We start from the raw sequence: 55,546 nt of genomic DNA, 5'->3' as shown, positions 1-55,546 counted from the left end.
AGCCACTCGGGATCAAGGCACCGGTGTACCCGCTCAAGGGTTATTCGCTGACTGTGCCGATCACCAACCCGGCAATGGCGCCGACCTCGACCATTCTCGATGAGACCTACAAAGTCGCGATCACCCGTTTCGACAACCGCATTCGCGTCGGTGGCATGGCTGAAATAGCCGGTTTTGACCTGTCGCTGAACCCGCGGCGACGCGAAACCCTGGAGATGATCGTCAACGACCTTTATCCTCAGGGCGGCGATCTGGCCCAAGCCAGTTTCTGGACCGGCCTGCGCCCGACCACCCCAGACGGCACACCGATTGTGGGTGCCACGCCGTTCAAGAACCTGTTCCTGAACACAGGCCACGGTACCCTCGGTTGGACCATGGCCTGTGGTTCCGGTCGCTTGCTGGCCGACCTGATGGCGAAAAAAACGCCGCAGATCAGCGCCGCAGGCCTCGATATTTCCCGTTATGGCAACCACCAGGAGTCCGCACGACATGTCAATCCAGCGCCAGCTCACCAATGAGCGCATGAGCCAGATCGTTGTCCACAGCGGTACCGTGTACCTGGCAGGGCAAGTCGGCGACGATATGAGCGCCGGGATTGAACAACAGACCCGTGAAACCCTGGCCAATATCGAGCGTTTGCTGGACCTTGCCGGTACCGACAAGACCAAGTTGCTGTCGGTGACGATCTATCTGAAGGATATCGACGCCGACTTCGCCCTGATGAACGCGGTATGGGACAAATGGCTGCCCAAAGGCGTCGCCCCGGCCCGCGCCACCGTGCAAGCCAAGCTGTGCGAACCCGAGATTCTGGTAGAGCTGTCTGTCGTGGCTGCGCTGCCTTAACAACGATCCCTCTCCCGGTGCCGAGGTTGTTGGTCGGCACCGGTTTTTTTTACTTTGCTGCCTAGAAGCCTGCCGCCATGCGTCCAGCCCGTGCCCTGATCGACCTCCAAGCCCTGCGCCATAACTACCAATTGGCCCGAGAAGTCACCGGGGCCAAGGCCCTTGCCGTGATCAAGGCCGATGCCTACGGCCATGGTGCGGTGCCCGTGGCCCAGGCGCTGGAAGCCGAAGCTGACGGGTTTGCCGTGGCGTGCATCGAGGAAGCGCTGGAACTGCGCGCCGCCGGCATTCGTGCGCCGGTGTTGTTGCTGGAAGGTTTTTTCGAAGCTGACGAGTTGCCGCTGATCATCGAGCAGGATTTGTGGTGCGTGGTGCATTCGTTGTGGCAGTTGGAGGCCATCGAACAGGCGCGCCTGAGCAAACCGCTCACAGTGTGGCTGAAGCTGGACTCGGGCATGCACCGTGTGGGCCTGCACCCCAAGGATTACCAGGAGGCCTATCAGCGCCTGCTGGCCAGCGGCAAAGTGGCGAAAATTGTGTTGATGAGCCATTTTGCCCGCGCCGATGAGCTCGATTGCGTCAGCAGCAACGAACAAGTAACGGTCTTCGAGGCGGCGCGCCAAGGGCTGGCCGCTGAGGTCAGCCTGCGTAACTCGCCGTCTGTATTGGGCTGGCCAAGCGTGTCCAGCGACTGGGTGCGCCCCGGTATCATGCTGTACGGCGCAACGCCCTTTGGCGAAGACCAGGCCCTTGCTGCACGCTTGCAGCCGGTGATGACCCTGGAATCCAAAGTGATCTGCGTGCGCGAATTGCCGGCCGGTGAGCCGGTGGGCTACGGCGCCAGGTTCGTCACGCCCAAGCCGATGCGCGTCGGTGTGGTTGCCATGGGCTATGCGGACGGTTACCCGCGCCATGCGCCGACCGGCACACCGGTGCTGGTGGCTGGCCAGCGCAGCCGGTTGCTGGGCCGCGTGTCCATGGACATGCTGTGTGTCGACCTCACCGACCTGCCCCAAGCGGGCCTTGGTTCCACTGTGGAACTGTGGGGCAAGCACATCCTCGCCAGTGATGTTGCCGTGGCCGCCGAGACCATCCCCTATCAGATTTTCTGCAACCTGCGCCGAGTGCCAAGGCTCTATTGCGGCGCTTAGCCGCCGGCAACGAACTGAGCACGCCGGGATTTAGGCCCAAGTGTTGTAAATACTGAACGCTGTCGCCATGATAACGCTCAATTACAACAAAGCCTGAATCCTAGGAGGCTCCTGCATTGGACGTCGGCGAACGACTGCAATCCATCCGTAAACTCAAAGGTCTTTCCCAGCGTGAGCTCGCCAAGCGTGCGGGTGTCACCAACAGCACCATTTCGATGATCGAGAAAAACAGCGTCAGCCCCTCGATCAGCTCCCTGCGCAAGGTGCTGGGCGGTATCCCCATGTCCATGGTCGAGTTCTTCTCCGAGGAAGTCCTCCAGGAAATACCGACGCAGATCGTCTATAAAGCCAATGAGCTGATCGACATCTCTGACGGTGCCGTCACCATGAAACTGGTGGGCCGGGCGCGCCCGAGCCGGGCCATCGCGTTTCTCACCGAGATCTACCCGCCAGGTGCCGACACGGGCGAAGAAATGCTCACCCATGAAGGCGAGGAAACCGGGATTCTGGTGGAAGGTCGCCTGGAGTTAGTGGTCGGCCTTGAAACTTTTGTGCTCGAGGCGGGCGATAGCTACTACTTTGAAAGTACCAGGCCCCATCGTTTTCGCAATCCGTTCGACGTGCCAGCGCGACTAATCAGCGCAGCCACACCCGCGAACTTTTAAGAATAGAGGCGCCCTGCCAGCGTTGCAGAGGTTCCCGCAGCTGTACACCGTGAGGCCGAATCTCCCTTTATTTAATAGGGTTGTTTCGGCCGGGCGGGCTAACCGTTATACTTTCGCCGCCTGCGAAACCGTGGCCGCAGGCGTGAATAGCCACCATTGAGGGTGAACGCGTGAACCTAATTATGAAAATGCTGGCTGCACCAGCAACCGTACTGGCCCTATGGGCTGTCAGCGCTCAAGCTGCGACCAATGATGACATTGCCAAGCGCCTGGAGCCTGTGGGCCAGGTTTGCGTCCAGGGCCAGGAATGCAAGGGCATGGAAGTCGTCGCGACTGCGGGCGGCAGCGGCGGTGCGAAAACCCCGGACGATATCATCGCCAAGCACTGTAACGCTTGCCACGGCAGCGGCCTTTTGGGTGCGCCGAAAATTGGCGACACCGCCGCATGGAAAGAACGCGCCGACCATCAAGGTGGCCTCGATGGCATCCTGGCCAAGGCCATCACCGGTATCAACGCCATGCCGCCCAAAGGCACCTGCGCTGACTGCTCGGACGACGACCTCAAGGGTGCGATCAAGAAGATGTCCGGGCTCTAATCGGCCGATCTTCGCCAAAAATGCCGCTTACGAGCGGCTTTTTTGTGCCCGTAATTTAGGTATTGAGGCTGTTCATTGCAGCAAAGACCCGGCAAGCTCGGTCCAACCCCAAATTCATGGAATGTTCGGGAGCAGTCGGATGGTGCAGTTGTGTTCAATCGAGCAAGCAGTTGACGACGTACTGGAGCGCCTGCCGGCGCATATCCACATGGGCATGCCGCTGGGGCTGGGCAAGCCCAACCTGTTCGTCAACGCGCTGTACCGGCGCATCGCGCAGTTGCCCGAGCGGGCGCTGACGCTCTATACCGCCTTGAGCCTGGGCCGGCCTACCCAGGGTGACGGTCTTCAAAAGCGCTTTATCGAACCTTTCATCGAACGGGTGTTTGGCGACTACCCTGAGCTGGATTTCCTCGCGGACCTGCACAAGGGCAGCCTGCCGAAGAATATCCGTGTGCAGCAATTCTTCATGCAGCCGGGCAGCCTGCTCCACAGCGCCGCGGCGCAGCAGGATTATGTCAGCAGCAACTACAGCCATGCCGCCCGCGACATCAACGCCGCCGGCCTGAACCTGGTGGCGCAACTGGTTGCCAGTAGCAGCGAGCATCCCGACCGCCTGAGCCTGAGCTGCAACCCGGATATCACCCTCGACCTGATGCCCATGATCGCCAAGCGCCGCGCGGCCGGGGAGACCATCCTGGTCGTTGGCCAGGTCCATAGCGATTTGCCCTACATGCCTGGTGATGCCGAACTTGGCATGGATGAGTTCGACTACCTGCTGGATGAAAAAGACAGCACCACGTTGTTCTCCACGCCGAATATGCCGGTGGGCTTTCAGGACCATTTTATCGGCCTGCATGCCAGCACCCTGGTGCGTGATGGCGGTACGTTGCAGATCGGTATCGGTTCCATGGGCGATGCCCTGACGGCTGCCTTGCTGGCGCGCCAGGCCGACAACGAAGCCTATCGCCTGTTGCTCACCGACTTGGATGTGTACCAGTGGGCGCCGTTGATCAGCCGCGAAGGCGGTGTCGAGCCGTTTGCCCGTGGCCTTTACGGTTGCAGCGAGATGTTCGTCAACGGCCTGCTGGTATTGGCCGATGCAGGGATTGTGCGGCGCAAGGTCTACCCGGATGTGGCGACCCAGACGCAGGCCAACGCGGGCACCCTGGACGACGCCGCGCAACCCGACGGCGTGGCGATCCATGGTGGTTTCTTCCTGGGGCCGCGCAGTTTTTACCAGCGCTTGCAGGAAATGCCCCACGCCAAGCGCCAGGCATTCAACATGACCCGCATCAGCTACATCAACGAGCTGTACGGCCAGGAAGAACTCAAGCGCCTGCAGCGCCTGGATGCGCGGTTTATCAACAGCGCCATCATGGTCACCTTGCTCGGCGCGGGCGTGGCCGATCAGTTGGAAGACGGTCGCGTGCTCAGTGGCGTGGGCGGGCAATACAATTTCGTGGCCCAGGGGCATGCGCTGGAAGGCGCTCGCTCAATCCTGATTTTGCGCAGCTGGCGTGAGTCGGCGGGGGAGGTCAGTTCCAATATCGTCTGGGAGTACGGCCACTGCACCATTCCCCGGCACCTGCGCGATATTGTCATTACCGAATACGGCATTGCCGACTTGCGCGGTCAGACGGATGCCAAGGTGATCGAAGCGCTGCTGAACATCACTGATTCCAGGTTCCAGCACGACTTGATTGAACAGGCGCAAAAGGCCGGCAAATTGCCCAAGGATTTCCAGCTGGATCCGCGTTTTGCCGACAACACGCCAGAGCGGCTCCAGGCGATTCAGGCCAGGCATCGTCGCCTGTTCCCGGAATACCCCTTGGGCAGCGACTTCACGGATGAGGAACGGGATTTGTTGCGGGCGCTGAACTGGCTCAAGAGCAAATTCAAACTCACGGAGATTCTGGAGTTGGGCAAGGCGGCACTCGACGCGCCGGAGCCGGAGGCCTTTCCCAAGCATTTGCAGCGCATGCGCCTGGCTAAGCCGGAGGGCATCAAGGAAGACCTGTACCAACGCTTGCTGCTGGCCGGCCTGCAGGCCACCGCCCACTGATAGGCCAACGCAAAACTCAATGTGGGAGCTGGCTTGCCTGCGATGAGGGTCTTTCAGTCGACACCTCTGTCGCCTGATACACCGCTATCGCAGGCAAGCCAGCTCCCACATTTAGTTAGTGATTACTCGATAAAGGTCACGACACCACCGGCCAGCGACTTCACCCGCGCCAGCGACTCAACCCGATAACCCTGAGCATCCAGTTCCGCACGCCCACCCTGGAACGACTTCTCGATCACAATGCCCAGGCCGGCTACGGTCGCGCCAGCCTGCTTGATGATCGAGATCAGCGCCTGGGATGCCTTGCCGTTGGCCAAAAAGTCATCGATCACCAGCACGCGGTCGCTGCTGGTCAGGTGGCGCGGGGAGATCGCCACGGTGCTTTCGGTTTTCTTGGTGAAGGAATACACCGTGGCCGACAGCAGGTTTTCCGTGAGGGTCAAGGATTGCTGCTTGCGGGCGAAGATCACCGGCACGCCCAGGTTCAGCCCGGTCATGATGGCCGGGGCAATGCCCGAGGCTTCGATGGTGACGATCTTGGTGATGCCCGAATCCTTGAACAGTGCGGCGAACTCGTCGCCGATCAGTTTCATCAGCGCCGGGTCGATCTGGTGGTTCAAAAAGGCGTCAACCTTGAGGACCTGATCGGAAAGCACGATGCCTTCTTCGCGAATTTTCTTGTGCAGTGCTTCCACGGAAAGCTTCCTCTAATGGCGCGTTGTGCGCCGAAAGTAGATTAAAAAGTAGTCGATTCTAGCGCTTTAGCATCGCGCGTATATCCGCCAAGGCGGTGTTGCCGCGAACGGCCTTCACCTCGGTGGGGGTGTCGTCATTGCCTTCCCAGGCCAGGTCGTCCGGCGGCAGTTCATCCAGAAACCGGCTGGGGGCACAATCGATGATTTCACCGTATTGCTTGCGCTTGGCGGCAAAGGTGAAGGCCAGGGTCTGACGTGCGCGGGTAATGCCCACGTAGGCCAGGCGGCGTTCTTCCTCGATGGTGTCGGCTTCGATGCTGGAGCGGTGCGGGAGGATTTCCTCTTCCATGCCCATGATGAACACGTAGGGAAATTCCAGGCCCTTGGACGCATGCAAGGTCATCATCTGCACGCCTTCGGCGCCGTCTTCCTCTTCTTGCTGACGCTCGAGCATGTCGCGCAACACCAGCTTGCCGATGGCGTCCTCGACGGTCATTTCGCCGTCTTCGTCTTTTTCCAGGGTGTTCTTCAGCGCTTCGATCAGGAACCAGACGTTGCCCATGCGGTAATCCGCGGCCTTGTCGCTGGAGCTGTTGGTGCGCAGCCAGTTTTCATAGTCGATGTCCATGACCATGCTGCGCAGGGCGCTGATCGGGTCTTCGCCGGCGCACTGCTCGCGCACCTTATCCATGAAGCGCTTGAAGCGTGACAGGCGATCGGTGAAGCGCGTGTCCAGGTGTTCGCCCAGGCCGATTTCGTCGGTGGCGGCGTACATCGAGATCTTGCGTTCGGTGGCGTAGTTGCCGAGCTTTTCCAGGGTCGTCGAGCCGATTTCCCGGCGTGGCACGTTGATCACGCGCAGGAAGGCGTTGTCGTCGTCCGGGTTCACGATCAGCCGGAAGTAGGCCATCAGGTCTTTGACTTCCTGGCGTCCGAAAAAGCTGTTGCCACCCGACAGGCGATACGGCACCTGGTGGTGCTGCAGTTTCAGCTCGATCAGCTTGGCCTGGTAGTTGCCGCGATACAGGATCGCAAAGTCGCTGTAGGGCCGGTCGGTGCGCAAGTGCAGGCTGAGGATTTCCACGGCAACGCGCTCGGCTTCGGCGTCTTCGTTGCGGCAGCGGATCACACGGATCTCGTCGCCATGGCCCATCTCGCTCCACAGTTGTTTTTCAAACTCGTGGGGGTTGTTGGAGATCAGCACGTTGGCGCAGCGCAGGATGCGGCTGGTGGAGCGGTAGTTCTGCTCCAGCATCACCACTTTCAAGGAGGGGTAGTCTTCCTTGAGCAGCATCAGGTTTTCCGGGCGGGCGCCGCGCCAGGCGTAGATCGACTGGTCGTCGTCGCCCACCACGGTGAACTGGTTGCGCGTGCCGATCAGCAACTTCACCAGCAGGTATTGGCTGGCGTTGGTGTCCTGGTATTCGTCCACCAGCAGGTAGCGCACCTTGTTCTGCCACTTCTCCAGGATGTCCTTGTGTTCCTGGAACAGCTTGACCGGCAGCAGGATCAGGTCGTCGAAGTCCACCGCGTTGAACGCCTTGAGCGTGCGCTGGTAGTGGGTGTAGACGATGGCGGCGGTCTGTTCCTTGGGGTTGCGCGCGGCTTCCAGGGCTTCGGCGGGCAGGATCAGGTCGTTTTTCCAGGCGCCGATCATGTTCTTGATCTCGTCGACGCCGTCGTCGCCCGCGTATTCCTTCTGCATGATGTCGGTCATCAAGGCCTTGACGTCGGTCTCGTCGAAGATCGAGAAGCCCGGCTTGTAGCCCAGCCGCACATGCTCCTTGCGGATTATATTCAGGCCCAGGTTGTGGAAGGTACACACGGTGAGGCCACGGCCTTCGCCACCCTTGAGCAGGGTGCCGACGCGCTCTTTCATTTCTCGCGCCGCCTTGTTGGTAAAGGTCATGGCGACGATGTACTGGGCGCGGATGCCGCAGTTCTGGATCAAGTGCGCGATCTTGCGGGTGATCACGCTGGTCTTGCCGGAGCCTGCACCGGCGAGCACCAATAGAGGGCCGCCGACGTAGTTCACGGCTTCTTGCTGCCGGGGATTGAGTCGGGACATACGGAATTTTAGGGGTCGTTGTTCAAAAGGGCGGGCATTTTAACAGGCTGGAAAGATTCTGCTGCCATAGAACGACGGTGTGACGTACCACTCGATCTAAATTTGCCGGTTTTGCTACTTTGCCGCAGGATGTGGAGGAATATCCGAGACGATTATTTACAGTCTGCGCATTTGATAACAACTATCATTTGTCATCCTTTGTCATTGTCAGGCCGCACGTCATAATGGCACCGCTAATGAAATTTTGCAGAGTCTAGGGAGTTAGCGTGTCTACGCCTGTCGAACCCTTGCGTTTGCTGCTGCTGGCCGATGAGCCCGAGTGGGCAGCGTTGTTGCGCGAGTGCCTGGCGCCGATGGGCGAAGGGGCTGTGCTGATCAGTGCGCCCAACTGGGACTCGGTGAGCCGCCTGTTCGATGACGACCAGGGTGCTGTGTTATTGACCACGCCCAGCCTGCAGCCCGGCCCCGGCCGGTGCAGCCTGCCGTGTGTATTACTGCTGGAGCAGGAGCCACTGGTGTCGCCGCTGGGTGTCAGCGATTGGTTGGTGCTGGAGGCATTGGACGCCGACACATTGCGCCGCTGCCTGCGCCATGTGCGCGAGCGCGGCGTGCTGGAGAACACCTTGCAGCGCCTGGCCGAGCAAGACCCGCTCACCGGTATCGCCAACCGCCAGGGCTTCCAGACCTTGCTGGCCGCGCGCTTGGCAGAAAACGACGGCCGCGGCCTGGCCCTCGGTCACCTGGACCTGGACAACTTTCGTCACGCCAACGATGCCCTCGGCCATCAGGCGGGCGACCGGTTGATCCTGCAAGTGGTGTCACGGCTCAAGAGCCAGCTCGAAGCCGGGGACCAACTGGCGCGCCTGGGCAGCGATGAGTTTGCCTTGCTGATTGATACCCGCCGGGCGCCCCAGCGCGCCGAATGGATGGCCGAGCGCATCACTGAAGTGATGGCCGAACCCTATTGGGTAGATGGCGAAAGCCTGTTGATCGGTTGCAGCCTGGGCATGGCCCATGCCCGAGCCCGTGCGGGCGCCGACCCGTTGATGTGGCACGCCCATATCGCCATGCAGCAGGCCAAAAGCACCCAGGGCTGCACCTTTCATATCTTCAATGAACGCATCAACCGCAACGCCCGCAGCCTGGCCGACCTGGAAAGCGAGCTGCGCCGGGCCTTGCGCCGCGATGAGTTGGAGCTGCATTACCAGCCGCGCCTGGACCTGGACGACGGCCATATCGTTGGCCTCGAAGCCCTGGTGCGCTGGCGCCACGGCGAGCGGGGCCTGTTGCCGCCCAGCGAATTCGTGCCGCTGGCCGAACAGAGTGGCCTGATCGTGCCATTGGGCTACTGGGTGATCTCCCGCGCCCTGCGCGACATGCAAGACCTGCGCGAACGCGGCCTGCCGCCGCTGCACATGGCGGTCAACCTGTCGTTTCGCCAGTTTCAGGACAGCCAGTTGCTGTCCACCCTCAGCCGCCTGATTGCCGAGCGCGGCGTGGAAGCGCAATGGCTGGAGTTCGAACTGACCGAAACCGCCGTGATGCGCCGCAGCGACCTGGTCAAACAAACCATGGATGCCCTTGGCCGGTTGGGTGTGCGGTTTTCCCTGGATGACTTCGGCACCGGTTTTTCATCGTTTGTGCACCTCAACAGCCTGCCGATTGCCTTGTTGAAGATCGACAAGAGTTTTGTTGGCGGCATGGAGGAGCGCGAAGAAAACCGCAAGCTGGTGCACGCCATGATCAACCTGGCCCACAACCTTAACCTGGAAGTGGTGGCCGAAGGCGTGGAAACCCCCGAGCAGCTTGAGCTTTTGCGTTTGTTTGGGTGCGACCAGGTCCAGGGTTACCTGATCAGCAAGCCGCTGCCCTTGCCAGAACTGGTGGAATACCTGCTGTTCGGGCAAAGCCAGCAGGCGCTGTTGGGTTAAGCCTTTAAAGTGGTTCAAATGTGGGAGCTGGCTTGCCTGCGATAGCGGCCTGCCAGCCGACGCCTATCTACCTGACACCCCGCAATCAAACTGCGGGCTTGCTCGCGAAGGCGGCCTGGCAGTCAGCACAGTTGGATTGTGTGTATATCCATTGCTGCGGTAACGGCCACTTAGGGTTCCGCCTGACGACGGGTCACTTTGGAAAAGAGCCCCAAAGTAACCAAAGGGCTCTTGCCCCACCACTCGGCACCTCGCTTAGGCTCGGTGTGCCCGTAATCCGCCAGTGATTTGAGGGGCCGCCGCCACGCGCCATCCATGGCGCGGGGCGGCTAAACCGGCATCCCTGCCGGTTTACCCCCCAAATCCCTGTCGAATTCCGGCCAGCGTGGTTTGACGGGGCGCCTAAGATCACAAGCAGATCAAGATCAAGATCAAGAGCGGCTCGCTTCGCATCGTGGTTACCGTCTGCTGTTACAACCCACAAAGTTGTGTAGATCCTATGCTGCGATGGCGGTGTTGGATTCACTACCGCTATCGCAGGCAAGCCAGCCTCCACATGGACCGCGTGCACTCGCTAGTCAGGCAGTGCCGCTTGGAAACCAACAGGAGCATCTGGCTCTTGGCGAATCATCCGCTTCATCTTCGCCTCAAACGCCCAGGTCAGGCTCACCGCTGCACACGCCAGGCCTAGTGCCAGGCCCCACCAGACGCCGGTTGGTCCCCAGCCCAGGGTGAACGCCATCAACCAGGCCGACGGTGCACCAATCAGCCAATAGCAACCCAGCCCCACCAGGAAGGTGGTCTTGGCGTCCTTCAAGCCACGGATACAACCCATGGCGATGGTCTGCACGCCGTCGAACAATTCGAACCAGGCAGCGACGGCCAGTAGGCTCACTGCCAGCACGATGACGTCATGGAATGCCGGGTCGTCATGGTCGAGGAACAGTCCGATCAGCGGGTCGGAAAACAGCCACAGCACCGCGGCAAACCCCAACATCACCATGGCGCCGAACCCTATGCCGACCCGTCCGGCCAAGCGTGCTTGCAGCAACTGCCCGGCGCCGTAGTGCTGACCGATGCGCATGGTCACCGCGTAGGACATCCCCGCCGGCACCATGAAGGCCACCGAGACAATCTGCAGGGCGATCTGATGCGCCGCCAACTGCGTGCTGCCCATGGTGCCCATGCATAACGCTGCAAAGGCAAACAACCCGACCTCTACCGCATAGGTGCCGCCAATCGGCAGGCCCAGGCGCCACAGTTCGCGCAGGTAATGGGTATTCAGACGCAGCAGGCCGGTGCCCAGCGGGTAAGCGGCGTAGGCGCGGTTGCTGCGGATGTACCACATCAATGCCAGCGCCATGCCATTGGCGACGATGGCGGTCACCAGGCCGATGCCCATCAGGCCCAGTTTCGGCAGGCCGAACATGCCTTCGATCAGCGCATGGTTGAGCAGGTAGTTGACCACGGTGCCGCACAGGCTGATCACCATCACCGGGGTGGCCTTGCCGATGGCGCTGGTAAAGCCGCGCAGGGCCATGAAGCTCAGGTAGCCGGGCAGGGCAAAGGGCAGGATCGTCAGGAATTGCCCGGCTGCCTGCACGTTGGTTTCGGTCTGGCCGAACATCAACAGCACCGGCTTCAAGTTCCATAGCAGCAGCGCCGCCGCCAGGGCCATCAACCACGCCAGCCACAGCCCGGCCTGGGTCAGGCGAGTGGCGCCGTCGATATCGCCGGCGCCATGGCGAATGGCGACGAGGGTGCCCACGGCTGCAATCACGCCGATGCAGAAGATCGCCACGAACGAATAGCTCGCCGCGCCCAGGCCTCCGCCGGCCAGGGCCTCGGGGCTCAGGCGCGCCATCATCAGGGTGTCGGTCAGCACCATCAGCATGTGCGCCAACTGTGAGGCAATCAACGGCCCCGATAGCCGCAGAATGGCCCAGAGTTCGGTACGTGCCGGATGTTGCATGATCATCACACTCGAATAGTCAGGAAGGTGGGGAAGGTTTGATTCTCGGCGCATTCAGCCCATTGCACAAAAGGATAAAAGCGATCGTTGGCATGATTAAAACTCATACTTGAGCGATTCTGGTAGGGTTTCCAGATTGCGCAGTCGGAGCTTTCAGCATGTCCCGTCGTCTTCCTCCTCTTTACGCCTTGCGGGCATTTGAAGCCGCCTCCCGCCACCACTCGTTTACCCGTGCGGCTGAAGAATTGTCGATTACCCAAAGTGCGATCAGCCGGCATATCCGCACGCTCGAAGATTATTTTGCCTGCCGATTGTTCCAGCGCAGCGGTCGCACATTGCAGCTCACGGAAGCGGCGCGCTTGTTGCTGCCTGGCGTACGGGAAGGCTTCGCTGCCCTGGAGCGTGCTTGCCATACCTTGAATGCCGAAGATGACATCCTGCGTATGAAGGCGCCGTCCACCTTGACCATGCGCTGGCTGCTGGCGCGGCTGAGTCGCTTCCGGGCCTTGCAGCCGGGCAATGAGGTGCAGCTCACCAGTGCGTGGATGAGCATCGACGAAGTGGACTTCAACCAAGAACCTTTCGACTGCGCGGTGTTGCTCAGCAACGGGCACTTTCCGGCGGACTGGGAGGCCAGTTATCTGTTTGCTGAAATGCTGATCCCGGTGGGAGCGCCCAATCTGCTGGACGACGGCCCCTGGGACGTGACGCGGTTGGCAACCGCCGAACTGCTGCACCCAACCCCGGACCGTCGCGACTGGCGTTACTGGTTGCAGCGCATGGGGCTGTCGTCTCAGGTTTCACTCAAGGGCGGGCAAGTGTTCGACACGCTTGAGCTGGGCATGATCGCCGCCGCCCGAGGCTATGGCGTCTCCATGGGTGATTTGCTGATGGTGGCCGAAGATGTAGCACAGGGGCGCTTGAGCCTGCCTTGGCCGACGGCGGTCGCCAGCGGGGAAAGCTACTACCTGGTATGGCCGAAAACCCGCCCCGGTGGTGAGCGCTTGCGACGGCTGGCGGAATTTCTTCAGGGTGAAGTCAAGGCGATGGAATTGCCCCAGGTCGAACGCCTCGATTGAGTGGCGGCGAGTTGTTAGTGCAATCGTTTGCGGGATACCCCTGTGATTCGCTCAAGTATTGCCAAATGCCGCCGAAGAAGGGGGTTGGAACCATCGTGCATCAACGTTTCCCACTAGATAATTTGCCGAGCAGCGCTATGAGATCAGGATGATCCTGGCCTCGGCCAGGAGCTGTCATGTCTCAACCCCGTGCCCGGATTGCCTCCCAGTTAGGCCTCGCACTCGCCGTGATTCTCGCTGTCGTCATCAGCGGCAGTACGGTCTTTGCCTTGCGTACCCTCGACTCCGCCAACCTCGCCACCCGCGAGGAGCACCTGGCCAGCGAGGCGCGTTTGCTCGCCGACCAACTCAACACCTTCCACAGCACCCTGCGCGAAAGCACCCAGCGTTTGAGCGGGCTGTTTGAAAAGCGCTTCGGCGCAGGCTTGAGTGTGCGTGCGGACCAACCCGTGGCCGTGGCCGGCGTGCAGACGCCGAGCCTCTACCTGGGCAACGAGGTGCTGAACAACAACTTCGAAGAAGTGGATGAGTTCAAGCAGATGTCCGGTGGCGTGGCCACGGTGTTCGTGCGCAGCGGCGACGACTTTATCCGCGTCAGCACCTCCCTGGCCAAGCAGGATGGCAATCGCGCCATTGGCACCGTGCTTGACCGTCAGGGCGCGGCCTACCAGCGCGTTGTGAGCGGCCAGACCTACATCGGCCGTGCCGTGTTGTTCGACCGCTCCTATATGACCCAATACAGCCCCGTGCGTGACAGCAGTGGCCAGGTCATCGCCGTGCTGTTCATCGGTTTCGATTACACCGATGCCCAGAACGCCCAGTTTGAAAACCTCAAGCGCTTCCGCATTGGCCAGACCGGCTCCCTCGCGCTGCTCGATGAGCAAAAGCACTGGCTGGTGCCGCCGGCTGGCGTGCAAGCGCCGGATCAGGCGATTGCCGTGATGCTCGACCTGGCGAAAAAGCCGGGTGCAGGCCGTTTCTGGAGTGACAAGAACGAAGATTTCTATAGCGTTTCGGTGCCGTTCGAAGGCGGCCCTTGGGCGGTGGTAGCGAGCATGCCCAAGGCTGAGATTCGCGCCGTGACCTGGGAGGTCGGCATCCGCCTGGTGATCGGCAGTGTGCTGGCGATGTTGCTGGCAGTGGGCGCCGCGGTGTGGCTGTTGCGCAGCAAGCTGGCGCCATTGAGCGAGCTGGTGCGCCAGGCCCAGGCCCTGGGTGCGGGGGATTTGAGTGCGCGGCTCAATGTGTCCAGCCATGACGAAATCGGCCAGTTGGCGCGCAGTTTCAACCAGATGGGCGAAGCGCTGTCGACCATGGTGTCGCATATCCGTACTGCCGCCGAACAGGTTAACAGCCGCGCCCAGGCGTTGTCGGGCTTGTCTGGTGGTGCCTACGAAGGCATGGAGCAGCAGTCCGGCGAGATCACCAGCATGGCTGGCGCGGTGGAAGAGTTCAGTGCTACCTCGCTGAATATTGCCGACAACATGGGTAATACCGAGCGCCTGGCTCAAGAGAATGCCCAGCAAACCCGTATTGGCCGCACCTCGATGCAAGAGGCCTCATCGTCCCTGGAACATATCGCCACCGCGCTGAACAGCACCGCTGCCGTGATCAACACCCTGGGCCAGCGGTCCCAGGAAATCGGCGGGATCGTCGGGGTGATTACCGCCATCGCCGAACAGACCAACCTGCTGGCGCTCAACGCCGCCATCGAAGCCGCCCGCGCCGGCGAGCAAGGCCGTGGTTTCGCCGTGGTCGCCGACGAAGTGCGAAACCTGGCTTCGCGCACCCGCCAGGCCACCGATGAAATCTCCGGCATGATCCAGAGCATCCAGCAGGAAACCGGCAACGCCATCAGTACCATGGAGCATGGTAATGCGCTGATGCAGGAAGGCCTGTCCCGCAACGCCGACGTGGCCTCGGCCCTGGCGCGTATCGACGAGCAAAGCCGCTCGGCCGGCCAGCAGTTCGCAGCGATCACCACCGCCACCCAGGAGCAGAGCAGCACCGCGACCTTGCTCAGCAGCAACCTGCAGAGCATTGCGCTGGCCAACAGCGAGCAGCGTGAAGTGGTGTCGAACCTGGCGGTTACCGCCAAGGAACTGGAGACCTTGGCGGCAGGCTTGCGCCATGAGGTGGATCGGTTTCGCTGACGCACCGCTCCCACATTGATATTGCGTAAGGCTCAAGTCACGGATGTGGGGCGGTATTGCAGGGCCTCCTTCAGATGGTCACGGGTGATGGCGTCCATCTGGTCCAGGTCCGCCAGGGTGCGCGCCACCTTCAGCAGCCGATGGGCCGCCCGCAGTGACAGTGTCAGCCGCTCGCAGGCGGTCTCCAGCCAACCCTCGTCGACCTTTGGCAGCTTGCAGTGCTGGCGCAGCCCCGGCAGGTCCAGAAAAGCATTGGCACACCCCTGGCGTTGCTGTTGGCGCTCGCGTGCTTGCGCTACCCGCACCGAGGCATCGGCCGTTGTGTCGCCCGCCTGTTGAGTGGGGCTCAGGGCAGTGGCCTCCCGCGCGACGGTCAGGTGCAAATCAATCCGGTCCAGCAAAGGGCCGGATAGCTTGTTGCGATAGCGCTGGATCTGCTCCGGCGTACACCGGCAACGCCCGCTGGGCTCGCCCATGTAGCCGCAAGGGCAGGGGTTCATCGCCGCGACCAGTTGAAAGCGTGCCGGGAAGCTCACACGGTCTCGGGCCCGGGAGATCACGATATGCCCCGACTCCAATGGCTCACGCAGCACCTCCAGCACCTTGCGATCGAACTCTGGCAGCTCATCCAGGAACAACACCCCGTGATGGGCCAGGGTGATTTCCCCCGGTTGTGGCTTCGAGCCGCCACCCACCAGTGCCGGCCCGGATGCCGAGTGGTGTGGCTGACGGAACGGGCGGTTGGGCCAATGGCTCAGCGGTGCCAGGCTGACCACGGATTGGATAGCGGCCACTTCCAGTGCTTCCTGCTCGCTCAACGGCGGCAGCAAACCCGGTAGCCGGCTGGCCAATAAGGTCTTGCCGGTACCCGGTGGCCCGCTGAACAGCAGGTTATGCGCGCCCGCCGCCGCGATCAGCAATGCGCGCTTGGCCGCGAGTTGGCCCTGTACTTCACTCAGGTCCGGGTAAGGCTTGTTCATGTACAGCAAGCCGTCGGACCTATAGGGCTCAATCGGCACATGCCCATTCAGGTGCGCCACCACTTGCAGCAAGTGATCCACCGCAATCACCTTCAACCCTGACGCCAGGCACGCCTCCTCGGCATTGGCGCGCGGCACTATCACGGTGCGCCCGGCCTTGCGCGCCGCCAGCGCGGCCGGCAACACGCCCTTCACTGCGCGCACCTCGCCGGACAGTGCCAATTCCCCAAGGCATTCCACGTCATCGAGCATCAAGGCCGGCACCTGCACACTGGCCGCCAGAATGCCCAGGGCAATTGCCAGATCAAAACGCCCGCCGTCCTTGGGCAGGTCGGCGGGCGCGAGATTGAGCGTGATGCGGCGGGCCGGATATTGCAGCGCCGAGTTGAGGATGGCACTGCGCACGCGGTCTTTGCTTTCCTTCACTGCGGTTTCGGGCAAGCCCACCAGGGTGAGAGACGGCAGGCCATTGGCCATATGCACTTCGACGGTGACGGCGGGGGCTTCTACACCGACCTGGGCGCGGCTGTGGACGATGGCGAGGGACATGCTCGTTCCTTGAATGGGAGGGCCGCTTCCTGCGGTTTTTTCAAGGGTAGACGAGGTGGGATGGAGCGGGGCGGGGGAGGTTTTACAGAACGTATCCGGGCGGCAACGCAAAACAAATGTGGGAGCTGGCTTGCTCGCGAATGCGACCTGACAGGCGACACAGTTGGATTGTGTGCATATCCATTGCTGCGGTAACGGCCACTTAGGGTTCCGCCCTGACGGCGGGTCACTTTGGAAAAGCCCCAAAGTAACCAAAGGGCTCTTGCCCCACCACTCGGCACCTCGCTTAGGCTCGGTGTGCCCGAACACAGTCTTGAATCCGTGGGCCGCCGCCACGCGCCATCCATGGCGCGGGGCGGCTAACCCGGCGTCCTGCCGGGTTACCCACGAATTCAAGCCTGCGTTCGGCCAGCGTGGTTTAACGGGGCGCCTGAGATCAAGATCACAAGCAGATCAAGATCAAGAGCGACTCGCTTCGCATCGTAGTTACCGTTGGCTGCTACAACCTACAAAATTGTGTAGATATCTATGGCCATCGCAGGCAAGCCAGCTCCCACACTCACCGTGTTTATTCAGCAGAGGGTGGCGTCAACCGTGCTTCAAGTTCAGCCACCTTCGCCTCCAGGCTCTCCAGCCGCGCACGTGTGCGGGCCAGCACCACCATCTGGCTGTCAAACTCTTCCCGGCTGACCAGGTCGAGCTTGCTGAAACCACTCTGTAGCAAAGCCTTGAACTGGCTTTCGATTTCATTGCGGGGCAGCGGGGTGTCGCCGCTGAACAGGCGAGAGGCGTGGCCGCTCAGGGCGTCGAGGAAGTCTTTGGGCGCGAGCATTGGACATATTCCGGAAAACAGTTGGCCGGCAGTGTATCACGCAGCGTCTATAGTCATTTTCACGCCCCGTTGCGCACGGTTTTCGCGCATTGGGGCGGGCGGTCGCGCACTGTTTTGATGCGCATTGCGACCGCGCAGGCGCCCCGTAGGTGGGCACAAGCGGGCAAAGGATTGATTTCGGTGGTTTTTACGGAGCTGGCAAGGTTTCTGCTTAGACGATCATGACCCATGCACTGATGCAGTCGCTGTGACGAATGCAGTGCGCCGACGGATCCGGGGTACAGGGCTCGTCACCAGTGGTTCGCTGGCGTCGCGACGGCAAATGCCGAGGCGACGATGCGTTACAAAGCCAGGCACTGCGCTTAGACTTGAGACGGGTTTGTTTTCCTGGGGCAAGTCCACCAAATTCGGGAGAGAGTTTTCATGAAGCTAGTCACTGCCATCATCAAGCCGTTCAAGTTGGACGATGTTCGCGAGTCACTGTCCGAGATCGGCGTGCAGGGCATTACCGTTACTGAGGTCAAGGGCTTCGGTCGGCAGAAGGGTCACACCGAGCTGTATCGCGGCGCGGAATACGTGGTCGATTTCCTGCCGAAGGTGAAGATCGACGTCGCCATTGACGACAAGGATCTTGACCGGGTTATCGAGGCGATAACCAAGGCGGCCAACACCGGCAAGATCGGTGACGGCAAGATCTTCGTGGTCAATCTGGAACAGGCTATTCGCATCCGTACCGGCGAAACCGATACCGACGCAATCTAAGCCGCCAAACCCCAACGCCCCAGGAGAAAACAATATGACTCTGCGTAAATTCGCAGGGCTCGGAGCCCTGCTGTCCATCGTAATGCCAAGCCTGGCCATGGCGGCAGATGAAGTGGCTGCTCCAGTCCTCAATTCCGGCGACACCGCCTGGATGCTCACCGCCACCGCGCTGGTGCTGTTCATGACCATCCCTGGCCTGGCGCTGTTCTACGGCGGCATGGTCCGCTCCAAGAACATTCTGTCGGTGATGATGCAGTGCTTTGCCATCACTGGCCTGATCAGCATCCTCTGGGTCGTCTACGGCTACAGCATCGCGTTCGATACCACCGGTATGGAACAGGGCGTGGTCAATTTCAATTCCTTCTTCGGCGGCATGGGCAAGGCGTTCCTGGCGGGTGTCACCCCGGCCAGCATCACCGGGCCGGCGGCGCTGTTTCCGGAAGCCGTGTTCATCACCTTCCAGATGACCTTTGCCATCATCACCCCGGCGCTGATCGTCGGTGCTTTCGCTGAGCGTATGAAGTTCTCCGCGATGCTGATCTTCATGGCTATCTGGTTCACCCTGGTCTATGCACCGATCGCGCACATGGTCTGGAGCGGCAACGGCGGCCTGATGTGGGACTGGGGCGTGCTGGACTTCGCGGGCGGCACCGTCGTGCACATCAACGCGGGTGTGGCTGGCCTGGTGGCGTGCATCGTGCTCGGCAAGCGTAAAGGCTTCCCGACCACTCCGATGGCCCCGCATAACCTGGGCTATACCCTGGTGGGTGCGGCCATGCTGTGGATCGGCTGGTTTGGTTTCAACGCCGGTTCCGCTGCGGCGGCCAACGGCACCGCAGGCATGGCGATGCTGGTGACTCAGATCGCCACCGCCGCTGCGGCCCTGGGCTGGATGTTTGCCGAGTGGATCACCCACGGCAAGCCAAGCGCACTGGGCATCGCCTCGGGCGTGGTCGCCGGCCTCGTCGCCGTGACGCCGGCAGCGGGCACCGTGGGCCCGATGGGCGCCCTGGTGATTGGCCTGGTCGCTGGTGTGGTGTGCTTCTTCTGCGCGACCAGCCTCAAGCGCAAGCTGGGTTATGACGACTCCCTGGACGCTTTCGGCGTGCACGGTATCGGCGGTATCGTCGGCGCGATCCTCACCGGTGTGTTCGCAGCCCCGGCACTGGGTGGCTTCGGCACCGTGACCGACATCGCAGCTCAAGTCTGGATCCAGTGCAAAGGGGTGGGCTTCACCGTGATCTACACGGCGATCGTGACCTACGTCATCCTCAAGGTGCTCGACATGGTCATGGGCCTGCGTGTCACCGAAGAAGAAGAGGCGGTAGGCCTCGACCTGGCGCAGCACAACGAGCGCGGCTACAACTTGTAACTACGTGAAAAAACATGCCCGGCTTGCCGGGCATTTTTTTGCCTGGCGTTTGTCTGTGGCTAAAGGTGCATGGGTTTTTTATCGAGTTTGTGATGGGATCCACACAGTACTTTTAAGGGTGCAAATGTCTTACAGGCATGAAGGCGTATTCGGCCCTTTGTTTTTTCTCAGAGCGCGCTAGAATGCGCGCCGATGGGCGGAGAACTGTATGTGGCAACAGACCCTGATTACCCTGCGGGCCAAGCCCCGGGGCTTTCACTTGGTAACGGACGAGTTGCTTGCCGGCTTGCCTGAATTGAAGGCATGCCGTGTGGGCCTGTTGCATCTGTGGCTGCAGCACACCTCGGCCTCGTTGACCATCAACGAGAACGCCGACCCGGCGGTTCGCCGTGACTTCGAGCGTTTTTTCAACCTGCTGGTGCCACAAGGTCGCGCAGGGTTTGAACATAACGACGAAGGTCCGGATGATCTGCCGGCGCACTTCAAGGCCAGTCTGCTGGGCTGCCAGTTGAGTTTGCCGGTCAAGGCCGGCCGCTTGGCGATAGGGACCTGGCAAGGTGTTTATCTGGGCGAGCACCGTGATCATGGCGGTGCTCGTAAAGTCCTCGCCACCTTGCACGGTGAAGGGGCATAAGCCATAGGGAATCCTGTGGATGTTGATTTTTTTCCAGCGGCCTCGACAGAGGGTGAAGCTGGGCTATAACTAATCTGCTTTTCGCAAGTCATGAGGTAGAACATGAGCGACGATGATCTGGAACAAGACGACCTCGAAGTAGGTGATGAAGACGACACCGAAGACGGTCTTGAAGCAGTAGCGGCTGACGACGTTGCGGAAGATGCCGATGACAGTGTTGGCGATGACGCGGCTCCCAAAGCCAAAGGCAAAGCCAAGGCGGCTGTTTCGGTAGACGAGTTGCCGAGTGTTGAAGCCAAGAACAAAGAGCGTGATGCCCTGGCCCGTGCGATGGAAGAGTTCCTCGCTAAAGGCGGCAAAGTGCAGGAAGTCGAGGCCAACGTGGTGGCTGATCCACCGAAGAAGCCGGATAACAAGTACGGCAGCCGACCTATCTGAGGTCTGCCTCCTGCTTGTAAGAAAAAGCCCGCCGTCGCTGCGGGCTTTTTCATGCCTGGAATTAAATCTCTCAGGTCACCACAAATCAAATGTGGGAGCGGGCTTGCTCGCGAATGCGGTGGGTCAGTGATGAAGGTATCAACTGACACTGCGCATTCGCGAGCAAGCCCGCTCCCACATTTTTTGATCTATGGTGTTACTGCCAGCTATGCAGCAACTCCGGCAAGTCCGTCAGGCTGCGAATCTGCGCATCCGGGTGCTTGTCACCTTCCCAGGCCTTGCCCGTGGGGTTGAACCACACCGCCCGCAGCCCCGCCTGCTGCGCGCCGGCAATATCATCCCCAGGATGATCGCCCACATGCACAGCCGCGCTGGCGTCCACACCGCCACGTTGCAGCGCCTCCTGAAACAGCCGTGCATCCGGCTTGGCGATGCCGATATCTTCAGCGCGCAGGGCAAAGTGAAAGTAGTCCGCCAGGCCCACGCGCTGCACATCGGCATTGCCATTGGTGATCACGCCGAGCAGGAAGTGCTGGCGCAGCGCCTTGAGCATCGGCTCGGCTTCCGGGAACACGGTGAGTTGGTGACGTGCGTGGATGAACGCTTCGAAGCAGACATCCGCCATCTCTGTGGCCTCAGGCTGGGGATAACCGGCCTCCTCGAACGCATGCATTAGCACGCGATGGCGCAGCAGGCTGATGCGGTGCTTGAGTTCGGGATGACGCTGCAGCACCTGTTGACGCAGGCTGGCAAAATGCTCAAGGGGCAGGTCGCCGACCTTGGACGCGTGGGTCGCCAGCCATTCGCGCATCGACGCTTCGGCGCTGATGATGACGGGTACGTTGTCCCAGAGGGTGTCGTCCAGGTCGAAGGTGATCAGCTTGATACTCATGAGTCGCCGCCCTTGATGCGTTTGGCCCGTGGATGGGCGCTGTCGTACACCGTTGCCAGGTGCTGGAAGTCGAGGTGGGTGTAGATTTGCGTGGTCTTGATATCCGAGTGCCCGAGCAATTCCTGCACGGCGCGCAGGTCCTGGGAGGATTCGAGCAGGTGGCTGGCAAAGGAATGACGCAACATGTGCGGGTGCAGATTCTGCCCCAGCTCGCGCTCGCCGGCGGCCTTGACCCGCAGTTGGATCGCCCGTGGCCCCAGGCGCCGGCCTTGCTGGCTGACAAACACAGCATCGTCTGCCGGGTTGGTCAGCAGGCGTAGCGGCAGCCATAGCTGCAAGGCTTCACGGGCTTTCCTGCCCACGGGCAGTACGCGGGTCTTGCTGCCTTTGCCGAGCACTTGCACCAAGCCATCGGCGAGGTCCAGTTGATCGAGGTTCAGGCCTGTGAGCTCCGACAGGCGCAGGCCCGAGGAATAGAACAGCTCAAGGATGGCCTGGTCGCGATGGGCCAGGAAGTCATCCTCGACGGCACCGTCGAGCAGTTGCAGGGCGCGGTCGGTGTCCAGGGTCTTGGGCAGGCGCCGTTCGCCTTTGGGCGGCGACAGGCCATTGGCCGGGTCGTGGTCGCACAGGCCTTCGCGATTGAGGTAGTGATATAGGCCGCGCACCGCCGACAGCAGGCGAGACAAGCTGCGTGAGGACTGGCCTTGCTGGTGCAACCGGGCGATCAGGCTGCGCAGGGCCTGGATATCCAGGGCTTTCCAACTGCTGACGTGCTGTTTTTCGCAATAGGCCAGGACCTTGTTCAAGTCCCGCCGATAAGCTTCCAGCGTATGGGGCGACACCTGGCGCTCATTGCGCAGGTGAGCGCAGTAAGCGTCCAGTTGCCGCTCCATGATCAGCGCACCGCGCGCAGGGTGGTGGTGTGACGTGGCAGGACGCGGCCCAGCACTTCGGCGATATAGGTCAGGAACAGCGTGCCCACCGAGCTTTTGTAGTGCGCCGGGTCGCGGCTGGCGATGGCCAGTACCCCGTGCAAGCCTTGATGGCTGAGGGCGATGACGGCCGTAGAGCCGATCTGCTTGCGCTGTTCGGCGCCAAACAGGAAGTCCAGCTCATGCTCGCGCAAAGTGCCGCTGACAGTCTTGCCTTCGGACAGCAGCCCGCCGATGGCCGTCTGCGCCTCGCCACCTGTGACCCAGCGACCCACCGGCATCGGGTTGTCGCTGAACAGGATCAGGCTGACGAAGGGCACCTGGAAATCCTCACGCAGGCTGTCCTCCACGGCGATCACCGTTTCTTCCAGGCTGGTGGCATCCATCAGGGTCAGAATCAGGCGGCGCGTCTTGTCGAACAAACGGTCGTTGTCGCGTGCCACGTCCATCAGATGAGAGAGCCGGTGGCGCATTTCAATATTGCGCTCGCGCAGGATCTTCATCTGCCGCTCCACCAGCGACACGGTATCGCCGCGCTGGTGAGGGATGCGCAGGGCTGGCAGCAGTTCTTCGTGTTCGACGAAGAAGTCCGGGTTAGCCTCAAGGTACGCCGCAACAGCAGCGGCCTCCAGGCTTTCACTCGGGGTTGCGTGTGCGGGTACTTGAGGCTTATCGGTCATTAGCTTGGCTCACTCATAGACGGACCTGTCCTTCGTATACACGCGTGGCCGGCCCGGTCATCATCACCGGGTGGCCAGGGCCTGCCCATTCGATGGACAAACGTCCACCGGGCAGGTCGATCAACAGCGGCGAATCCATCCACCCCTGGCTGATCGCGGCCACGGCAGCGGCGCAAGCACCGGTGCCGCAAGCCTGGGTTTCGCCGACGCCGCGTTCCCATACGCGCAATTGCGCACGGTTACGGTCGATTATCTGCAAAAAGCCCACATTGGCCCGTGCCGGAAAGCGCGGGTGATGTTCGATCTTCAGCCCCAGTTCGTGCACGGGGGCGTTATTGATGTCGGTGACCCGCAGCACTGCATGGGGGTTGCCCATGGACACGGCGGCGATCTCCACGGTTTTGCCATCTACGTCCAACGAGTAACTGAGGGCCTGCTCGGTGGCCTGGAACGGAATATCCGCCGGCACCAGGCGCGGCGCGCCCATGTTGACGCTGATCTGGCCATCGTTGCGGATGTCCAGTTCGATCACGCCACCTTTGGTTTCGACGCGTATCTGGCGTTTGGCAGTCAGGCGTTTGTCGAGCACAAAGCGCGCAAAGCAGCGCGCGCCGTTGCCGCACTGTTCCACTTCAGAACCGTCGGAGTTGAAGATTCGGTAGCGAAAATCCACCTCCGGGTTGCTCGGCGCCTCGACCAGCAGCAACTGGTCGAACCCGATCCCGGTGTGGCGATCGCCCCACTGTTTGGCGTGCTTGGGCAGGATGTGCGCGTGCTGGCTGACCAGGTCGAGGACCATGAAATCATTACCCAGCCCGTGCATCTTGGTAAAACGCAGCAGCATGGCTTACTCCGGCAGCAGGCTTTCGCCAGCATACAACTCGGCTACCGTCTCGCGGCGACGCACTTCAAATGCTTGATCACCGTCCACCAGCACCTCGGCGGTACGCCCGCGGGTGTTGTAGTTGGAACTCATGACAAACCCGTAGGCACCGGCCGAATGCACGGCCAGCAGGTCACCTTCCTCAAGCGCCAACTCACGATCCTTGGCCAGGAAGTCGCCGGTCTCGCAGATCGGCCCGACGATGTCATAGGCGCGGGCTTTGCTTGCGCGCGGCGTCACGGCGGTGACATCCATCCAGGCCTGGTACAGCGCCGGGCGGATCAGGTCGTTCATCGCCGCATCGACGATGGCGAAATCCTTGTGTTCGGTGTGCTTGAGGTACTCGACCTGGGTCAGCAGCACGCCAGCGTTGGCGACGATGTAGCGGCCCGGCTCGAACATCAGCGTGAGGTCGCGGCCTTCGATGCGCTCGCGCACGGCCTGGATATAGTCGGCAATCAGCGGCGGCTCTTCATCGCGATAACGCACACCCACGCCACCACCGAGGTCGATGTGGTGCAGGTAGATGCCGCACTCGCCCAGGCGGTCGATCAACCCCAGCAGGCGGTCGAGGGCATCCAGGAACGGTGGCAATGTAGTCAGTTGCGAACCGATATGGCAGTCGACACCCAGCACTTCCAGGTTCGGCAGTTGGGCGGCGCGGATGTACACGTCTTCGGCGTCGGCGATGGCAATGCCGAACTTGTTCTCTTTGAGACCGGTGGAGATGTACGGGTGGGTGCCGGCGTCGACGTCCGGGTTGACGCGCAGGGAGATCGGCGCACGCACGCCCATCTCGGCGGCGACCACTTGCAGGCGCTCCAGCTCGTCGGTGGATTCGACGTTGAAGCAATGCACGCCGACTTCCAGGGCGCGACGCATGTCTTCGCGGCTCTTGCCGACGCCGGAGAAGACGATTTTGTCCGCCTGGCCGCCGGCGGCCAGTACGCGTTCCAGCTCGCCACGAGACACGATGTCAAAACCAGCGCCAAGACGCGCCAGGACATTGAGTACACCCAGGTTGGAGTTGGCCTTGACTGCGTAGCACACCAGGTGCGGCACGCCGTCGAGGGCGTCGGTGAACGAGCGGTATTGGGCTTCGATATGCGCACGCGAGTACACATAGGTCGGGGTGCCGAAGCGCTGGGCAATCGCGGACAAGGCCACGCCTTCCGCGAACAGCTCGCCGTCCCGGTAGTTAAAAGCGTCCATAAGTTTCCCTTGGTTTAGTAGGTGTCGTGCTTATGGGCTTTTGACGGCTTTTGCGACGATTGCGCCTGTTCGTTTGGATCTTTGCTGTCATCCGGCAGGTACAGCGGGCCTTTCTGGCCACAGGCACTAACGAGGCAAGCGACCGCGACGAGCGCAGCAAGGGAAGAGATCAGGCGCTTCATGGCGAAATCCTTGAATATGCATTAATTGCGCCCGAGTATACCGACCACCCGCCAGCTTGCCTATGCGCCGCAACACCCGTCCGGCGGGGGTTTGCCGAGACAGTAGGGAAGCAGGCTACGATGCCTGGGGATATTTCGTACCGTGATCCGTGATCAAATCAGTATCCTTTGCAATCGGCGAAGCTCGCCCGTATCGTGCGGCGCTTGAGCAAAACCAGACACTTTTGAGGTTGCCACAATGAGTTTGACCGAAGCCCGTTTTCACGACCTGGTGGATGCCACCCAGCAGGGGCTGGAAGATATTTTCGACGACAGCGGCCTGGACGTGGACCTGGAAAACTCGGCCGGTGTGCTGACCGTCAAGTTCGAGAGCGGCCAGCAACTGATCTTCAGCCGCCAGGAGCCGCTGCGTCAGCTGTGGCTGGCTGCACGCTCCGGTGGCGTTCACTTCGATTACGACGAAGAAAGCGGCAAATGGCAGTGCGACAAGAGTGAAGAGTTGCTGGGTGAGATGCTCGCCCGCCTGGTCCAGGAATACACCGGCGACGAACTGGATTTCGACGAGATCTGATGGTGAGTGAGCCTGCAACCGTACGCCCGCCCAAGCCGCTGTTCAGCAATGTCAGCCCGGCGGTGCCGTCACCTTGTATCAGTTTGTGTCGCCTGGACGAGCAGAAAGTCTGCCTGGGCTGCTTCCGCCATGTGGAAGACATCCGGGAATGGCGCTCTGCCGACGATGCGCGGCGCCGGGCGATCTGCGCCGAGGCCGAGCAGCGCAAGGCGAGCACCTGACGGCGTCTTGTTTATTTGTGTCGCTGTGGTAGTGTCCGGATACACCTCCATTCATCGAGGTCCGTGAGAACCCCGCCTTTTCCTGGCGGGGTTTTGCTTTTGTGTGCAGAAAAAAGGAGTCTGCCTGAATCATGACCACCGCACCGTCCATCATTCTCACCCGTCTTGACGTGCAGCGTCTGGAGCAACTGATCGACCGCTTGGGCGACGAGTCTCCCGGCGCCGAAGCATTGCAAGCCGAACTCGACCGCGCCGAAGACGTGGTTGGTCACGATGAAGTGCCTGCGGGTGTCGTGACCATGAACTCCAGCGTGCATTGCCGTGAGCAAGGCAGCGGCAAGGACTATCACCTGACGTTGGTCTACCCCAAGCACGCGAACGCCGACGAAGGCAAGATTTCGATCATGGCGCCGGTAGGTAGCGCATTGCTTGGCCTGCAAGTGGGCCAGCACATCGACTGGCCGGCGCCAGGCGGCAAGACCCTGAAGCTGGAATTGCTCAGCGTCGAAGGCCAGCCCAAAGATGGCGGCGCCTTCCCGCTCTAAACCTGATTCAAGGCCGCATTGAGTGACTGTTCCAGTTCGGCTTTATAACGCAGGTACAGATTGCTTGGGCTTTGCACATCACCGAGCAGCCCCGACAGATCCAGGTCAGTGATATAGCAGCGGTAACGCTCGGTTTCCCGACGTTGCCCGACGATCTCCCGGGCGACCACCGCAAACAGCTGGTCGCCAAATTCCAGCTCGGAAAACTCCCGCTGATTGCAGTACAGGGTGATCCCTACCTGGCCTGGCGCGCCTTTGCCGATAATCGCCTGCACGTCATAAAACGCTTTGTTGGCAGGGTCTTGCGGGGCCGGCCGTGGCTCCACGCCTCGCGCACGGCCGTTGCCCGATGGCAACAGTTGGTAGTACAGGATCTGTACCTCGCCCGCGGGTTGCTGGGCGTCCAGGGACGATAGCGCTTCGCGGCGGTACAGGATCGATTGCAAAAAACGCTGCAGCGGCGCTAGCAGGCTTTGCTCATCATGAAACGGCAAGCGCTGTTGCCAGAGCGCGTTGAATTCGTCGAGCACATACACGTCGGCGAAGCCTTCATTGACCCGGTAGAACACCTGCACACACTCGGCCTGGCCCATGGGCAGCAGCAGCGCCAGGTCGTGGTCTTCCAGGGCCATGGCGTCCAAGTGCCACGGGCTGTAGCTGGCCAACTCCTCGTTGAGGTAAGCGATCAGCGCGTCCTGGGTCGGCAGCGATACATGGGTGGCTTGGCCCGGCACCAGTTCCATGACGTGATAATGCTGCTGCACCTGGAGCAGGTAGCGATGATTGCCCTGGCCGAGCAGCAGATGCTGCGCGGTGTCGAATACCTCTTCCACCCGCTGGGCAATGAACTGCGCCCGGTTGTGGCAGAAGCAGCGCACCCGCAGGCGTGGCAGATGGTTCGATGGCAGTTGGTTGAGGTAGTCGCGCAGGCAGTCGAGCAGGGCGTGCGGGCCGTCATAGCGGCTGACCATCACTTCGTTCCAGCTGTTGAGCGTGACCTGGTCCAGGGTCAGCACCAGGTTGTCGCGCACGCCGGCATAGCTCAGGGAGTCGGTGCGCTCGGTGGTCATCAGGATATTCAGGTCGCGATGATGCTTGAGCGGGTCAACCCCAACGTTGATCAGCAGCAGCACTTCTTCTGGCACTGCCGGGCGCAGCAAGCGGCTCTCATCGACACTGGCCAGGGGCAGGGCGATGGTCTGTTGCAGGCTGCCCAGCAGGTTGAACAACTCGAACTCGGTCATGTCGCTGGTGCCGGGGTGCAGCGCCAGGCGGGTGCTGCTGTCGATCACGCCGTTGCGATGGCACCAGGTGAGCATTTCCAGCAGGTCGCGGCTGCGTTTGATCGGCGCGAAGTGTTCCCATTCCAGGGCGGTAAGGTTGCCGTTATACAGGCCCCAATGGTGCTGGCCCGGCTCCTTGCGGTTGGGCGACTGCACCAGGGTCAAGGTGTCTTCGGCCAGGTCGGGGGCGATGCCGGGGTTGATGAACTCAACCTTGCCGGCCTTGCGCTCGAACGCCGCGTACAAGCGGCGGCCCAGTACATTGAGGTCGCGTTTATTGATCGGGCTGGCGGACTGTTCGCTGCGGGTGAACTGGGTGAGGAAGCGGTAGCTGTAGTTCAACTCATTGACCAGGGCGCGGCGCTCGGAAGCGACCTGGCGCACTTTCCATTGGCTGCGGCTGTCCAGCAGGGCCAGTTGGCGTGTGTCCCACCCCCATTCATGCGCCAGGCGTTCCAGTAGCTGCCGTTGCCAGCCAGCAGTGCGCTGGCCAGCGCTGAGTTTGCGGTTGACCTTCAGGTACAGGCTGCGGCGCACCAGTTCCAAGCGCTCCAGCTCGTTGCGGGCCTTGAGGTATTCCTCGATGCGGCGGTAAACCATGATGTACGGGTCCAGCTCATCCAGGTCTGCCTGATGGCTGAACACCGCCTGTTTGAAGCGCAGGCTCAGGCACTGCACCTTCGGGTGTTCGCTGGCGTAGACCTCGGTCAGCAGCAGCTTGAGCACCGATTTGTAGGGCGACTCGATGCCCTTGAACAGTTGCCACAGCCCGGCACCAATAAATTCCCCCGGAGGAATATGAGCCAGGTGGCCGAGGTCGAGGGTTTCATCGGCACGGATGAAGCGCTTGGAAAGCAAGGCGTGAGTAAACTCGGCGTAGCGGTTTTCTTCGTAGACCGGCACCAGCCACCAGATGGGCGTGCGCCCGGCCAGCCAGATCGCGGTGCGATAGAACTCATCCAACAGCAGGTAGTGCTGGGTGGTGCCGCAGTCGTCGGAACTCAGTTGCGTATCGCGATCACCCAACACAAAGCGCGTCGGGTCGATCAGGAAAAAATGCGCCTCGGCGCCCATGCCCAAGGCCCAGGTTTCCAGCAGTTGGCACTTTTTGCGCAGCTCGGCCAGCTCGGTCTCGTTCAGGTCGGGGGCGTGGCACACCCACACGTCCATATCGCTTTGATCGGCCTGGGCCAGCGTGCCAAGGCTGCCCATCAGGAACAAACCGTGGATCGGCGTAGGCGGATTGCCGTGGCGCGGTTTATAGGAGAACGAGCGGGTCAGGCGCTGGGCATCGGCCAGGGCCTGGGCGTCCGGTTCGAAATTCGACAACCCGGCCGGCGTGCTGCTGGAGACGTAGCCTGGCAGCAGCGGGTGATTGACGTGGAAAAACAGCGGCAACAAAGCCAGCACGCTTTGCTGGCGTGGCGTCAGCCCTTCGACGGCCCGGGCCATGCGGCCTTGATTGAGGCTCATGAAACGCGCGCGCAGTTGGGTCAGCACCTTGCGGTCGATGCCTTCGTCCAGATCAGGGCGGATTTCATGGGTGCGGGTCATGTCGAACTCGTTGGCTCGCAGGGCCCGACGCGGGCGGCCATGCAGGAGTTTACAGACAGTAGCGTAGGAGTTTTAGAGGGAAGTGGCTTTTTGGCGTCAGAATTTTGTATGCCGCGCAGCAATGCCCGCGGAATCCGCAGGCGGCGGACTCCATGGGCGGTATCAGGTATCAGGCGGCTTCTTTTTTCGTTGTGTTCAGAATCGTCAGCAGGCTTTGGGTGTGTTGAGCCGCATCCCGGCCAAGGCTGGTCAGGTAGCCACCATCTGGCTGGGTAATCAGCTCTTTGTCAAAGAGGCGCTTGGCAGCGGCAATGGCGGTGGAGGCAGCGGTCTGGTGGACTTTCAGACCTTCCTGGGAGCTGTCCAGGTTGAAGAGTGCAAGGATTTCCAGTTCGGCAACCAACTCAGGGGTATACGACATAAGGACTCCAGACTTTCTAAAATTTATTAGAGGCTAGCAGGCCATAAGGTGAACGCACTTTGCCGAACTGTCCAGCGTGTTGCTGCGTGCCGGGGTTATTCCTTTTCCGGCGGCAGCTCGGGCAGTGCCCGCAATGCCGTTTCATACCACTCGGTATTGAAGGCGCGGTCTTCGTCCAGCATGGCGTCGATCTCGAAGGCCAGCACGTGAGCCATCAGATTGAGGATGTCGTCGCGCTCGTAACCCACCAGGGTCAGTTTATTGAACGTAGCCTTGGCCGCTGGCGGGTTATCGCTCTCGATCTGGTTCTCGATGGCTTCGATCAGCGTGTTTTCGGTAAATTCTTCTTCTTCGTCGTGGTCGATATCGGTCGGCTCGCTCATGGCAGGCTCCTCAAGGAAAGGGCGCCAGTCTACCCCCATTCAGGGGGATGATGCTGCTGGTCAGGGTGCCCTCGAGGATCTATAACTCTTGCAGCCAACCCCACACCCGGCCTGGAGGCTTTGTGATGCTCAAGCTTTACGGATTTTCGGTCAGCAACTACTACAACATGGTCAAGCTGGCGCTGTTGGAGAAAGGACTGCCCTTCGAAGAAGTGCCTTTTTACGCCGGGCAAACCCCCGAAGCCTTGGCGGTCAGCCCCCGCGGCAAAGTGCCGGTGCTGGGTGTGAAGCAGGGGTTCATCAACGAAACCAGCGTCATCCTCGAATACCTCGAGCAGAGCCAAGAAGGCCCTGCGCTACTGCCCGCCGACCCGTTTGCGCGGGCTCAGGTGCTGGCGCTGTGCCGTGAGATCGAGCTGTACATCGAGCTGCCTGCGCGGGCGTGTTACGCCGAGGCTTTTTTCGGCATGACGGTGCCGGAGGCGATCAAGGAAAAATCCAGGGCCGAGTTGCTGCTTGGGATGGGTACGTTAGGCCGGCACGCTAAGTTTGCGCCTTATGTGGCGGGGGAGAGCTTCACCCTCGCGGACCTGTATTTCATGTACAGCCTGAACCTGGCCTGCGGTGTGGGCGAGAAGGTGTTTGGGCTGGACCTGCTGGAGCCGTTGCCGAAAGCGAAGGCGTTGTTGGCGCGCCTGAATGAGATGCCCAATGCGCAGAAAGTTGAGGCGGACAGGCAGGCGGCGCTGCCGGCGTTCATGGCGATGATTGCAGCCAAAAAATAAATCTTTGGCAGCTGTAAGGGCGCCATCGCGGGCAAGCCCGCTCCCACATTTTGATATGTGAACCCAATCAAATGTGGGAGCTGGCTTGCCTGCGATGCTTTTAGCGGCTGGCGAGCAATTGCTGGCCGCGCACGACCGCTGCCTTGACCTGTGCCGGCGCAGTGCCGCCCACATGGTTACGGGCATTCACCGAGCCTTCCAGGGTCAGCACGGCAAATACATCCTGCTCGATCTGGTCGCTGAACTGACGCAGTTCTTCCAGGCTCATTTCCGCCAGGTCTTTGCCGGTGTCCACACCGTACTTCACGGCGTGGCCAACGATTTCGTGGCAGTCACGGAACGGCAGGCCACGGCGCACCAGGTAATCCGCCAGGTCGGTCGCGGTGGAGAACCCACGCAGGGCCGCTTCACGCATGATCGCGTGCTTGGGCTTGATCGCCGGGATCATGTCGGCAAAGGCACGCAGCGAATCGCGCAGGGTGTCGGCGGCGTCGAACAGCGGTTCTTTGTCTTCCTGGTTGTCCTTGTTGTAGGCCAGTGGCTGGCCTTTCATCAGGGTCAGCAGGCCCATCAGTGCGCCGAATACACGGCCACTCTTGCCACGCACCAGCTCTGGCACGTCGGGGTTTTTCTTTTGCGGCATGATCGAGCTGCCGGTGCAGAAGCGGTCCGGTAGGTCGATGAACTGGAATTGCGCGCTGGTCCAGAGCACCAGCTCTTCGGAGAAGCGCGACAGGTGCATCATCGCGATGCTGGCGGCGGCGCAGAATTCGATGGCGAAGTCCCGGTCCGACACGCCGTCCAACGAGTTGCCGCCCACGGCGTCAAAGCCCAGCAGTTGCGCGGTGTACTCACGGTCGATCGGGTAGGTGGTGCCGGCCAGTGCCGCGCTGCCCAGCGGCATGCGGTTGGCACGCTTGCGGCAATCGACCAGGCGCTCGTAGTCGCGGCTGAGCATTTCGAACCAGGCCAGCAGGTGGTGGCCGAAGGTCACAGGCTGTGCGGTCTGCAGGTGGGTGAAGCCGGGCATGATGGTGTCCGATTCACGCTCGGCCTGCTCCAGCAAGCCTTTTTGCAGGCGGGTGATTTCGCCCAGGATCAGGTCGATCTCATCGCGCAGCCACAGGCGGATATCGGTGGCGACCTGATCGTTACGGCTACGGCCAGTGTGCAATTTTTTGCCGGTCACGCCGATGCGATCGGTCAGGCGTGCCTCGATGTTCATGTGCACGTCTTCGAGGTCGACGCGCCAGTCGAACGTCCCTGCCTCGATCTCACCGCGGATGGTGGTCAGGCCGTCGATGATGCTGTCACGCTCGGCGTCGGTCAGTACGCCAACCTTGGCCAGCATCGTGGCGTGGGCGATGGAGCCCATGATGTCGTGGCGGTACAGGCGTTGATCGAAGGTGACGGAGGCGGTGAAGCGCGCGACGAAGGCGTCGACGGGTTCACTGAAGCGGCCGCCCCAGGACTGGTTGGTCTTGTCGGTGCTCATGGATTCGCTCGTGATCTGCTTAAAAGAGGCATGAAGGTGTGCCGGCGATCATAACAGGGTTGCCCGTGGAGGCGGTGCTGCGGGTGGTCGGCAATTTTATTTGTGCAGGAGATGGCTAAGTGCCTTGCCGCCGACCGCATCCAGGACGAGACTGGAGGCAGGTACTTATTGAAACGATATTTGACGATTGAGCAATGTCGCCTCAGTGAGCGTCTACAGTTGGACTGATAGTGTGTGAATGCACCAAAGTCGGGTGATGCGGTCATAACCAGACTATCCATTAAACAGGGGGGTATTCGGATTGTTTATCAGTGAACCCTACGACGATGCCCGGAGGCAGCGGGTCTTGGGCGCTATTGAACAGGTCCGGGTAAATTTGGGTGCCATTCTCAGGGCACTTTTTGCCGCTCGCGCTAGTCTTAGCGTGGATCGCTGTGACGTCAGTCACCGCACCTGTCTACGCTATCCTTGTGCGAGACTCACGCAGGAATCCAGCGCAATATGAATGTCCTGATCGTTGATGACGAACCCCAAGCCCGCGAGCGACTGAGCCGTCTGGTCAGTGAACTCGAGGGTTATACAGTCCTTGAACCGAGTGCCACCAGCGGCGAAGAGGCGTTGACGCTGATCGACAGCCACAAGCCGGATGTAGTGCTGCTCGATATCCGCATGCCCGGTTTCGACGGCCTGCAAGTCGCCGCCCGCTTGAGCGAACGCGAATCGCCGCCCGCCGTGGTGTTGTGTGCGGCGCAGGATGAGTTTTCTGCACAGACGCTGGAAGACAGCGGTGTCAGTTTTCTCATCAAGCCGGCCACGGCCGAAGCCTTGCTCAAGGCCCTGAAAAAAGCCGAGCGCCCCAGCCGTGCTCAACTGGCTGCCTTGACGCAGCCGGCTGCGCAAAGTGGTAACGGGCCACGCAGCCATATCAGCGCGCGTACTCGCAAGGGCATCGAGCTGATCCCACTCGGCCAGGTGGTCTACTTTATTGCCGATCACAAATACGTGACCCTGCGCCATGAGACCGGTGAAGTGTTGCTCGATGAACCGCTCAAGGCCCTTGAAGACGAGTTTGGCGAACGTTTCGTGCGCATTCATCGCAACGCGCTGGTCGCCCGTGAACGCATCGAGCGCCTGCAGCGCACGCCCCTGGGGCACTTTCAGCTATTCCTGAAGGGGCTTAATGGCGATGCCTTGATCGTCAGCCGACGCCATGTCGCTGGCGTGCGCAAGATGATGCAGCAGCTTTAGCCCGAGGGCTGCGGCGCGGTCTGCGTTCCTTATCCCGGTGCGACGTGGCCAGGGAGGCCCCGCACTTGCTGATTCAAATCAAAGCGTATTTGCCTGAGCTGTTATTATCCGTCGTATCTATTCAGTACGGATTGATCCATGTCCTCTCGCGAAATCCGCATCGCCACCCGTAAAAGCGCCTTGGCCTTGTGGCAGGCCGAATACGTCAAAGCACGCCTTGAACAGGCCCATCCCGGCCTCAAGGTATCCCTGGTGCCCATGGTCAGTCGCGGCGACAAGCTGCTGGACTCGCCACTGTCGAAAATCGGCGGCAAGGGCCTGTTCGTCAAGGAATTGGAAACCGCGCTGCTGGGCAACGAAGCCGACATCGCCGTGCATTCGATGAAAGATGTGCCCATGGACTTCCCTGAAGGCCTGGGCCTTTTTTGCATCTGCGAGCGCGAAGACCCGCGTGACGCCTTTGTTTCCAACACCTTCGCGTCCCTGGACGAATTGCCGCTGGGCAGTATCGTCGGCACCTCCAGCCTGCGTCGCCAGGCCCAGTTGCTGACGCGGCGTCCTGACCTGCAGATTCGCTTTCTGCGCGGCAACGTCAATACGCGCCTGGCCAAGCTGGACGCCGGCGAATACGACGCGATCATCCTCGCCGCTGCCGGCCTGATCCGCCTGGGCTTTGAAGACCGCATCACCTCGGCCATCAGCGTCGACGACAGCCTGCCGGCTGGCGGGCAGGGCGCAGTCGGCATCGAATGTCGCACCGCCGACAGCGAAATTCATGCACTGCTAAAACCTCTCGATCACGCAGAGACCGAAGTGCGTGTCACCGCCGAGCGTGCCTTGAACAAACACCTTAACGGTGGCTGCCAAGTGCCCATCGCCTGCTATGCCGTACTCGAAGGCGAGAACCTGTGGCTGCGTGGTTTGGTTGGTGATCCGGACGGCGGTAACCTGCTGACCGCCGAGGTGCGTGGGCCGCAACGTGATGCCACGGCCCTGGGTATTCAGGTTGCCGAGGAACTGCTGGAAAAAGGCGCGGGTGCCATTTTGCAGAAAGTCTATGGCGAGGCCGGTCCGCAGTGACCGACTGGCGAGTGCTGCTGACGCGGCCTGCCGAGGAGTCGACGGCCCTGGCGGCGCTATTGGCCCAGCGCGGTATTCACAGCAGTTGCCTGCCTTTGCTGGAGACCGAAGCGTTGCCGGTGACCGCTGAACACCACGCGGTATTTGGCGCGCTGCAGCGCTATTGCGCCGTCATCGTGGTGAGCAAGCCGGCCGCGCGCCTGGCGTTGCAGCAGTTGGGGAGCAGTGTGCCACCCATGCCCTGGTTCAGTGTCGGCGCGGCCACGGCTCAGATACTGGCCGATCATGGCCTCCAGGTTCACTGTCCCGCCACGGGCGATGACAGCGAGGCCTTGCTTGAACTGCCTGCCTTGCGCGAGGCTATTGCAGTGCCGGGCGCCCGGGTGTTGATTCTGCGTGGCGAGGGCGGGCGCGAGTTGCTGGCAGAGCGTTTACGCGAGCAAGGTGCTAGTGTCGACTACCTGGAATTGTATCGGCGTTTTCTTCCGGTGTATGAGAAGGGCGCGCTGATGCAACGCATCCAGTTGGAACGCTTGAACGGCCTGGTGGTCAGCAGTGGGCAGGGTTTTTTACACTTGCACGCGTTGGCCGGTCCCGATTGGCCAGAGGTGGCACAGCTGCCGTTGTTCGTGCCCAGCCCGCGTGTATATGAAATGGCGCGGGCCGCGGGTGCAGAAAAAGTTGTGGATTGTCGCGGCGCGAGTGCCGCGGCTTTGTTAGTGGCGTTAGGGAGCTATCCCGTTCCCACTCTCTGATACACAAAGGACGGATACGTGAGCGAAACAGCCTTGCCTAAAGATGAAGCTCAGCCCGCGCTTGATGCGCCGGTCGAGACACCGGTCAGCGCGCCACGCCGTGGCAATGGCCTGGCCATCGTCGCCTTGCTGCTGGGCGCTGCGGGCGTAGCCGCCGGCGGTTGGGGGATCTGGCAGGTCCGTGCCCTGCAAGCCAGCAGCCAGCACCAGCTGGGCCAGGTGCAGACCCTGGATGACCAGTCCCAGAGCCTCAAGCAAGGCCAGCAACAGTTGGCCGCCCGCCTGGCGCAGTTGCCGGGTGCGGATGAGCTGGAAGAACGCCGCCGCCTGGTCACGCAGTTGCAGGGTGATCAGCAGCGCCTCAACCAGCGTCTGGAAACCGTGCTGGGTGCCAGCCGCAAGGATTGGCGCCTGGCCGAAGCCGAGCATCTGATCCGTCTGGCCAGCTTGCGTTTGTCCGCCTTGCAAGATATCAACAGCGCCCAGTCGCTGGTCCAGGGTGCCGACGAGATTCTTCGCGAGCAGAGCGACCCAGGGTCTTTCGCCGCACGCGAGCAACTGGCCAAGAGCCTGGCCGCGCTGCGCAGCACCGAGCAACCGGACCGTACCGGCCTGTACCTGCAACTGGCCGCCTTGCGTGATCAGGTGGTGCAGCTTGCGGCGATTGCCCCGGAGTATCAGCTCACCGAGCCCGCCTCCCAGGGGCGCCCCACCAGCGATACCCAGAACCAGTTGAGCCAGTGGTGGGAACAGATCTCCCGTTATTTCCGTATCGACTTCAACCCGGATGACAACATCCGCCCATTGTTGGCAGGCCAAGGCCTGAACCAAGTGCGGCTGGCCTTGAGCCTGGCGCTGGAGCAAGCCCAGTGGGCTGCGCTTAACGGCGAGGCGGCGGTGTACAGCCGCTCGCTGGGAGAAGCGCGCAGCGTGTTGCAGGACAACTTCAACCAGGACAACCCGCAGAGCAAGGCGATGCTGGCGCGTATCGCCGAGCTCGAGCCCAAGGCTGTGTCGGTGGTCACGCCTGACCTGGCCGCGAGCCTGGCTGCTGTGCAGGCGTACCTCGAGCGTCGTCATCTGTCTGCCGACGAAGCCAAGGCCTCGGCTGGCAAACCGGCGACCCAGGAGTAGAGCTGATGAAGCGTTTCTATGTGATCCTGGTGCTCGCCATTGCGCTCGCCCTGGCCCTGGGCGTGGGCATTTCGAAGCACACCGGCTACGTGCTGATTACCTATCCTCACCTGCTGCATTACGAATCAAGCCTGTGGGCGACATTGGTGGCGGTGTTTGCCATTGGCCTGGCGATTTACCTGATCCGCGTGTTGTGGAGCCTGGTCGCCACATCCGGTGGCGTGGTCAACCCTTGGTCACGACGCAACCGCAGCCGTCGTGTGCAGATTGCTATCGAGCAAGGCCAGATGGACCTCGCCGAGGGCCGCTGGGCCAGCGCCGAACGCCACCTGCACCGCGCCGCCGAAGCAGAGCGCCAACCTTTGCTGTATTACATCGGCGCGGCCCGTGCGGCGAATGAGCAGGGTCGTTATGAGGAATCCGACGGCTTGCTGGAGCGCGCGCTGGAGCGCCAGCCCCAGGCCGAACTGGCCATTGCATTGAGCCACGCGCAATTGCAGATGGATCGCGGTGATACGGAAGGTGCCCTGGTCACTCTCCAGGCGATGCATGAGCGTCACCCGCATAACGCGCAAGTGCTGCGTCAGCTGCAACGCCTGCATCAGCAGCGTGGCGATTGGTCTTCAGTGATTCGCCTGTTGCCTGAGCTGCGCAAGGACAAAGTCTTGCCCGCCAATGAGCTGGCCGAGCTGGAACGCCGCGCCTGGGGCGAGAACCTGAGCCTGGCGGCTCAGCGTGAGGAGCAAGGCGAGGCGGGGTTGCAGTCCCTGGAGCGCGCATGGGAGCAACTGACCGCTGCCCAGCGCCAACAGCCACAACTGGTATTGGCGTATGCCGACCAACTGCGTCGATTGGGCGCCGATGCCAAGGCCGAAGAAGTGCTGCGTGGTGCGCTCAAGCGCGGTTACGACAGTCACTTGATCCGGCTGTATGGCCTGCTGCGCGGCAGTGACCCTGCGCGTCAATTGAAGTTTGCCGAAGGCTGGCTCAAGGACCATCCAGGCGATGCCAGCCTGCTGTTGACGTTGGGCCGTCTGTGCCTGCAAAACAGTCTGTGGGGCAAGGCGCGCGATTATCTGGAAAGCAGCCTGCAAGTACAGCGCAATCCCGAAGCCTGCGCCGAGTTGGCTCGCCTGCTGGCCCAATTGGGCGACACCGAGCGCAGCAACCAGCTGTTTCAGGAGGGCTTGGGCTTGCTCGACAATCGTCTGCTGTCCTCGCCGCTGCCGGTGCCTGCGCGAGTTTGAAGTAGGAAAGGGTGAGTGGATTGGCTCGGACCGATCCGCCCCCGGATCCTTCAAACCCTGCAAACACTCGGTTTAACTGGCCTTGTTGCTAATTCCTACTTGTTGTAACTGAATTTCCTCGGGCTCGTGGCGGGATGTCCTTATGTTTTCGAGGAAATGTCTGCTCTAGGGCGTATTGAAAGGGGTCGGGCCTTTCCTCTACCGTAGCGACCTATCTCTTGCAGTGCGGATAAACAATGTCTTTGGCCCCTTTACGCTCTTTGTTTTTCCTGGCGTTCATGGCGGGTGCGCTGACGTTGGGCGCGTCTTTCTACCTTCAATACGGCGCGCTGCTACGACCTTGTTTTCTATGCCAGGTACAGCGCCTGTTCCTCGCGTCTTTTGCATTGATCAACCTGATTGCCGTGCTTCACAAGCCTGGGCGTTCCGGCCTTTGCCTGTACGGGCTGGCGAGTATGGGCTGTGCGTTGCTGGGCGCCATCACCGCAGGCCGGCAAGTGCTGTTGCAGAACAGGCCGGCAAGTCAGGTGGGGGATTGCTGGCCCAGCCTGCAGCACATGCTTGAAAACCTGTCTGTCTGGCAGGCAATGCGCTCGGTGTTCAATGGCACGGTCGATTGTGTCGAAATCAACTGGACGCTGTTTGACTTGAGCCTGCCTGAGTGGAGCCTGTTGTTCTTCGTGGCGATGCTGATCCTGGGGCTCATGCAGGTGTCACGGTTGTTGTTCGGCAGGCATTTGCGCCTCGCAATGCCTTGAAAACGAGACTCAGGTTGTAGGAGCGGATTAAACACTTGTATGAACATTCTCTCCTGCGTACCTTGAAGCCATAGTCATGCGGGCATAATCTGGCCCGCACGCGTTATCCAAACCGCTTGTCAGACGCGGCCTTGTCCGTCTGCTGCTTCATCCTTGAAGTGTTGCGCAGGTACAGAGCTGCGGCGCCCCAATAGGGAAGAGAGATCATCATGTTGGAAAGTTGTCAGAATGCTCAGGAACGCTGGGGTGGGGTGCACAAGCTGATCGACAGCTGGTTGAAGGCACGTCACGAACTGGTTCGGGCCTTTGATGCTCTCGGCGCCAAGCCCGAAGCGTTGGCCGAGAATCGCGAGACATTGCAAGATTTCTGCGGTGTGCTGGTGGACTACGTGTCTGCCGGACATTTCGGCGTCTATGAGCAACTGACCAAGGAGGCCGAAGCCTTCGATGATCAGCGTGGTCTGGAGTTGGCAGAGACGATTTATCCGCGCATCGATGTGATTACTGAAAAGCTGCTGGCGTTCACCGACCTGTGTGATGCCGGGAAATGTGTTGCGGAAAAATTCAAAGAATTGGGCGCGCTGTTGCATGAGCGTTTCGAGCTGGAAGATTGCTTGATCGAAGTGCTGCACAACGCTCACAAAGAAGAACCCGCCACCCAGGCCTGAACCTGATGGCGAGATAAAAAAACGGTGCGCATGTCGCACCGTTTTTTATGGATCAGTGGCGAGTACCGAGCAGTTCAATTTCGAACACCAGCGGCGTATAGGGTGGGATCAACTCACCTGCGCCGTCTGCGCCATAGGCCTGTGCCGAAGGAATTACCAGGCGCCATTTTGCACCCACCGGCATCTGTTGCAATGCACTGCTCCAGCCGCTGATCACACTGTCCAGGCGAAACCATTGCGGCTGCGTACTTTTGTCGAAGACAGTCCCGTCAGGCAGTCGGCCCACGTATTTCACCTGCACTTCATCGCTGGCCGACGGCTTGTTGCCAGTGCCCTTTGCCAGCTCGGTGAGCAGGATGCCGTCGGCTAACTGACGAACACCGGCGGCGGCTTTTTCCCGAGAGAGAAATTGCTGTTCGGCGGCCAGTGCTTTCTCGCTTTGCGGCAGGTGGGCGTCGGCGGCATTCTGCGCTTCATGTTGGGCGAGGATCTGTTCAATGCGCGCGTTATCCAGCGCCAGGGGTTTGCCTTGGTAGGCTTGTTTGAGTCCGTCGAGCAGGGCCTGTATCTGCAGGTCGGGGACTTCCTGGCGCAACCGTTCGCCAAGGCTTGCGCCCAGGCTATAGGCAAGGTCGTGCGGGGCTACGGCGGTGGTGTTTGACGAGGGCTGCTCGCTTGCATCGGCCACGCAGATCGCCAAGCCGAACACTAGAAAAAGGTAACGCGACATGGGCATTCTCCCGGCGAAAGTGCGACGGATTATGCCAGTGCGAGGGCGTAAAAAGTGGCGCGGTTTTCCGTTATATCGATAAGAATTTTCGCACGGTGCAACGCAACGCAAAGGATACTGTCAACATGCCCTAGCGGCGGTAAGAGCAGAGGGCTAGTATGAGCCGCACCCACGTCAGCCAGGAGGTAAACCATGTCGGCCAAACAGAAGCCTGTAAATACCCCGTTGCACTTGCTCCAACAACTTTCGGGCAGCCTGCTCGAACATCTGGAAAGCGCGTGCTCCCAAGCCTTGGCTGATGCAGAAAAACTGCTCGCCAAACTGGAAAAGCAACGCGGTAAAGCGCAAGAAAAACTGCACAAGTCCCGTACCAAACTGCAAGACGCCGCCACTGCCGGCAAGTCCAAGGCACAAGCCAAAGCCAAAGGCGCGGTCAAAGAACTTGAAGAGCTGCTGGATGCTCTCAAGGATCGCCAAGCCGAAACCCGCAGCTACATTTCCCAACTCAAAAAAGACGCTCAAGAAAGCCTGAAACTGGCTCAGGGCGTTGGCCGTGTGAAGGAAGCCGTAGCTAAAGCACTGGGTGCTCGTACGCCTGCAAAAGTAGCCGCCAAGCCAACTGCTAAAACGGCTGCTGCCAAACCAGCTGCCAAGCCAGTCGCTAAAACGGCTGCTGCCAAACCAGCCGCGAAGCCAGCTGCTAAAACTGCTGCTGCCAAACCAGCTGCCAAGCCAGCTGCTAGAACTGCTGCTGCCAAACCAGCCGCGAAGCCAGCTGCCAAAACTGCTGCTGCCAAACCAGCTGCCAAGCCAGTCGCTAAAACTGCTGCTGCCAAACCAGCCGCGAAGCCAGCTGCTAGAACTGCTGCTGCCAAACCAGCCGCGAAGCCAGCTGCTAAAACTGCTGCTGCCAAACCAGCCGCGAAGCCAGCTGCTAAAACTGCTGCTGCCAAACCAGCTGCCAAGCCAGTCGCAAAAACCGCTGCTGCCAAACCAGCCGCGAAGCCAGCCGCTAAAACTGCTGCCGCCAAACCAGCTGCCAAGCCAGCCGCAAAAACTGCTGCTGCCAAACCAGCCGCGAAGCCAGCCGCTAAACCTGCTGCTGCCAAACCAGCCGCGAAGCCAGCCGCTAAACCTGCTGCTGCCAAACCAGCCGCAAAGCCAGCCGCTAAACCTGCTGCCGCAAAACCGGCCGCGAAGCCAGCTGCCAAGCCAGCGCCCGCCAAGCCAGCCACTCCAGCAGCCCCCACTGCCACCCCGGCAGCAGCCACCGCTCCAACAGCATCGGCCAGCAGCACCCCTGCACCGGTAGCGCCAAGCACCACCCCAACCAGCGCTTCCTAAGTGTTGGTGGCCATGACGCGCAATTGCAGCAGCGCGTCGTGGTCAAGGTTGGCGGCTTCGGTCGCCAGGCCTTCAAGCCATTCTCGCTGACCCAGCACCTCATTGATCGGCCATGCCTGCACCAGCGCTTCCAAGCGCGCCAGCAGCGTTCTTTCGGCCTCCAGCTCCAGTGTCTTGACCTGCTCGCGTAGCGATGCCAATTGCGCATCCTGCTGAGCCAAGTCCCGCCATTGCACGCGCATTTGTCGCAACGGTTCGACAACCTGCACCCGCCACGGATGAGCGATCTGTTGTAGTGCCTGAATGCGTTCGGGCTTGTACGCCACACCCCGTTGTTCCAGCCAAGCACCACACAACAACAGGCACACGTCTGCCCCTTGCTCCTGCAAGCGCAGGCACGCGGCCTCCACGCCCGGGCGGGCATAGGTCGAAAGGGCAAAGCTCCACAGGTCAGCGCACATATTCACACCCAAGCCAGCGGCCAACGAAGCTGGTAGACTCCGCCGCCATTATGATCCGACTTCAAAGCCTAACATTACAGCGTGGCCCGCAACGTCTTCTTGAAGACGCCGAGCTGACCCTGCACGCCGGTCACAAAGCCGGCCTGATCGGTGCCAACGGCGCCGGCAAATCCACGTTGTTCGCCTTGTTGCTGGGTGAGCTGACCCCGGACTCCGGGGACTGCCTGCTGCCGGCCGACTGGCGCATCGCCCATATGCGCCAGGAGATCGACACCCTGGACCGCATCGCCATCGACTACGTGCTCGATGGCGACCTGCGCCTGCGCCAGGTGCAACACGACCTCGCCGAAGCCGAAAAAGCCCAGGACGGTGCCGCCCAGGCGCGCCTGCACTCGGAGCTGGACAGCGCCGACGGCTACACCGCCGACGCCCGCGCTCGCAAGATGCTCGCTGGCCTTGGGTTTACCAACGAACAGATGGACCGCCCGGTCGCCGACTTCTCCGGTGGCTGGCGCATGCGCCTGAACCTGGCCCAAGCGCTGATGTGCCCTTCGGACCTGCTGCTGCTCGACGAACCGACCAACCACTTGGACCTCGATGCGATCCTGTGGCTGGAAGACTTCCTCAAGAGTTACCAGGGCACCTTGCTGCTGATTTCCCACGACCGGGATTTCCTCGACGCCGTGGTCGATAACATCGCCCATGTCGAACAGAAGAAAATCACCCTGTACCGTGGCGGCTATACCGCGTTCGAACGCGCCCGCGCCGAACGCCTGGCCCAGCAGCAACAGGCCTTTGAAAAGCAACAGGCGCAACGTGCGCACATGGAAAGCTACATCGCAAGGTTCAAGGCCCAGGCCACCAAGGCGCGCCAGGCGCAGAGCCGCATCAAGGCCCTGGAACGCATGGAAGAGCTGTCGGCGGCCCACGTCGATTCGCCGTTCGACTTTGTCTTCCGTGAGTCGGTGAAGATCTCCAGCCCGCTGTTGGACCTCTCGGATGCTCGCCTGGGCTACGGCGACAAAACCATCCTGGAGAAGGTCAAGCTGCAGCTCACGCCGGGCGCCCGCATCGGTTTGCTCGGCCCGAACGGCGCAGGCAAGTCGACACTGATCAAGAACCTCTCGGGTGAGCTTGAGCCGCTGGCCGGTCGCCTCACTCGTGGCGAGAACACGGTGGTGGGTTACTTCGCCCAGCACCAACTGGACTCGCTGGACGCCAAGGCCAGCCCGCTGTTGCACCTGCAACGCCTGGCGCCGACCGAGCGCGAGCAGACCCTGCGCGACTTCCTCGGCGGTTTCGACTTCCGTGGCGCGCGCATCGACGAGCCTGTGCTGAACTTCTCCGGTGGCGAAAAAGCCCGACTCGCCCTGGCTCTGATCGCGTGGGATCGCCCGAACCTGTTGCTGCTCGACGAACCGACCAACCACCTGGACCTGGAAATGCGCCTGGCGCTGACCATGGCCCTGCAGGAATTCAGTGGTGCGGTATTGGTGGTGTCTCACGACCGTCACCTGCTCAAGAGCACCACCGACAACTTCCTGCTGGTGGCCGACGGCAAGGTCGAAGAGTTCGACGGCGACCTGGACGACTACGCGCGCTGGCTGACCGAATACCGCCTGCGCAACGCGCCGGCCAGCAACACGCCGGTCAACCCGGACAAAACCGACAAGAAAGCCCAGCGCCAGGCCGCCGCCGCGCTGCGCCAGCAGTTGGCTCCGCATAAGCGCGAAGCCGACAAGCTGGAAGCCGAACTGGGCAAGGTGCATGAGCGCCTGGCCAAGATCGAAGTCAGCCTGGGCGACAGCGCTGTGTACGAGGCGGCGCGCAAGGACGAGCTGCGTGACTTGCTGGCCGAGCAGGCCAAGCTCAAGGTGCGCGAGGGGCAATTGGAGGAAACCTGGATGGAGGCCCTCGAGTTGCTCGAAACCCTGCAAGCGCAGCTGGAGGCGCTGTCCTGATGGAAGCGTTGCAATTGCCAGTACCGGTGCAATGGATCGAACCCATCTGGATCGGCGTGCAAATCCTGTTGATCCTGCTGGCCGGCTACTTGGCCCAGCGCTTCGTCGCCAAGGGCCTTACGCGCCTGGGTGAGCGCTATCCGTTCCCGCCGCAGTTGCTGATGCCCCTGCGCGGCGGCTTGCGCTGGCTGATCATGGGCAGTGCGTTGATCTTTGTGCTGGGCCGCCTGGGTGTATCCGCCACGGTGCTGTGGACGGCCCTGTCGGGGTTTGTCGCGGTGGCGGCCGTGGCGTTCTTCGCCATGTGGTCGGTGCTGTCCAACCTGCTGTGCGCGATCCTGATCTTTACCGTCGGGCCGTTTCGCCTGGGTGATATCGTCGAGTTGGTGGACACCGTCGACAAGCCGGGCGTGAAGGGCCGGGTCGTGGCGATCAACTTGCTCTACACCACGCTGATCGAAGTCGAGGAAGCCGGGACCAACAGCGCGATGGTGCAGGTGCCCAATAGTCTGTTCTTCCAGCGCTCGGTGCGCCGTTGGCCCGGCTCTGGCACCAACATCCTGTAGGAGCGAGCTTGCTCGCGAAGACCGTCAACGATAACGCAGCGCTTGCAGTCAGCCCGCATCGTCTGTGCATTTTTCGCGAGCAAGCTCGCTCCTACAGAAATCTATAGCCAGCCTTTGGTCGCTGGAGTTAGCTTAAGGCACAACCGCTAACTCCCTTACGAGGTGTGCAATGGCTCTCGATACATGGCTGGCCTTTTTCCTCGCCAGTTGGATCATCTCCCTTTCTCCTGGCGCCGGCGCCATCGCCTCGATGTCCAGCGGCCTGCAGTACGGTTTTGTGCGTGGCTACTGGAACGCCATCGGCCTGCAACTGGGCCTGGCGATGCAGATTGCCGTGGTGGCCGGTGGTTTGGGGGCCATTCTGGCGACCTCGTCTACTGCGTTCTATGCGATCAAATGGTTCGGCGTGGCCTACCTCGTGTACCTGGCCATCAAGCAATGGCGCGCCTTGCCCATGGACATGACCGATGACGCCGCCGTACGCCCCATCGGCAAACCGATGGCGATGATGTTCCGCGGCTTCCTGGTCAACGCCAGCAACCCCAAGGCGCTGGTATTCATGCTGGCGGTGCTGCCGCAGTTCGTGAACCCGCAGGCGCCGTTGTTGATCCAGTACCTGATCCTCGGCGCAACCATGATCAGCGTCGATATGATCGTGATGGCGGGGTATACGGGGTTGGCCTCGAAAGTCTTGCGCCTGTTGCGTACGCCTAAACAACAGAAGCGCGTAAACCGTACCTTTGCTGGCTTGTTTGTCGGCGCTGCGGGTTTCCTTGCCAGCCTGCATCGCGCCACGGCCTGACCAAGCGACTGGAGCAAAAATGTGGGAGCGGGCTTGCTCGCAAATGCGGTGTGTCAGTCAAAGGAAATAGTGACTGAAGCACCGCATTCGCGAGCAAGCCCGCTCCCACACTCGTTTTGTAGTGATATGAAATAACACCTTGAGTCGAATCCATTAAAGCTCAACAATAGTGTTACTTCGTATTTCCACTTGAGATTCATTCATGACCGCCCCTTTCCGCTTTCTCGCCTGGCTGATGCTGCCGGCGTTGCTGTCGTGCAGCTTCAATCTGATGGCCGCGACCGCCGAGGGCGCACCACAAGCCCTGCATTTGCTGGACTACATTGGCGCCGACTACCCACCCACGGTGGAGGCGGGCAAGGTGGTGGATGACTCGGAATACCGTGAACAGGTGGAGTTTCTCGGGGTATTGCAGGGGCTGGTGGCTGATTTGCCAGACAAGCCCGAGCGCGCCGAGCTGATAAAGGGCGTTGATGAACTGCTGGCCGCAGTCACTGCCCACCAGGACGGCGCGAGCGTTGCCCGCCAGGCTCGTCAATTGGGCGCCAAGCTGGCCGTGGCGTATGAAGTCAGCCAGGCCCCGGCCATCACGCCGGACCCAACGCGCGGCGCGCCGCTCTACGCCCAGCATTGTTCCGTGTGCCACGGCACAGCAGGTGCCGGCGATGGCCCCGCAGGCATGGGCATGACCCCGCCACCCGCTAACCTGCGCGATGCCACGCGCCTGGATCGCCTGAGCCTTTACGCGATCTACAACACCCTCGGCCTGGGCGTCGAAGGCACCGACATGCCGTCGTTCGCTGACCAACTGGACGACCGCCAGCGCTGGGACCTGGCAACCTACATCGCTGGCTTCACTGCCGACCCGGCCGCCGCCAAAGGCGAGCAGACATTCAACCTTGCCGACCTGGCCCGCCAGACCCCCAATGAAGTGCTCGCCGCTGACGGCCCTGGAGCTGCGGCAACATTCCGCGCCCAGCGTGCGCAGCCGCCGCAGGTTCAGCGTGGCCCTGCGCAGTTGCTCGACTACACCGCCGCCACCCTGGACAAGAGCCTCGCGGCCTTCCGCAACGGCGACCACGAGCAGGCTTACGATCTGTCCGTCGCGGCCTACCTGGAAGGCTTCGAGCTGGTGGAAAGCTCCCTGGATAACGTCGATGCCAATGTGCGCAAAGACACCGAGAAGGCGCTGATGGCTTATCGGCAATCGTTGCAGGACGGCTTGCCTATCGAGCAGGTGCAGCAGCGCCTGGATGTGGCCAAGGGCAAACTCACTGAATCCGCTGGCTTGCTGGGCGGCGATGGCCTGAGCTGGTCGTTGAGCTATATCTCTGGCCTGCTGATCCTGCTGCGTGAAGGCCTGGAAGCGATTCTGGTGCTGGCAGCGATCCTTGCCTTCCTGCGTAACACCGGCCAGCAATCGGCAGTGCGTAGCGTCAACCTCGGCTGGGGCCTGGCGCTGTTGGCAGGCTTGGCCACCTGGGCCTTGGCGGCCTATGTCATTGACGTCAGCGGTGCCCAGCGAGAATTACTCGAAGGCTGCACGGCGTTGTTCGCCAGTGTGATGGTGCTGTGGCTCGGCGTGTGGATGCACGACCGGCGTCACGCGGCGGCCTGGCAGGACTACATCAAGAGCAGCCTGGTGGGCGGCGGTGGGCGTTTCGGTTTTGCCGTGCTGGCGTTCTTCTCGGTGTACCGCGAACTGTTCGAAGTGATTCTGTTCTACGAAACCCTGTGGCTGCAGGCCGGCCCTGCCGGGCACAACGCGGTGCTGGCCGGTGGTGCCACGGCGCTGGTGCTGCTGGTGGGCCTGGCGTGGGTGATCCTGCGCGGTTCGGCGAAGCTGCCGCTGGCGCTGTTCTTCGGCATCAACGCCGCGTTGCTGTGCGCGCTGTCGGTGGTGTTCGCCGGGCACGGTGTGAAGGCCTTGCAGGAAGCGGGCATCTTCGGCACGCGGCCCGTGGCGTTCTTTGACTTCGACTGGCTGGGCATCCACGCCGATGCGTATTCGCTGGGGGCGCAGGCCGTGGCGATCCTGGCGATTGTGGTGCTGTATGGCCGTAGCCGCCTGAGCGAAAAGCGCCGGGTGGCGGCGTAGCATGCGCGTGTGGATCGACGCCGACGCCTGCCCTCGGGCGGCCAAGGACCAAGTGGTGAAATTCGCCCTCAAGCGCCAGTTTGAGGTGGTGCTGGTGGCAGGGCAAAGCCAGATCAAACCGAGCTTTGCCTGTGTGAAGTTGATTGTGGTGCCCAGCGGGCCGGATGCCGCCGATGATTACCTGGTGGAGCATGCCGTGCCCGGCGAACTGGTGATTTGCAGCGACGTGCCCTTGGCTGACCGCCTGGTGAAGAAGGGCGTGACGGCCCTTGATCCGCGTGGCAAGGAATTCAGCCCGGCGAACATGAGCGAGCGGTTGGCGGTGCGTAACCTGTTTACCGACCTGCGCGAGCAAGGCCAGATGGGCGGCGGCCCACCGCCCCACGGCGAAAAGGACAAGCAGGCGTTTGCCAATGCACTGGACCGTATCCTCACCCGCTTGATGAAGCCTCTCTAGGAGCGAGCTTGCTCGCGAAAAACGTCAACGATAACGCGGGCACTCTGGATGAACGCGGCGCTCTCAGGTTCTTCGCGAGCAAGCTCGCTCCTACAGAAAGAGGGCGTCAGTCGTTCTCGTGGGTCAACTCCAATACCCGGTCCACCAGCTTGTTGATGCCTGACGCCACCTCGCTGATGTTCTTGCCCAGCATATAGGCCGGCGTACTTACCAGCTTGCGCGCCGGGTCCTCGACGATGTCCTCTACCGTGCATTCGATGTGGGTGGCGCCCATCTTGTCCAGGGCTGCGGCAGTGTCGGCGTCGTTGCCGATGGTGCAGGTCACGCCAGGGCCGTAGATCTTGGCGGCCAGGGCCGGCGAGATGCAGATCAACCCCACTGGCTTGCCCGCTTCGGCAAAGGCTTCAGCCAGCGCCAGCACCTGCGGGTTGATGCTGCAGCCGGCGCCTTCCACGGCAAAGTTCGACAGGTTCTTGGCCGCGCCAAAACCGCCCGGCACGATCAGCGCATCAAAGTCTGTGGCGTTGGCTTGGCCAATATCCTTCACGGCGCCGCGGGCGATGCGCGCCGATTCCACCAGCACATTGCGCGACTCGGGCATTTCTTCGCCCGTGAGGTGGTTGATCACGTGCAACTGCGCAACGTCGGGTGCAAAGCATTCCACTTGAGCGCCGCGCTGGTCCAGGCGCAGCAGGGTGATCACGCTTTCATGGATCTCTGCGCCGTCGTACACGCCACAGCCGGAAAGGATCACTGCAATCTTTTTGCTCATGGGCATTTCTCCTGATTCATGGCGTTAAATGTCTACTAATTTGTAACCTGTTGCCAATGGGATCTCACGTCGCTGCACCTAATCTTGATGTAACAAAAATAGACCGGACTAGCCCATGGACTTTGTGCCTTACGCAGTACCGTTTTTTATTGCCCTGATTGTGGTGGAGTTGTTGGCCGACCGTTGGCGTGGCGTGCGCAACTACCGAGTGGCGGATGCCATCAACAGCCTCAGCACCGGCGTGCTGTCCACCACCACCGGCTTGCTCACCAAGGGCGTGGGCCTGCTGACCTACGCGTTCGCCCTCAAGCACCTGGCGCTGTTGGAGTTGCCAGCCCAAAACGTCTGGACCTGGGTATTCGCCTTCGTGTTCTATGACTTCTGCTACTACTGGCTGCACCGCATGGGCCATGAACGCAACATCCTGTGGGCCGCTCATTCGGTGCATCACCAGAGCGAGGACTACAACCTCAGCACTGCCTTGCGCCAGACCAGCACCGGTTTCCTGCTGAGTTGGATCTTCTACCTGCCGCTGGCGGTGGCCGGCGTGCCACTGGTGGTGTTTATCAGCGTGGCGTCGCTCAACCTGCTGTATCAATTCTGGGTCCATACCCGCCATGTTCCCAAGCTCGGCTGGTTCGAATGGTTTTTCGTCACGCCGTCCAATCATCGGGCCCACCATGCACAGAACGCTCTCTACATGGATCGCAACTACGGCGGGGTGTTCATTATTTGGGACCGGCTGTTCGGCACCTTCCAGGAGGAAGACGATAACGAGCCGGTGATTTTTGGCGTGACCACCCCCCTGGCCAGCTGGAACCCGCTGTGGGCTAACCTGCAGTTTTATGCGCAGCTCTGGCGTGACGCCCGGCGCACTGAGCGTTGGTGGGACAAGCTGCGCATCTGGTTCATGCGCACTGGCTGGCGGCCGGCGGACGTCAAGGCCCAGTACCCGATGGCCAAGCCGGACCTGAGCCAGTTCCGCAAATTCGAGGTGCCGCTGGACGTGCGCCAACAAGTCTACATCGCCTTGCAGTTTGCGGCTTATGTGGGGTTTGGCAGCTATCTGATGAACTTCGGTGAAGGGTTGCCCACGTCGGCGTTGGCCCTCGGTTGGGGCGTGATGGCGCTGGGACTGTTTACCCTGGGGGTGGCGCTGGAGAATCGGCCATGGGCACTGAAGGCCGAGCTGGCACGCCTGGCGCTGAATGTGCCGTTGGTATGGCTGGCGCCGCTGGTGGGGTTGTGGCCTGCCAGCAACCTGGGCTGGCTGGGCCTGGCGAGCTACAGCCTGCTCAGTATCATCGGCCTCTACTGTTGCAGAAGCCGGCTTACTCGGTTGGCGTCTTAGGGGTTTCGACCGGGGCTGGCTCGTTGGCCAGCCGAGCCTTGGCCTCGGCACAGGCTTGGCGGGCGATGCGGGCATTCTTGAAGCGACGGCGCAGCCACAGGCCAAAGCCCAGCACCAGCAAGGCGCCCAGCACCCACAGTTCGTATTTCTTGACGCTGCCGAGCATGCCTTCCAGCACCGCGCCGAAGTGGTAGGCCGCCGCCCCCAGTGCCGCGGCCCAGATCGCCGCGCCAATACCGTTGAGGACCAGATAGCGCAACGGTGGATAGCCAGACAAGCCAATCGCCACGGGCATCACCGTGCGCAAGCCGTAGACGAAGCGGAAACTCAATACCCAGATATCCGGATGCTTGCGGATATGTTCCAGTGCCTTGTCGCCCATCAATTGCCAGCGCGGCTTGCGCGCCAGCAACTTGCGGCCGTGCTTGCGCCCCATGTAGTACCAGAGCTGGTCGCCGGCGTAGCTGCCAAAAAAGGCAACGACCACCACCAGGTTGATATCCATGTAGCCACGGAACGCCAGGAAGCCTGCGAGTACAAGGATGGTCTCGCCTTCGAAGAACGTGCCGAGAAAGAGGGCAAAGTAGCCGAAGTCATGCAGAAATTGTTGAAGCATGGTCTAGGGTGCTGGCGAAATGAACGCGCAGCCTACGCCTTCACGAAGATTCATGAAAGTATCGAGATGTGTCACGAAGTGAACAATTCCTACGCAAATGACGAATGGGACTACAGGTCGCGTCGATAAGCACAACTGTCATTCATTCGTCATAATGGCCGCTTATAACTGCAACGCTCGCCCGTAAACACGGGCTCAGGAGTCTGTCGTGAGCTTTACCCCTGCCAATCGCCTGTTCCCCGCCACCCGTCTGCGTCGCAACCGTCGTGATGATTTTTCTCGTCGCCTGGTACGTGAAAATGTACTGACCACGAATGATCTGATCCTGCCGGTTTTCGTGCTCGACGGTGAAAATCGTCGGGAAGCGGTGGCGTCGATGCCGGGTGTGGAGCGTCTGACCATTGATTTGTTGCTTGAAGAAGCGGCGAATTGGGTCGAGTTGGGCATTCCGGCGTTGGCGCTGTTTCCAGTGACTCCGGCCGAACTCAAGTCCCTGGACGCCGCCGAAGCCTGGAACCCCGAGGGGATTGCCCAGCGTGCCACCCGTGCCCTGCGCGAGCGCTTCCCGGAACTGGGGGTGATCACCGACGTGGCGCTGGACCCGTTCACCACACACGGCCAGGATGGCATTCTTGACGAAGACGGTTATGTTCAGAACGACATCACCGTCGACGCACTGGTCAAGCAGGCGTTGTCCCACGCCGCGGCAGGCGCCCAGGTGGTGGCACCGTCTGACATGATGGACGGACGCATCCAGGCGATTCGCGAAGCCCTTGAGCTGGCTGGCCACGTCAATGTCCGGATCATGGCCTACTCGGCCAAATACGCCAGCGCCTACTACGGCCCATTCCGCGATGCGGTAGGCTCGGCGCTGAACCTGGGCAAGGCCAACAAGGCTTCGTATCAGATGGACCCGGCCAACAGCCAAGAGGCCCTGCACGAAGTGGCAGCCGACCTGGCCGAAGGCGCCGATATGGTGATGGTCAAGCCGGGGATGCCCTACCTGGACATTCTTTACCGGGTCAAAGAGGAATTCAAAGTGCCGACCTTTGTCTATCAGGTCAGCGGTGAATACGCCATGCACATGGCGGCAATCCAGAATGGTTGGTTGAGTGAAGGGGTGATCCTCGAATCCCTGACTGCCTTTAAACGTGCCGGCGCTGATGGCATTCTGACCTACTTCGCCGCCCGCGCCGCCCAATTGCTTAGAGAGCAACAATAGCCCTCACAGGAACACTCGATGAATACCGAAGGACTCTCAGAAGTTGCCGTAAAAGACGCTCACCCGGTGGTTGAACAAGTCGCCGAGACCCCGCCGGAGCTGGAGCCCGCACCGCCTGCGGTGGTAGCCGAAGCACCTGCGCCGGCGCCAGTGCCTGTGGTCACCAACCTGGATGACAGCAGCCTGTACATCCACCGCGAGTTGTCACAACTGCAATTCAACATCCGCGTACTCGAGCAGGCGCTGGATGAGTCCTACCCTTTGCTGGAGCGGCTGAAATTCCTGCTGATCTTCTCCAGCAACCTGGACGAGTTCTTCGAGATCCGTGTTGCCGGCCTCAAGAAGCAGATCACCTTCGCCCGTGAACAAGCCGGTGCCGACGGCCTGCAACCGCACCAGGCCCTGGCGCGCATCAGTGAACTGGTGCACGGCCATGTGGACCGCCAGTACGCGATCCTCAACGACATCCTGCTGCCGGAACTGGAAAAGCATCAGGTCCGCTTCATTCGTCGTCGTCACTGGACCGCCAAGATCAAGACCTGGGTGCGCCGTTATTTCCGGGACGAGATTTCGCCGATCATCACGCCTATCGGCCTCGACCCGACGCACCCGTTCCCCTTGCTGGTGAACAAGAGCCTCAACTTCATCGTCGAGCTTGAAGGTATCGACGCCTTTGGCCGCGATTCGGGCCTGGCGATCATCCCGGCGCCGCGCCTGTTGCCACGCATCATCAAGGTACCGGAAGAGGTGGGTGGCGCTGGCGACAACTATGTATTCCTGTCGTCGATGATCCACGCGCACGCCGATGACCTGTTCCAGGGCATGAAGGTCAAGGGCTGCTACCAGTTCCGCCTGACCCGTAACGCCGACCTGGCGCTGGACTCCGAAGACGTCGAAGACTTGGCCCGTGCCCTGCGCGGCGAGCTGTTCTCGCGGCGCTACGGCGACGCGGTGCGTCTGGAAGTGGCGGACACTTGCCCCAAACACCTGTCGGACTACCTGCTCAAGCAGTTCAACCTGGCCGAATCCGAGCTGTACCAGGTCAACGGCCCCGTGAACCTGACGCGCCTGTTCAGCATCACCGGCTTGGACAGCCACCCGGAGCTGCAATACAAGCCGTTCACCCCGCAGATCCCGAAACTTTTGCAAAACAGCGAGAACATCTTCAGCGTGGTGAGCAAGCAGGACATCCTGCTGCTGCACCCCTTCGAGTCGTTCACCCCGGTGGTCGACCTGTTGCGCCAGGCCGCCAAAGACCCGCATGTGCTGGCCGTGCGCCAGACCCTGTACCGCAGCGGCGCCAACTCGGAAATTGTCGATGCGCTGGTGGATGCGGCGCGTAACGGCAAGGAAGTCACCGCGGTGATCGAGCTGCGTGCGCGTTTCGACGAAGAGTCCAACCTGCAACTGGCCAGCCGCCTGCAAGCGGCCGGTGCGGTGGTGATCTACGGGGTGGTCGGCTTCAAGACCCACGCCAAGATGATGCTGATCCTGCGCCGTGAGGCCGGTGAGATCGTGCGCTACGCGCACTTGGGTACCGGCAACTATCACGCCGGCAACGCCAAGCTCTACACCGACTACAGCTTGCTGACGTCCGACGACGCGCTGTGCGAAGACGTCGGCAAGTTGTTCAGCCAGTTGATCGGCATGGGCAAGACCTTGCGCATGAAGAAGCTGCTGCACGCGCCGTTCACGCTCAAGAAGGGCATGCTCGACATGATTGCCCGCGAGACTCAGTTCGCCCTTGATGGCAAGCCTGCGCACATCATCGCCAAGTTCAACTCGCTGACCGACCCGAAGATCATCCGCGCGTTGTACAAGGCCAGCCAGTCCGGTGTGCGCATCGACCTGGTGGTGCGTGGCATGTGCTGCCTGCGCCCCGGCATTGTGGGCGTGTCGCATAACATCCACGTGCGCTCGATCATTGGCCGCTTCTTGGAGCACACCCGCGTGTTCTACTTCCTCAACGGTGGCGAAGAGCAGATGTTCCTCTCCAGTGCCGACTGGATGGAGCGCAACCTCGACAAGCGCGTGGAGACCTGCTTCCCGGTGGAAGGCAAGAAGTTGATCATGCGGGTCAAGAAGGAGCTTGAAAGCTACCTGACCGACAACACCCACAGCTGGAGCCTGCAGTCGGATGGGCGCTACGTGCGTAACACCCCGACCGGCAACCAGAACCCGCGCAGCGCGCAGGCGACGTTGTTGGAGAAGTTGGGTAGCCCGATTCTGGCGGTGAACTAGCCCAGGTATACTCAATCCCATGTGGGAGCGGGCTTGCTCGCGAAGGCGGTGGATCAGTCACCAGATGCATTGACTGACCCACCGCCTTCGCGAGCAAGCCCGCTCCCACATTTGTTTTGCAGTGTGCTTTAGCGCAGGTTCAGGCTGAACCCCACCCGCGTCAGCCATTCCGCTTCCTGGGCGAAGTCCGCCTGGGTCAGCTGGTTTTCATCCAGCCAGCCTTTGGGGAACATCACTTCCAGGCTGTCGCCATCGGCGTGCAGTTTGACCTGAGGCATTTCCTGGGTACCACGGATGTGGTGGAACAGGATTGCAAAGCGCAGCAGCGCACACAGACGGATCAGCTTGATGCCGTCTTTACCGAACTCGGCAAACTTGTCCTTGGGAATATTGCGACGATGGCCGCGCACCAACAGCGCGAGCATCTGCTGGTCTTCCCGCGAGAAGCCGGCCAGGTCCGAGTGTTCGATCAGGTAGGCGCCGTGCTTGTGGTAATGGTAGTGGGCGATGTCCAGGCCCACTTCGTGCACCTTGGCTGCCCAGCCGAGTAGCTCGCGCCAGACGCCGTCTTCCAGGTCCCAGTCCTCGGCCACCTGGTCGAAGGCGTGCAAGGCTTTGCGCTCCACACGGGCGGCTTGTTCCAGGTCGACGTGGTAACGCTCCATCAGCGAGCTGAGGGTGCGCTCGCGCACGTCTTCATGGTGATGACGGCCTAGCAGGTCGTAGAGCACACCTTCGCGCAGGGCGCCGTCACAGTGGTCCATGCGTTGCAGTTCGAGGGCGTCGAAGATCGCTTCGAGAATCGCCAGGCCCGCAGGGAAAATGGCGCGACGGTCGGGCTTGATGCCGTCGAAGTCGATTTTCTCTGCATCCCCCAGCTTGAACAGCTTGCGCTTGAGCCACGCCAGGCCTTCGGCGTTCACCTCGCCGGTGCCATGGCCACCGGCTTTCAAGGCCAGGCCAATGGCACGGATGGTGCCGGACGAGCCGATGGCTTCATCCCAGGTCAGGCGGTGCAGGGCATGTTCGATGCTCATGATTTCCAGGCGCGCTGCGGTGTAGGCCTGGGCATAGCGCGCCGGGGTGATCTTGCCATCCTTGAAATAACGCTGGGTGAAGCTCACGCACCCCATCTGCAGGCTTTCACGCAGCAGTGGTTCGAAACGCTGGCCGATGATGAACTCGGTGCTACCGCCGCCGATGTCGGCCAC

General features: G+C 61.2%; 53 protein-coding genes (2 of these 53 running past the window's edge). 33 read left to right on the top strand and 20 right to left on the bottom strand.

Going from position 1 to position 55,546, the window contains the following annotated elements; all coding sequences use genetic code 11:
• The 6 genes from dadA to PSH76_RS29450 all read left to right on the top strand — a co-directional run.
• Nucleotides 1-518: the end of a D-amino acid dehydrogenase gene (gene dadA / locus PSH76_RS29475; protein ID WP_305493348.1), read on the top strand. It extends 784 nt beyond the left edge of the window; the window shows 518 of its 1,302 coding nt (coding positions 785-1,302); its start codon lies beyond the left edge, outside the window; it ends in the stop codon at nt 516-518.
• On the top strand, nt 490-843 hold the full coding sequence (locus tag PSH76_RS29470; RefSeq protein ID WP_032894546.1) for a RidA family protein: 354 nt from the start codon (nt 490-492) through the stop codon (nt 841-843). The genes dadA and PSH76_RS29470 overlap by 29 nt, the downstream gene beginning before the upstream one ends.
• A 77-nt stretch (nt 844-920) precedes the next feature.
• Nucleotides 921-1,994 (top strand): alanine racemase, encoded by a 1,074-nt coding sequence (alr, locus tag PSH76_RS29465; RefSeq protein ID WP_032894547.1) that lies wholly within the window; start codon nt 921-923, stop codon nt 1,992-1,994.
• A gap of 116 nt (nt 1,995-2,110) precedes the next feature.
• On the top strand, nt 2,111-2,659 hold the full coding sequence (locus PSH76_RS29460; RefSeq protein WP_032894548.1) for a cupin domain-containing protein: 549 nt from the start codon (nt 2,111-2,113) through the stop codon (nt 2,657-2,659).
• 182 nt (nt 2,660-2,841) lie between these two features.
• Nucleotides 2,842-3,255, top strand: a complete 414-nt coding sequence (locus PSH76_RS29455) for a cytochrome c5 family protein (RefSeq protein WP_032894549.1) — start codon at nt 2,842-2,844, stop codon at nt 3,253-3,255.
• A 139-nt stretch (nt 3,256-3,394) separates the two neighbouring features.
• Nucleotides 3,395-5,317 (top strand): acetyl-CoA hydrolase/transferase C-terminal domain-containing protein, encoded by a 1,923-nt coding sequence (locus PSH76_RS29450; protein WP_305493347.1) that lies wholly within the window; start codon nt 3,395-3,397, stop codon nt 5,315-5,317.
• 122 nt (nt 5,318-5,439) lie between these two features.
• Here PSH76_RS29450 and PSH76_RS29445 read toward each other — a convergent pair whose 3' ends face one another.
• Together PSH76_RS29445 and rep are read right to left on the bottom strand one after the other, a co-directional pair.
• Nucleotides 5,440-6,012, bottom strand: a complete 573-nt coding sequence (locus PSH76_RS29445; RefSeq protein ID WP_003195447.1) for a xanthine phosphoribosyltransferase — start codon at nt 6,010-6,012, stop codon at nt 5,440-5,442.
• Nucleotides 6,013-6,070: 58 nt separating this feature from the next.
• Complete coding sequence (gene rep, locus PSH76_RS29440) at nt 6,071-8,080, bottom strand: DNA helicase Rep (protein ID WP_003195444.1); 2,010 nt, start codon at nt 8,078-8,080, stop codon at nt 6,071-6,073.
• Nucleotides 8,081-8,346: 266 nt separating this feature from the next.
• Between rep and PSH76_RS29435 the strand changes: the two genes are divergently transcribed.
• Complete coding sequence (locus PSH76_RS29435) at nt 8,347-10,011, top strand: bifunctional diguanylate cyclase/phosphodiesterase (protein ID WP_032894551.1); 1,665 nt, start codon at nt 8,347-8,349, stop codon at nt 10,009-10,011.
• 574 nt (nt 10,012-10,585) lie between these two features.
• Here PSH76_RS29435 and PSH76_RS29430 read toward each other — a convergent pair.
• Nucleotides 10,586-11,989, bottom strand: coding sequence for a NorM family multidrug efflux MATE transporter (locus PSH76_RS29430; RefSeq protein ID WP_138762005.1), 1,404 nt, complete (start codon nt 11,987-11,989; stop codon nt 10,586-10,588).
• Between the two features lie 152 nt (nt 11,990-12,141).
• On the opposite strand from PSH76_RS29430, the gene PSH76_RS29425 reads away from it, so the two are divergent.
• Together PSH76_RS29425 and PSH76_RS29420 are read left to right on the top strand one after the other, a co-directional pair.
• Nucleotides 12,142-13,062: a LysR substrate-binding domain-containing protein gene (locus tag PSH76_RS29425; RefSeq protein WP_003195439.1), complete on the top strand. Its 921-nt coding sequence runs from the start codon at nt 12,142-12,144 to the stop codon at nt 13,060-13,062.
• Nucleotides 13,063-13,238: 176 nt separating this feature from the next.
• Nucleotides 13,239-15,215 carry a methyl-accepting chemotaxis protein gene (locus PSH76_RS29420; RefSeq protein ID WP_138762006.1) on the top strand — a complete coding sequence of 659 codons (1,977 nt, stop codon included), beginning with the start codon at nt 13,239-13,241 and terminating at the stop codon, nt 15,213-15,215.
• 32 nt (nt 15,216-15,247) lie between these two features.
• Here PSH76_RS29420 and PSH76_RS29415 read toward each other — a convergent pair whose 3' ends face one another.
• Nucleotides 15,248-16,744 carry a YifB family Mg chelatase-like AAA ATPase gene (locus tag PSH76_RS29415; RefSeq protein ID WP_138762007.1) on the bottom strand — a complete coding sequence of 499 codons (1,497 nt, stop codon included), beginning with the start codon at nt 16,742-16,744 and terminating at the stop codon, nt 15,248-15,250.
• Nucleotides 16,745-17,312: 568 nt separating this feature from the next.
• Nucleotides 17,313-17,576, bottom strand: a complete 264-nt coding sequence (locus PSH76_RS29410; RefSeq protein WP_003195432.1) for an accessory factor UbiK family protein — start codon at nt 17,574-17,576, stop codon at nt 17,313-17,315.
• A gap of 423 nt (nt 17,577-17,999) precedes the next feature.
• On the opposite strand from PSH76_RS29410, the gene glnK reads away from it, so the two are divergent.
• From glnK to sutA, 4 genes are all read left to right on the top strand, one after another.
• Nucleotides 18,000-18,338 (top strand): P-II family nitrogen regulator, encoded by a 339-nt coding sequence (gene glnK, locus PSH76_RS29405; protein WP_002555808.1) that lies wholly within the window; start codon nt 18,000-18,002, stop codon nt 18,336-18,338.
• Nucleotides 18,339-18,372: 34 nt separating this feature from the next.
• Entirely contained in the window at nt 18,373-19,710 is a 1,338-nt protein-coding gene (locus tag PSH76_RS29400; RefSeq protein ID WP_020302863.1) for an ammonium transporter, read from the top strand.
• Nucleotides 19,711-19,918: 208 nt separating this feature from the next.
• Complete coding sequence (locus PSH76_RS29395) at nt 19,919-20,344, top strand: secondary thiamine-phosphate synthase enzyme YjbQ (RefSeq protein ID WP_032894557.1); 426 nt, start codon at nt 19,919-19,921, stop codon at nt 20,342-20,344.
• Between the two features lie 102 nt (nt 20,345-20,446).
• The gene (sutA, locus tag PSH76_RS29390) at nt 20,447-20,782 is read left to right on the top strand and encodes a transcriptional regulator SutA (RefSeq protein ID WP_003195427.1); all 336 of its coding nucleotides are present in this window, start codon (nt 20,447-20,449) and stop codon (nt 20,780-20,782) included.
• Nucleotides 20,783-20,978: 196 nt separating this feature from the next.
• On the opposite strand, the gene PSH76_RS29385 is transcribed toward sutA, so the two are convergent.
• The 6 genes from PSH76_RS29385 to PSH76_RS29360 are packed head-to-tail and all read right to left on the bottom strand — an operon-like array spanning nt 20,979 to nt 25,566.
• Nucleotides 20,979-21,674 (bottom strand): HAD family hydrolase, encoded by a 696-nt coding sequence (locus tag PSH76_RS29385; protein WP_305493346.1) that lies wholly within the window; start codon nt 21,672-21,674, stop codon nt 20,979-20,981.
• The gene (gene xerC, locus PSH76_RS29380; RefSeq protein ID WP_056790979.1) at nt 21,671-22,570 is read right to left on the bottom strand and encodes a tyrosine recombinase XerC; all 900 of its coding nucleotides are present in this window, start codon (nt 22,568-22,570) and stop codon (nt 21,671-21,673) included. Before xerC ends, PSH76_RS29385 begins: the two co-directional genes overlap by 4 nt.
• 2 nt (nt 22,571-22,572) lie before the next feature.
• Nucleotides 22,573-23,289 carry a DUF484 family protein gene (locus tag PSH76_RS29375; protein WP_014720458.1) on the bottom strand — a complete coding sequence of 239 codons (717 nt, stop codon included), beginning with the start codon at nt 23,287-23,289 and terminating at the stop codon, nt 22,573-22,575.
• 13 nt (nt 23,290-23,302) lie between these two features.
• Nucleotides 23,303-24,133 carry a diaminopimelate epimerase gene (gene dapF, locus PSH76_RS29370; protein ID WP_305493345.1) on the bottom strand — a complete coding sequence of 277 codons (831 nt, stop codon included), beginning with the start codon at nt 24,131-24,133 and terminating at the stop codon, nt 23,303-23,305.
• A 3-nt stretch (nt 24,134-24,136) separates the two neighbouring features.
• Nucleotides 24,137-25,384: a diaminopimelate decarboxylase gene (gene lysA, locus PSH76_RS29365; RefSeq protein ID WP_032894563.1), complete on the bottom strand. Its 1,248-nt coding sequence runs from the start codon at nt 25,382-25,384 to the stop codon at nt 24,137-24,139.
• A 14-nt stretch (nt 25,385-25,398) separates the two neighbouring features.
• A complete protein-coding gene (locus PSH76_RS29360) occupies nt 25,399-25,566 on the bottom strand; it encodes a lipoprotein (RefSeq protein ID WP_003195417.1) in 168 nt (55 codons plus the stop codon).
• 238 nt (nt 25,567-25,804) lie between these two features.
• Here PSH76_RS29360 and cyaY point away from each other — a divergent pair, with 238 nt between their 5' ends.
• The 3 genes from cyaY to rnk all read left to right on the top strand — a co-directional run bounded on the left by cyaY (nt 25,805) and on the right by rnk (nt 26,903).
• Entirely contained in the window at nt 25,805-26,137 is a 333-nt protein-coding gene (gene cyaY / locus PSH76_RS29355; RefSeq protein ID WP_032894564.1) for an iron donor protein CyaY, read from the top strand.
• Between the two features lie 2 nt (nt 26,138-26,139).
• Nucleotides 26,140-26,358, top strand: coding sequence for a DUF1289 domain-containing protein (locus tag PSH76_RS29350; RefSeq protein ID WP_305493344.1), 219 nt, complete (start codon nt 26,140-26,142; stop codon nt 26,356-26,358).
• Nucleotides 26,359-26,489: 131 nt separating this feature from the next.
• Nucleotides 26,490-26,903: a nucleoside diphosphate kinase regulator gene (gene rnk, locus PSH76_RS29345; RefSeq protein WP_032894565.1), complete on the top strand. Its 414-nt coding sequence runs from the start codon at nt 26,490-26,492 to the stop codon at nt 26,901-26,903.
• Here rnk and PSH76_RS29340 read toward each other — a convergent pair.
• From PSH76_RS29340 to PSH76_RS29330, 3 genes are all read right to left on the bottom strand, one after another.
• The gene (locus tag PSH76_RS29340) at nt 26,900-29,740 is read right to left on the bottom strand and encodes a class I adenylate cyclase (RefSeq protein ID WP_305493343.1); all 2,841 of its coding nucleotides are present in this window, start codon (nt 29,738-29,740) and stop codon (nt 26,900-26,902) included. The genes rnk and PSH76_RS29340 overlap by 4 nt on opposite strands.
• 169 nt (nt 29,741-29,909) lie before the next feature.
• The gene (locus tag PSH76_RS29335; RefSeq protein ID WP_138762011.1) at nt 29,910-30,161 is read right to left on the bottom strand and encodes a TIGR02647 family protein; all 252 of its coding nucleotides are present in this window, start codon (nt 30,159-30,161) and stop codon (nt 29,910-29,912) included.
• 95 nt (nt 30,162-30,256) lie between these two features.
• Nucleotides 30,257-30,544 carry a hypothetical protein gene (locus tag PSH76_RS29330; RefSeq protein ID WP_098950057.1) on the bottom strand — a complete coding sequence of 96 codons (288 nt, stop codon included), beginning with the start codon at nt 30,542-30,544 and terminating at the stop codon, nt 30,257-30,259.
• Nucleotides 30,545-30,669: 125 nt separating this feature from the next.
• On the opposite strand from PSH76_RS29330, the gene PSH76_RS29325 reads away from it, so the two are divergent.
• Complete coding sequence (locus PSH76_RS29325; RefSeq protein WP_305493342.1) at nt 30,670-31,329, top strand: glutathione S-transferase family protein; 660 nt, start codon at nt 30,670-30,672, stop codon at nt 31,327-31,329.
• Nucleotides 31,330-31,429: 100 nt separating this feature from the next.
• Here PSH76_RS29325 and argH read toward each other — a convergent pair whose 3' ends face one another.
• Nucleotides 31,430-32,824 (bottom strand): argininosuccinate lyase, encoded by a 1,395-nt coding sequence (gene argH, locus PSH76_RS29320; protein ID WP_020302866.1) that lies wholly within the window; start codon nt 32,822-32,824, stop codon nt 31,430-31,432.
• A gap of 501 nt (nt 32,825-33,325) precedes the next feature.
• Between argH and PSH76_RS29315 the strand changes: the two genes are divergently transcribed.
• From PSH76_RS29315 to PSH76_RS29285, 7 genes are all read left to right on the top strand, one after another.
• Entirely contained in the window at nt 33,326-34,072 is a 747-nt protein-coding gene (locus PSH76_RS29315) for a LytTR family DNA-binding domain-containing protein (RefSeq protein WP_010053067.1), read from the top strand.
• Between the two features lie 138 nt (nt 34,073-34,210).
• Nucleotides 34,211-35,152 carry a hydroxymethylbilane synthase gene (hemC, locus tag PSH76_RS29310; RefSeq protein ID WP_305493341.1) on the top strand — a complete coding sequence of 314 codons (942 nt, stop codon included), beginning with the start codon at nt 34,211-34,213 and terminating at the stop codon, nt 35,150-35,152.
• Nucleotides 35,149-35,907 carry a uroporphyrinogen-III synthase gene (locus PSH76_RS29305; protein WP_047712055.1) on the top strand — a complete coding sequence of 253 codons (759 nt, stop codon included), beginning with the start codon at nt 35,149-35,151 and terminating at the stop codon, nt 35,905-35,907. Before hemC ends, PSH76_RS29305 begins: the two co-directional genes overlap by 4 nt.
• 18 nt (nt 35,908-35,925) lie before the next feature.
• Entirely contained in the window at nt 35,926-37,041 is a 1,116-nt protein-coding gene (locus tag PSH76_RS29300; protein ID WP_034134043.1) for a uroporphyrinogen-III C-methyltransferase, read from the top strand.
• Between the two features lie 5 nt (nt 37,042-37,046).
• Nucleotides 37,047-38,288: a heme biosynthesis protein HemY gene (locus tag PSH76_RS29295; protein ID WP_305493340.1), complete on the top strand. Its 1,242-nt coding sequence runs from the start codon at nt 37,047-37,049 to the stop codon at nt 38,286-38,288.
• A 236-nt stretch (nt 38,289-38,524) separates the two neighbouring features.
• A complete protein-coding gene (locus PSH76_RS29290) occupies nt 38,525-39,046 on the top strand; it encodes a disulfide bond formation protein B (protein WP_098950062.1) in 522 nt (173 codons plus the stop codon).
• 209 nt (nt 39,047-39,255) lie between these two features.
• A complete protein-coding gene (locus tag PSH76_RS29285; RefSeq protein WP_032894575.1) occupies nt 39,256-39,714 on the top strand; it encodes an Rsd/AlgQ family anti-sigma factor in 459 nt (152 codons plus the stop codon).
• Between the two features lie 52 nt (nt 39,715-39,766).
• Here the strand turns inward: PSH76_RS29285 and PSH76_RS29280 are convergent, their stop codons facing one another.
• Entirely contained in the window at nt 39,767-40,444 is a 678-nt protein-coding gene (locus PSH76_RS29280; RefSeq protein WP_032894576.1) for an FKBP-type peptidyl-prolyl cis-trans isomerase, read from the bottom strand.
• Between the two features lie 192 nt (nt 40,445-40,636).
• On the opposite strand from PSH76_RS29280, the gene PSH76_RS29275 reads away from it, so the two are divergent.
• Nucleotides 40,637-41,788, top strand: a complete 1,152-nt coding sequence (locus PSH76_RS29275) for an AlgP family protein (RefSeq protein ID WP_305493339.1) — start codon at nt 40,637-40,639, stop codon at nt 41,786-41,788.
• Here the strand turns inward: PSH76_RS29275 and PSH76_RS29270 are convergent.
• Nucleotides 41,785-42,249: a TIGR02444 family protein gene (locus PSH76_RS29270; RefSeq protein ID WP_278917693.1), complete on the bottom strand. Its 465-nt coding sequence runs from the start codon at nt 42,247-42,249 to the stop codon at nt 41,785-41,787. The two genes, PSH76_RS29275 and PSH76_RS29270, sit on opposite strands and share 4 nt — an antisense overlap.
• A 50-nt stretch (nt 42,250-42,299) precedes the next feature.
• Here PSH76_RS29270 and PSH76_RS29265 point away from each other — a divergent pair, with 50 nt between their 5' ends.
• From PSH76_RS29265 to PSH76_RS29245, 5 genes are all read left to right on the top strand, one after another.
• Nucleotides 42,300-44,210, top strand: coding sequence for an ATP-binding cassette domain-containing protein (locus PSH76_RS29265; protein WP_305493338.1), 1,911 nt, complete (start codon nt 42,300-42,302; stop codon nt 44,208-44,210).
• Entirely contained in the window at nt 44,210-44,776 is a 567-nt protein-coding gene (locus PSH76_RS29260) for a mechanosensitive ion channel family protein (RefSeq protein WP_003195372.1), read from the top strand. The genes PSH76_RS29265 and PSH76_RS29260 overlap by 1 nt, the downstream gene beginning before the upstream one ends.
• 169 nt (nt 44,777-44,945) lie before the next feature.
• Nucleotides 44,946-45,578, top strand: coding sequence for a LysE family transporter (locus PSH76_RS29255; protein ID WP_032894579.1), 633 nt, complete (start codon nt 44,946-44,948; stop codon nt 45,576-45,578).
• A gap of 202 nt (nt 45,579-45,780) precedes the next feature.
• Nucleotides 45,781-47,676, top strand: coding sequence for an FTR1 family protein (locus PSH76_RS29250; protein WP_305493337.1), 1,896 nt, complete (start codon nt 45,781-45,783; stop codon nt 47,674-47,676).
• A 1-nt stretch (nt 47,677) separates the two neighbouring features.
• Nucleotides 47,678-48,133: a YaiI/YqxD family protein gene (locus PSH76_RS29245; protein ID WP_032894581.1), complete on the top strand. Its 456-nt coding sequence runs from the start codon at nt 47,678-47,680 to the stop codon at nt 48,131-48,133.
• Nucleotides 48,134-48,239: 106 nt separating this feature from the next.
• Here PSH76_RS29245 and elbB read toward each other — a convergent pair whose 3' ends face one another.
• Nucleotides 48,240-48,905, bottom strand: coding sequence for an isoprenoid biosynthesis glyoxalase ElbB (gene elbB / locus PSH76_RS29235; RefSeq protein ID WP_032894583.1), 666 nt, complete (start codon nt 48,903-48,905; stop codon nt 48,240-48,242).
• 115 nt (nt 48,906-49,020) lie between these two features.
• On the opposite strand from elbB, the gene PSH76_RS29230 reads away from it, so the two are divergent.
• Complete coding sequence (locus PSH76_RS29230; RefSeq protein WP_305493336.1) at nt 49,021-50,256, top strand: sterol desaturase family protein; 1,236 nt, start codon at nt 49,021-49,023, stop codon at nt 50,254-50,256.
• Here PSH76_RS29230 and PSH76_RS29225 read toward each other — a convergent pair.
• Nucleotides 50,237-50,872 carry a DedA family protein gene (locus tag PSH76_RS29225; RefSeq protein ID WP_032894585.1) on the bottom strand — a complete coding sequence of 212 codons (636 nt, stop codon included), beginning with the start codon at nt 50,870-50,872 and terminating at the stop codon, nt 50,237-50,239. The two genes, PSH76_RS29230 and PSH76_RS29225, sit on opposite strands and share 20 nt — an antisense overlap.
• 208 nt (nt 50,873-51,080) lie before the next feature.
• On the opposite strand from PSH76_RS29225, the gene hemB reads away from it, so the two are divergent.
• Nucleotides 51,081-52,094: a porphobilinogen synthase gene (gene hemB / locus PSH76_RS29220; RefSeq protein WP_032894586.1), complete on the top strand. Its 1,014-nt coding sequence runs from the start codon at nt 51,081-51,083 to the stop codon at nt 52,092-52,094.
• Between the two features lie 18 nt (nt 52,095-52,112).
• On the top strand, nt 52,113-54,335 hold the full coding sequence (gene ppk1 / locus PSH76_RS29215; protein ID WP_138762019.1) for a polyphosphate kinase 1: 2,223 nt from the start codon (nt 52,113-52,115) through the stop codon (nt 54,333-54,335).
• Between the two features lie 128 nt (nt 54,336-54,463).
• Here ppk1 and ppx read toward each other — a convergent pair whose 3' ends face one another.
• Nucleotides 54,464-55,546, bottom strand: partial view of an exopolyphosphatase gene (gene ppx, locus PSH76_RS29210; RefSeq protein ID WP_003195352.1) — the 3' portion only. Its footprint extends 420 nt past the window's final position; the window shows 1,083 of its 1,503 coding nt (coding positions 421-1,503); the start codon falls outside the window, past its right edge; the stop codon is at nt 54,464-54,466.

It is taken from the genome of Pseudomonas sp. FP215 (assembly GCF_030687795.1).
GTDB lineage: Bacteria > Pseudomonadota > Gammaproteobacteria > Pseudomonadales > Pseudomonadaceae > Aquipseudomonas > Aquipseudomonas salmasensis.
This window is presented reverse-complemented; position numbering and strand designations above follow the sequence as displayed.

Excerpts from the sequence above, each read along its gene's own strand:
- PSH76_RS29470 (WP_032894546.1), top strand. The coding sequence starts at position 490 with ATGTCAATCCAGCGCCAGCTCACCAATGAGCGCATGAGCCAGATCGTT.
- alr (WP_032894547.1), top strand. The coding sequence starts at position 921 with ATGCGTCCAGCCCGTGCCCTGATCGACCTCCAAGCCCTGCGCCATAAC.
- PSH76_RS29455 (WP_032894549.1), top strand. The coding sequence starts at position 2,842 with ATGAAAATGCTGGCTGCACCAGCAACCGTACTGGCCCTATGGGCTGTC.
- PSH76_RS29450 (WP_305493347.1), top strand. The coding sequence starts at position 3,395 with ATGGTGCAGTTGTGTTCAATCGAGCAAGCAGTTGACGACGTACTGGAG.
- rep (WP_003195444.1), bottom strand. The coding sequence starts at position 8,080 with ATGTCCCGACTCAATCCCCGGCAGCAAGAAGCCGTGAACTACGTCGGC.
- PSH76_RS29430 (WP_138762005.1), bottom strand. The coding sequence starts at position 11,989 with ATGATCATGCAACATCCGGCACGTACCGAACTCTGGGCCATTCTGCGG.
- PSH76_RS29425 (WP_003195439.1), top strand. The coding sequence starts at position 12,142 with ATGTCCCGTCGTCTTCCTCCTCTTTACGCCTTGCGGGCATTTGAAGCC.
- PSH76_RS29420 (WP_138762006.1), top strand. The coding sequence starts at position 13,239 with ATGTCTCAACCCCGTGCCCGGATTGCCTCCCAGTTAGGCCTCGCACTC.
- PSH76_RS29415 (WP_138762007.1), bottom strand. The coding sequence starts at position 16,744 with ATGTCCCTCGCCATCGTCCACAGCCGCGCCCAGGTCGGTGTAGAAGCC.
- PSH76_RS29410 (WP_003195432.1), bottom strand. The coding sequence starts at position 17,576 with ATGCTCGCGCCCAAAGACTTCCTCGACGCCCTGAGCGGCCACGCCTCT.
- glnK (WP_002555808.1), top strand. The coding sequence starts at position 18,000 with ATGAAGCTAGTCACTGCCATCATCAAGCCGTTCAAGTTGGACGATGTT.
- PSH76_RS29400 (WP_020302863.1), top strand. The coding sequence starts at position 18,373 with ATGACTCTGCGTAAATTCGCAGGGCTCGGAGCCCTGCTGTCCATCGTA.
- PSH76_RS29395 (WP_032894557.1), top strand. The coding sequence starts at position 19,919 with ATGTGGCAACAGACCCTGATTACCCTGCGGGCCAAGCCCCGGGGCTTT.
- sutA (WP_003195427.1), top strand. The coding sequence starts at position 20,447 with ATGAGCGACGATGATCTGGAACAAGACGACCTCGAAGTAGGTGATGAA.
- PSH76_RS29385 (WP_305493346.1), bottom strand. The coding sequence starts at position 21,674 with ATGAGTATCAAGCTGATCACCTTCGACCTGGACGACACCCTCTGGGAC.
- xerC (WP_056790979.1), bottom strand. The coding sequence starts at position 22,570 with ATGGAGCGGCAACTGGACGCTTACTGCGCTCACCTGCGCAATGAGCGC.
- PSH76_RS29375 (WP_014720458.1), bottom strand. The coding sequence starts at position 23,289 with ATGACCGATAAGCCTCAAGTACCCGCACACGCAACCCCGAGTGAAAGC.
- dapF (WP_305493345.1), bottom strand. The coding sequence starts at position 24,133 with ATGCTGCTGCGTTTTACCAAGATGCACGGGCTGGGTAATGATTTCATG.
- lysA (WP_032894563.1), bottom strand. The coding sequence starts at position 25,384 with ATGGACGCTTTTAACTACCGGGACGGCGAGCTGTTCGCGGAAGGCGTG.
- PSH76_RS29360 (WP_003195417.1), bottom strand. The coding sequence starts at position 25,566 with ATGAAGCGCCTGATCTCTTCCCTTGCTGCGCTCGTCGCGGTCGCTTGC.
- cyaY (WP_032894564.1), top strand. The coding sequence starts at position 25,805 with ATGAGTTTGACCGAAGCCCGTTTTCACGACCTGGTGGATGCCACCCAG.
- rnk (WP_032894565.1), top strand. The coding sequence starts at position 26,490 with ATGACCACCGCACCGTCCATCATTCTCACCCGTCTTGACGTGCAGCGT.
- PSH76_RS29340 (WP_305493343.1), bottom strand. The coding sequence starts at position 29,740 with ATGACCCGCACCCATGAAATCCGCCCTGATCTGGACGAAGGCATCGAC.
- PSH76_RS29335 (WP_138762011.1), bottom strand. The coding sequence starts at position 30,161 with ATGTCGTATACCCCTGAGTTGGTTGCCGAACTGGAAATCCTTGCACTC.
- PSH76_RS29330 (WP_098950057.1), bottom strand. The coding sequence starts at position 30,544 with ATGAGCGAGCCGACCGATATCGACCACGACGAAGAAGAAGAATTTACC.
- PSH76_RS29325 (WP_305493342.1), top strand. The coding sequence starts at position 30,670 with ATGCTCAAGCTTTACGGATTTTCGGTCAGCAACTACTACAACATGGTC.
- argH (WP_020302866.1), bottom strand. The coding sequence starts at position 32,824 with ATGAGCACCGACAAGACCAACCAGTCCTGGGGCGGCCGCTTCAGTGAA.
- PSH76_RS29315 (WP_010053067.1), top strand. The coding sequence starts at position 33,326 with ATGAATGTCCTGATCGTTGATGACGAACCCCAAGCCCGCGAGCGACTG.
- hemC (WP_305493341.1), top strand. The coding sequence starts at position 34,211 with ATGTCCTCTCGCGAAATCCGCATCGCCACCCGTAAAAGCGCCTTGGCC.
- PSH76_RS29295 (WP_305493340.1), top strand. The coding sequence starts at position 37,047 with ATGAAGCGTTTCTATGTGATCCTGGTGCTCGCCATTGCGCTCGCCCTG.
- PSH76_RS29290 (WP_098950062.1), top strand. The coding sequence starts at position 38,525 with ATGTCTTTGGCCCCTTTACGCTCTTTGTTTTTCCTGGCGTTCATGGCG.
- PSH76_RS29285 (WP_032894575.1), top strand. The coding sequence starts at position 39,256 with ATGTTGGAAAGTTGTCAGAATGCTCAGGAACGCTGGGGTGGGGTGCAC.
- PSH76_RS29280 (WP_032894576.1), bottom strand. The coding sequence starts at position 40,444 with ATGTCGCGTTACCTTTTTCTAGTGTTCGGCTTGGCGATCTGCGTGGCC.
- PSH76_RS29275 (WP_305493339.1), top strand. The coding sequence starts at position 40,637 with ATGTCGGCCAAACAGAAGCCTGTAAATACCCCGTTGCACTTGCTCCAA.
- PSH76_RS29270 (WP_278917693.1), bottom strand. The coding sequence starts at position 42,249 with ATGTGCGCTGACCTGTGGAGCTTTGCCCTTTCGACCTATGCCCGCCCG.
- PSH76_RS29265 (WP_305493338.1), top strand. The coding sequence starts at position 42,300 with ATGATCCGACTTCAAAGCCTAACATTACAGCGTGGCCCGCAACGTCTT.
- PSH76_RS29260 (WP_003195372.1), top strand. The coding sequence starts at position 44,210 with ATGGAAGCGTTGCAATTGCCAGTACCGGTGCAATGGATCGAACCCATC.
- PSH76_RS29255 (WP_032894579.1), top strand. The coding sequence starts at position 44,946 with ATGGCTCTCGATACATGGCTGGCCTTTTTCCTCGCCAGTTGGATCATC.
- PSH76_RS29250 (WP_305493337.1), top strand. The coding sequence starts at position 45,781 with ATGACCGCCCCTTTCCGCTTTCTCGCCTGGCTGATGCTGCCGGCGTTG.
- PSH76_RS29245 (WP_032894581.1), top strand. The coding sequence starts at position 47,678 with ATGCGCGTGTGGATCGACGCCGACGCCTGCCCTCGGGCGGCCAAGGAC.
- elbB (WP_032894583.1), bottom strand. The coding sequence starts at position 48,905 with ATGAGCAAAAAGATTGCAGTGATCCTTTCCGGCTGTGGCGTGTACGAC.
- PSH76_RS29230 (WP_305493336.1), top strand. The coding sequence starts at position 49,021 with ATGGACTTTGTGCCTTACGCAGTACCGTTTTTTATTGCCCTGATTGTG.
- PSH76_RS29225 (WP_032894585.1), bottom strand. The coding sequence starts at position 50,872 with ATGCTTCAACAATTTCTGCATGACTTCGGCTACTTTGCCCTCTTTCTC.
- ppk1 (WP_138762019.1), top strand. The coding sequence starts at position 52,113 with ATGAATACCGAAGGACTCTCAGAAGTTGCCGTAAAAGACGCTCACCCG.